Origin of the sequence: Burkholderia sp. MSMB2157WGS, from assembly GCF_001532755.1 — a bacterium.
Classification (GTDB): domain Bacteria; phylum Pseudomonadota; class Gammaproteobacteria; order Burkholderiales; family Burkholderiaceae; genus Burkholderia.
In genome coordinates this window covers 57672-114180 of sequence record NZ_LPJG01000017.1, presented here as the reverse complement: position 1 = coordinate 114180, position 56509 = coordinate 57672, and the positions used below count along the sequence as shown (strand labels likewise).

At 68.4% G+C, this 56509-nt stretch carries 53 protein-coding genes (2 of these 53 only partly in view); 18 read left to right on the top strand and 35 right to left on the bottom strand.

Going from position 1 to position 56509, the window contains the following annotated elements; genetic code table 11:
- From WT53_RS11540 to WT53_RS11515, 6 genes are all read left to right on the top strand, one after another.
- Window positions 1–467, top strand: partial view of a carboxymuconolactone decarboxylase family protein gene (locus tag WT53_RS11540; RefSeq protein ID WP_060259868.1) — the 3' portion only. Its footprint begins 13 nt before the window's first position; the window shows 467 of its 480 coding nt (coding positions 14–480); its start codon lies off the left edge, out of view; the stop codon is at window positions 465–467.
- A gap of 63 nt (window positions 468–530) precedes the next feature.
- Window positions 531–935: a cupin domain-containing protein gene (locus tag WT53_RS11535; protein ID WP_060259864.1), complete on the top strand. Its 405-nt coding sequence runs from the start codon at window positions 531–533 to the stop codon at window positions 933–935.
- Between the two features lie 110 nt (window positions 936–1045).
- Entirely contained in the window at window positions 1046–2050 is a 1005-nt protein-coding gene (locus WT53_RS11530; RefSeq protein WP_060259861.1) for a LysR family transcriptional regulator, read from the top strand.
- Window positions 2051–2255: 205 nt separating this feature from the next.
- Window positions 2256–3011 (top strand): SDR family oxidoreductase, encoded by a 756-nt coding sequence (locus tag WT53_RS11525; RefSeq protein ID WP_060259858.1) that lies wholly within the window; start codon window positions 2256–2258, stop codon window positions 3009–3011.
- Between the two features lie 25 nt (window positions 3012–3036).
- Entirely contained in the window at window positions 3037–3552 is a 516-nt protein-coding gene (locus WT53_RS11520) for an Ohr family peroxiredoxin (protein ID WP_060259855.1), read from the top strand.
- A gap of 40 nt (window positions 3553–3592) precedes the next feature.
- Complete coding sequence (locus tag WT53_RS11515) at window positions 3593–4345, top strand: SDR family NAD(P)-dependent oxidoreductase (RefSeq protein WP_060259852.1); 753 nt, start codon at window positions 3593–3595, stop codon at window positions 4343–4345.
- A gap of 56 nt (window positions 4346–4401) precedes the next feature.
- On the opposite strand, the gene WT53_RS11510 is transcribed toward WT53_RS11515, so the two are convergent.
- The 3 genes from WT53_RS11510 to WT53_RS11500 form a co-directional block, all read right to left on the bottom strand.
- Window positions 4402–4830: a PRC-barrel domain-containing protein gene (locus tag WT53_RS11510; RefSeq protein ID WP_034205887.1), complete on the bottom strand. Its 429-nt coding sequence runs from the start codon at window positions 4828–4830 to the stop codon at window positions 4402–4404.
- A 417-nt stretch (window positions 4831–5247) separates the two neighbouring features.
- Entirely contained in the window at window positions 5248–6378 is a 1131-nt protein-coding gene (locus WT53_RS11505; protein WP_060259849.1) for a 3-deoxy-7-phosphoheptulonate synthase, read from the bottom strand.
- 252 nt (window positions 6379–6630) lie between these two features.
- Window positions 6631–7338 carry a YceH family protein gene (locus WT53_RS11500; RefSeq protein ID WP_059826192.1) on the bottom strand — a complete coding sequence of 236 codons (708 nt, stop codon included), beginning with the start codon at window positions 7336–7338 and terminating at the stop codon, window positions 6631–6633.
- A gap of 401 nt (window positions 7339–7739) precedes the next feature.
- Here WT53_RS11500 and WT53_RS11495 point away from each other — a divergent pair, with 401 nt between their 5' ends.
- Entirely contained in the window at window positions 7740–8501 is a 762-nt protein-coding gene (locus WT53_RS11495; RefSeq protein WP_034205884.1) for an SDR family oxidoreductase, read from the top strand.
- Between the two features lie 16 nt (window positions 8502–8517).
- On the opposite strand, the gene WT53_RS11490 is transcribed toward WT53_RS11495, so the two are convergent.
- From WT53_RS11490 to WT53_RS11480, 3 genes are read right to left on the bottom strand one after another with little or no spacing between them, the layout of a single operon-like run.
- Entirely contained in the window at window positions 8518–9222 is a 705-nt protein-coding gene (locus WT53_RS11490; RefSeq protein ID WP_060259846.1) for an MOSC domain-containing protein, read from the bottom strand.
- Window positions 9219–10115: a dihydrodipicolinate synthase family protein gene (locus WT53_RS11485; RefSeq protein WP_060259844.1), complete on the bottom strand. Its 897-nt coding sequence runs from the start codon at window positions 10113–10115 to the stop codon at window positions 9219–9221. The genes WT53_RS11490 and WT53_RS11485 overlap by 4 nt, the downstream gene beginning before the upstream one ends.
- A gap of 50 nt (window positions 10116–10165) precedes the next feature.
- The gene (locus tag WT53_RS11480) at window positions 10166–10948 is read right to left on the bottom strand and encodes an aldolase (protein WP_060259841.1); all 783 of its coding nucleotides are present in this window, start codon (window positions 10946–10948) and stop codon (window positions 10166–10168) included.
- Between the two features lie 133 nt (window positions 10949–11081).
- Between WT53_RS11480 and WT53_RS11475 the strand changes: the two genes are divergently transcribed.
- On the top strand, window positions 11082–11624 hold the full coding sequence (locus WT53_RS11475; protein WP_060259838.1) for a helix-turn-helix domain-containing protein: 543 nt from the start codon (window positions 11082–11084) through the stop codon (window positions 11622–11624).
- Window positions 11625–11655: 31 nt separating this feature from the next.
- Window positions 11656–12393 (top strand): histidine utilization repressor, encoded by a 738-nt coding sequence (gene hutC / locus WT53_RS11470; RefSeq protein ID WP_059780171.1) that lies wholly within the window; start codon window positions 11656–11658, stop codon window positions 12391–12393.
- Between the two features lie 77 nt (window positions 12394–12470).
- Here hutC and WT53_RS11465 read toward each other — a convergent pair whose 3' ends face one another.
- Together WT53_RS11465 and WT53_RS11460 are read right to left on the bottom strand one after the other, a co-directional pair.
- Entirely contained in the window at window positions 12471–13319 is an 849-nt protein-coding gene (locus WT53_RS11465; RefSeq protein WP_059780172.1) for a phytanoyl-CoA dioxygenase family protein, read from the bottom strand.
- A 31-nt stretch (window positions 13320–13350) separates the two neighbouring features.
- Complete coding sequence (locus WT53_RS11460; protein WP_060259836.1) at window positions 13351–14154, bottom strand: ABC transporter substrate-binding protein; 804 nt, start codon at window positions 14152–14154, stop codon at window positions 13351–13353.
- Window positions 14155–14622: 468 nt separating this feature from the next.
- Here WT53_RS11460 and WT53_RS11455 point away from each other — a divergent pair, with 468 nt between their 5' ends.
- From WT53_RS11455 to WT53_RS11445, 3 genes are all read left to right on the top strand, one after another.
- Window positions 14623–15102 (top strand): helix-turn-helix domain-containing protein, encoded by a 480-nt coding sequence (locus tag WT53_RS11455; RefSeq protein WP_060259833.1) that lies wholly within the window; start codon window positions 14623–14625, stop codon window positions 15100–15102.
- Complete coding sequence (locus WT53_RS11450) at window positions 15099–15791, top strand: nucleotidyl transferase AbiEii/AbiGii toxin family protein (protein WP_060259832.1); 693 nt, start codon at window positions 15099–15101, stop codon at window positions 15789–15791. The genes WT53_RS11455 and WT53_RS11450 overlap by 4 nt, the downstream gene beginning before the upstream one ends.
- Before the next feature lie 159 nt (window positions 15792–15950).
- Window positions 15951–16814 carry a LysR family transcriptional regulator gene (locus WT53_RS11445; RefSeq protein ID WP_034205875.1) on the top strand — a complete coding sequence of 288 codons (864 nt, stop codon included), beginning with the start codon at window positions 15951–15953 and terminating at the stop codon, window positions 16812–16814.
- A gap of 37 nt (window positions 16815–16851) precedes the next feature.
- Here WT53_RS11445 and WT53_RS11440 read toward each other — a convergent pair whose 3' ends face one another.
- The 3 genes from WT53_RS11440 to WT53_RS11430 form a co-directional block, all read right to left on the bottom strand.
- Complete coding sequence (locus WT53_RS11440; protein WP_373558446.1) at window positions 16852–17301, bottom strand: nuclear transport factor 2 family protein; 450 nt, start codon at window positions 17299–17301, stop codon at window positions 16852–16854.
- A gap of 122 nt (window positions 17302–17423) precedes the next feature.
- Window positions 17424–18608 carry an amidohydrolase family protein gene (locus WT53_RS11435; RefSeq protein WP_060259826.1) on the bottom strand — a complete coding sequence of 395 codons (1185 nt, stop codon included), beginning with the start codon at window positions 18606–18608 and terminating at the stop codon, window positions 17424–17426.
- A 67-nt stretch (window positions 18609–18675) separates the two neighbouring features.
- Window positions 18676–19875, bottom strand: coding sequence for an amidohydrolase family protein (locus tag WT53_RS11430; protein WP_060259823.1), 1200 nt, complete (start codon window positions 19873–19875; stop codon window positions 18676–18678).
- A 522-nt stretch (window positions 19876–20397) separates the two neighbouring features.
- Between WT53_RS11430 and WT53_RS11425 the strand changes: the two genes are divergently transcribed.
- Window positions 20398–21048, top strand: coding sequence for a glycine zipper 2TM domain-containing protein (locus WT53_RS11425; RefSeq protein WP_034205871.1), 651 nt, complete (start codon window positions 20398–20400; stop codon window positions 21046–21048).
- Between the two features lie 266 nt (window positions 21049–21314).
- Window positions 21315–21824, top strand: coding sequence for a GNAT family N-acetyltransferase (locus WT53_RS11420; RefSeq protein ID WP_060259820.1), 510 nt, complete (start codon window positions 21315–21317; stop codon window positions 21822–21824).
- 63 nt (window positions 21825–21887) lie between these two features.
- Here the strand turns inward: WT53_RS11420 and WT53_RS11415 are convergent, their stop codons facing one another.
- Window positions 21888–23885, bottom strand: a complete 1998-nt coding sequence (locus WT53_RS11415) for a glycoside hydrolase family 28 protein (protein WP_060259817.1) — start codon at window positions 23883–23885, stop codon at window positions 21888–21890.
- A gap of 363 nt (window positions 23886–24248) precedes the next feature.
- Between WT53_RS11415 and WT53_RS11410 the strand changes: the two genes are divergently transcribed.
- Entirely contained in the window at window positions 24249–25607 is a 1359-nt protein-coding gene (locus WT53_RS11410; protein WP_060259814.1) for an aspartate aminotransferase family protein, read from the top strand.
- 52 nt (window positions 25608–25659) lie between these two features.
- Here WT53_RS11410 and WT53_RS11405 read toward each other — a convergent pair whose 3' ends face one another.
- Window positions 25660–26844 carry a M20 aminoacylase family protein gene (locus WT53_RS11405; protein ID WP_060260140.1) on the bottom strand — a complete coding sequence of 395 codons (1185 nt, stop codon included), beginning with the start codon at window positions 26842–26844 and terminating at the stop codon, window positions 25660–25662.
- A 29-nt stretch (window positions 26845–26873) separates the two neighbouring features.
- Entirely contained in the window at window positions 26874–28106 is a 1233-nt protein-coding gene (locus tag WT53_RS11400) for a diaminopropionate ammonia-lyase (RefSeq protein ID WP_060259811.1), read from the bottom strand.
- 178 nt (window positions 28107–28284) lie between these two features.
- On the opposite strand from WT53_RS11400, the gene WT53_RS11395 reads away from it, so the two are divergent.
- Window positions 28285–28761: an Lrp/AsnC family transcriptional regulator gene (locus WT53_RS11395; RefSeq protein ID WP_059780181.1), complete on the top strand. Its 477-nt coding sequence runs from the start codon at window positions 28285–28287 to the stop codon at window positions 28759–28761.
- 63 nt (window positions 28762–28824) lie between these two features.
- On the opposite strand, the gene WT53_RS11390 is transcribed toward WT53_RS11395, so the two are convergent.
- The 15 genes from WT53_RS11390 to WT53_RS11320 all read right to left on the bottom strand — a co-directional run bounded on the left by WT53_RS11390 (window position 28825) and on the right by WT53_RS11320 (window position 48599).
- Window positions 28825–30549, bottom strand: coding sequence for a tannase/feruloyl esterase family alpha/beta hydrolase (locus tag WT53_RS11390; protein WP_052100170.1), 1725 nt, complete (start codon window positions 30547–30549; stop codon window positions 28825–28827).
- A gap of 33 nt (window positions 30550–30582) precedes the next feature.
- Window positions 30583–31731: a porin gene (locus tag WT53_RS11385; protein WP_034205865.1), complete on the bottom strand. Its 1149-nt coding sequence runs from the start codon at window positions 31729–31731 to the stop codon at window positions 30583–30585.
- Window positions 31732–31796: 65 nt separating this feature from the next.
- Entirely contained in the window at window positions 31797–33002 is a 1206-nt protein-coding gene (mhpT, locus tag WT53_RS11380) for a 3-(3-hydroxy-phenyl)propionate transporter MhpT (RefSeq protein WP_034205864.1), read from the bottom strand.
- 232 nt (window positions 33003–33234) lie between these two features.
- A complete protein-coding gene (locus WT53_RS11375; RefSeq protein ID WP_060259807.1) occupies window positions 33235–35154 on the bottom strand; it encodes a feruloyl-CoA synthase in 1920 nt (639 codons plus the stop codon).
- On the bottom strand, window positions 35151–36599 hold the full coding sequence (locus WT53_RS11370; protein WP_060259805.1) for an aldehyde dehydrogenase: 1449 nt from the start codon (window positions 36597–36599) through the stop codon (window positions 35151–35153). The genes WT53_RS11375 and WT53_RS11370 overlap by 4 nt, the downstream gene beginning before the upstream one ends.
- A gap of 71 nt (window positions 36600–36670) precedes the next feature.
- Window positions 36671–37501, bottom strand: coding sequence for a p-hydroxycinnamoyl CoA hydratase/lyase (locus WT53_RS11365; protein WP_060259802.1), 831 nt, complete (start codon window positions 37499–37501; stop codon window positions 36671–36673).
- A 241-nt stretch (window positions 37502–37742) separates the two neighbouring features.
- Window positions 37743–38279, bottom strand: coding sequence for a MarR family winged helix-turn-helix transcriptional regulator (locus tag WT53_RS11360; RefSeq protein WP_060259798.1), 537 nt, complete (start codon window positions 38277–38279; stop codon window positions 37743–37745).
- Window positions 38280–38457: 178 nt separating this feature from the next.
- Entirely contained in the window at window positions 38458–39360 is a 903-nt protein-coding gene (locus WT53_RS11355; protein WP_060259795.1) for an SMP-30/gluconolactonase/LRE family protein, read from the bottom strand.
- A gap of 51 nt (window positions 39361–39411) precedes the next feature.
- A complete protein-coding gene (gene araH / locus WT53_RS11350; RefSeq protein WP_060259792.1) occupies window positions 39412–40440 on the bottom strand; it encodes an L-arabinose ABC transporter permease AraH in 1029 nt (342 codons plus the stop codon).
- Window positions 40441–40470: 30 nt separating this feature from the next.
- Window positions 40471–42018 carry an L-arabinose ABC transporter ATP-binding protein AraG gene (araG, locus tag WT53_RS11345; RefSeq protein WP_059780189.1) on the bottom strand — a complete coding sequence of 516 codons (1548 nt, stop codon included), beginning with the start codon at window positions 42016–42018 and terminating at the stop codon, window positions 40471–40473.
- Window positions 42019–42039: 21 nt separating this feature from the next.
- A complete protein-coding gene (locus WT53_RS11340) occupies window positions 42040–43053 on the bottom strand; it encodes an arabinose ABC transporter substrate-binding protein (RefSeq protein ID WP_060259789.1) in 1014 nt (337 codons plus the stop codon).
- 77 nt (window positions 43054–43130) lie between these two features.
- Window positions 43131–44060, bottom strand: a complete 930-nt coding sequence (locus WT53_RS11335; protein ID WP_034206296.1) for a Gfo/Idh/MocA family protein — start codon at window positions 44058–44060, stop codon at window positions 43131–43133.
- Between the two features lie 25 nt (window positions 44061–44085).
- On the bottom strand, window positions 44086–45015 hold the full coding sequence (locus WT53_RS11330; RefSeq protein ID WP_059780190.1) for a dihydrodipicolinate synthase family protein: 930 nt from the start codon (window positions 45013–45015) through the stop codon (window positions 44086–44088).
- Window positions 45016–45063: 48 nt separating this feature from the next.
- Complete coding sequence (locus tag WT53_RS11325; RefSeq protein WP_060259786.1) at window positions 45064–46422, bottom strand: MFS transporter; 1359 nt, start codon at window positions 46420–46422, stop codon at window positions 45064–45066.
- Window positions 46423–46847: 425 nt separating this feature from the next.
- Entirely contained in the window at window positions 46848–48599 is a 1752-nt protein-coding gene (locus WT53_RS11320) for an IlvD/Edd family dehydratase (RefSeq protein WP_034205852.1), read from the bottom strand.
- Window positions 48600–48713: 114 nt separating this feature from the next.
- On the opposite strand from WT53_RS11320, the gene WT53_RS11315 reads away from it, so the two are divergent.
- A complete protein-coding gene (locus WT53_RS11315; RefSeq protein ID WP_034205851.1) occupies window positions 48714–49664 on the top strand; it encodes a LysR family transcriptional regulator in 951 nt (316 codons plus the stop codon).
- A gap of 18 nt (window positions 49665–49682) precedes the next feature.
- Here WT53_RS11315 and WT53_RS11310 read toward each other — a convergent pair whose 3' ends face one another.
- On the bottom strand, window positions 49683–50159 hold the full coding sequence (locus tag WT53_RS11310; RefSeq protein WP_060259784.1) for an OsmC family protein: 477 nt from the start codon (window positions 50157–50159) through the stop codon (window positions 49683–49685).
- A 130-nt stretch (window positions 50160–50289) separates the two neighbouring features.
- Between WT53_RS11310 and WT53_RS11305 the strand changes: the two genes are divergently transcribed.
- Window positions 50290–50931: a GntR family transcriptional regulator gene (locus tag WT53_RS11305; protein WP_034205849.1), complete on the top strand. Its 642-nt coding sequence runs from the start codon at window positions 50290–50292 to the stop codon at window positions 50929–50931.
- Between the two features lie 54 nt (window positions 50932–50985).
- On the opposite strand, the gene WT53_RS11300 is transcribed toward WT53_RS11305, so the two are convergent.
- The 5 genes from WT53_RS11300 to WT53_RS11280 form a co-directional block, all read right to left on the bottom strand.
- Window positions 50986–51384: a BON domain-containing protein gene (locus tag WT53_RS11300; RefSeq protein WP_034205848.1), complete on the bottom strand. Its 399-nt coding sequence runs from the start codon at window positions 51382–51384 to the stop codon at window positions 50986–50988.
- A gap of 59 nt (window positions 51385–51443) precedes the next feature.
- Entirely contained in the window at window positions 51444–52505 is a 1062-nt protein-coding gene (locus WT53_RS11295; RefSeq protein ID WP_034205847.1) for a porin, read from the bottom strand.
- Between the two features lie 201 nt (window positions 52506–52706).
- On the bottom strand, window positions 52707–54119 hold the full coding sequence (locus tag WT53_RS11290; RefSeq protein ID WP_034205846.1) for a glycoside hydrolase family 1 protein: 1413 nt from the start codon (window positions 54117–54119) through the stop codon (window positions 52707–52709).
- Window positions 54120–54506: 387 nt separating this feature from the next.
- Window positions 54507–55214: a TetR/AcrR family transcriptional regulator gene (locus WT53_RS11285; protein ID WP_060259781.1), complete on the bottom strand. Its 708-nt coding sequence runs from the start codon at window positions 55212–55214 to the stop codon at window positions 54507–54509.
- 269 nt (window positions 55215–55483) lie between these two features.
- A protein-coding gene (locus tag WT53_RS11280; RefSeq protein ID WP_060259778.1) for a LacI family DNA-binding transcriptional regulator crosses the window boundary here: on the bottom strand, window positions 55484–56509 show its 3' portion. 30 nt of this gene lie beyond the right edge of the window; the window shows 1026 of its 1056 coding nt (coding positions 31–1056); its start codon lies beyond the right edge, outside the window — the gene reads right to left on this strand; the stop codon is at window positions 55484–55486.

Sequence of the window (56509 nt, the reverse complement as noted above, 5' to 3'; positions counted from 1 at the left end):
TCAACTACATTCAACAGTCGCCCGAGCTGTTCAAGAAATTCCTCGAACTCAGCAATCAGCTGCGCAACAGCGCGATCGAGGAATCGATCCGGGATCTCGTGTCGCTCCGCGCATCCCAGATCAACGGCTGCGCGTTTTGCGTCGACATGCACGTAAAGGAAGCGCGCATCCACGGCGAGCGTGAGTTGCGCCTGCATCATCTGGCGACATGGCGCGAATCGACGCTCTTCTCGCCGCGCGAGCGGGCCGCGCTCGCATGGACCGAAGTCCTGACGAAACTGCCCGAGCACGGCGTGCCGGACGACCTTTACGATCGCGTGCGCGGCCAGTTCTCCGAGAAGGAATTGTCGGACCTGACCTTCGAAGTGATGGCGATCAACGGCTGGAACCGCGCGAACGTCGCGTTCCGGACCGTGCCGGGCTCGTCCGACAAGGCGTTCGGCCTCGACAAGGCGAATCTCGCCTGACGGCCGCCCGCCACCCTCCTTCGCTGCCGGCCGTCGGCCGGCGGCCCACCGGAAGCCACCACCATGATTCGCATGACACACGTGATCGCGTCCGCGCTCGTCGTCGCGAGCGCCGCGACCGGCGCCGCTCGCGCGGCGCCCTCGGCCATCGTCACGCCGCTGATGACGAAGCCGCTCGACGCGTACCCGGGCAAGGAAGCGCTGATGATCTCGGTCGAGTATCCGCCCGGCGCGGTCGATCCCGTCCACCGCCACCACGCCGACGCGTTCGTCTATGTGGTCGAGGGTTCGATCGTGATGCAGGTGAAGGGCGGCGAGCCCGTCACGCTGAAGCCGGGCGACACCTTCTACGAGGGCCCGAACGACTTGCACACGGTCGGACGCAACGCGAGCCGGACCCGGCCCGCGAAGTTCATCGTGCTGCTGTTGAAGGACAAGGGCGCACCCGTGCTCGTGCCGGAAAAATAGCCGGCTCGCACGTCGCCCGCACCCTGTTTGAAAAAATGCGGCGGGCGGTGTCACAGGCAGCAGCGCTGAAACGTCTAGTCGCATACGGACACCACGATTCCAGCGCCTCCATGCCCGACACCTCCATTCGCCGCCCCGATGCCGACGATCCGTTCGCGCGCAGCTTCTCGACCTGCTATGCCGGCGTGGTCACCTTTCTGGCCGTCGTCACCGAAGGCAGCTTCGCGCGCGCCGCCGATCGCCTCGGCGTCGGCCGCTCGTCCGTCAGCCGCCACGTGCAACGGCTCGAGGACCGGCTCGACGCACGCCTGTTCCAGCGCACGACGCGCAGCGTGTCGCTGACGCGCGAAGGCGAGCTCTTCTACGAAAACTGCCGGCCCGGCATCGAGCATCTGGCGCAGGCGCTCGAGGACATGCGCGAGCTGCGCAGCGGGCCGCCGAGCGGGCACCTGCGCGTCGGCTCGACGCCGGGCTTCGGCCGCAAGGTCGTCGCGCCGCTGCTGCGCGATTTCCATGCGCGGTATCCGGACATCACGCTCGACCTGCTGCTGAACGACCGGCCGGCCGATTTCTCCGCCGACCGCATCGACGTCGCGTTTCGCGACGGCCGCATGGAGGACAGCGCGATCGTCGCGCGCCGGCTGATTCCGATGCAGATGATCGTCTGTGCGTCGCCGTCGTACGCGCACCGGCACGGCTTGCCGCGCCACGTCGACGATCTCGCCCGGCATCGCTGCATCAACCTGTGCACCGCGTCGGGCCGCGTGACGGAATGGGAATTCAGGATCGACGGACTGACGCAGCAGCGCCAGCTCGCCGCGCATCACACGTTCAACGACATCGACCTCGTCGTGCGCGCGGCGCTCGACGGGCTCGGCATCGCGCAACTGCCGGCGTATCAGGTGTGCGACCTGCTCGCCGACGGCCGGCTGGTGAGCTGTCTCGGCCAGCATGCGCCGGACGACGGCGGACACTACCTCTGCTACCTGAGCCGCAAGCACCTGCCCACGCGCATCCGCGTGTTCATCGACTACATGATCGAACAGACGCGTGCGCGCGACCTGCAGTGCCCGGCCACGATGACGACGATGGCGCCGCTGGAGACGATCGATTGATGCATTCGCAGCAACACGGTGAGGGCTTGCAGGCCTCTACCGGATCACGCGGCGCATGCCTACGATGCGGGCTGTTCGACACGCACGCGAGTACGGCGCTGCGCCGTTCGGCAAGATACCGGCCCGGTCGCGCGAGCGCGACGGTCGCCGGTTTCGGCAGGTTCAAGCGGCGTGCATGTCGCGCGCCCGTTCAAGGAGAGCAATCGTGAAAATCGTCGTGATTGGCGGTACCGGCCTCATCGGCAGCAAGGTCGTCAGGAACCTGGTCGCACGCGGCCACGACGCGGTGGCGGCCGCGCCGTCGACCGGCGTCGATACGATCACGGGCACGGGACTGGACGACGCGCTCGCCGGCGCGGAAGTCGTCGTCGATCTCGCGAATTCGCCGTCGTTCGAGGAAGCGGCCGTGAAGGCCTTCTTCGAGGCGTCGGGGCGCAACCTGTTCGCCGCGGAGCGCGCGGCCGGCGTGCGCCATCACGTCGCGCTGTCGGTGGTCGGCACCGACCGGCTGCAGCAGAGCGCGTATTTCCGCGGCAAGATCATTCAGGAAAACCTGATCCGCGATGCAGGCGTGCCGTACACGATCGTGCGCTCGACGCAGTTCTTCGAATTCGTCGGGGCGATCGCGCAGGCTGGCACGCAAGGCGACACGGTCCGGTTGACCACCGCGCACTTCCAGCCGATCGCATCGGACGACGTCGCGGCCGCCGTGACCGACTTCGCGCTCGACGCGCCGCGCAACGGCATCGCCGAGATCGGCGGCCCCGAGCGCGTGCGGATCGCGGATCTGGTCGAGCGTTTCCTGGCGGCCACGCACGACGCGCGGACGGTGACGCGCGATGCGGGCGCCGACTACTTCGGCGCGCTGCTGCAGGACGACACGCTCGTGCCGGCGCCCGGTGCACGCCTCGGCACGACGACCTTCGACGCATGGTCCCGGCAGAACGCGCTCGTGCGCTGAACGCCGCAGCCGGATCACCCACGCCATGACGCCGCTGCGCCCTCCGCCGCTGTCGCTGCTCGACCGGTATCGCGGACGGGAACCGCAGACGCTGTACTCGACGACGGTGACCGTCACGGGCGGGGCGGCCGAGCACGGCCGCGCATCGGGCGTCGCCCGTTCCGACGACGGACGCCTGGACATCGAGCTGCGCCTGCCGTCCGCGCTGGGCGGGCCCGGCGACGGTCCGAACCCGGAGCAGTTGTTCGCCGCCAGCTATGCGGCGTGCTTTCACGGCGCGCTGAGCCTGCTGGCTGCACGGGCGGGCGTGTCGATCGCCAGCGCATCGGTATCCGCATCGATCGACTTCTGTCGCGATCCGATGGACGGGCTGTTCATGCTGAACGCGAACATTCGCGTGCAGTTGCCGGGCGTCGAACGCGCGGTGGCGGAAGAACTCGTCCGCAATACGGAGCGTTTCTGTCCGTACACGAAGATGGCGCACGAGGGAATCAGCCACGTCGTGGCGCTCGCGCCGGCGGACGATGCGCCCGAACGCTAAACGGCACGCACATTCAACCCATCGTCTTCACGAGAAAGTCATGCAGTCATTCGACAACAAGGTGGTCCTCATTACCGGCGGCGGTGCCGGCATCGGGCTGGCAGCGGCCGTCGCGTTCGCACGCGAAGGCGCGCGCGTCGTCATCACGGGCCGCCGCGAAGATGCGCTGTCCGCAGCCGCGCGCAGCGCGCCGGGCATCGACTACGTGGTCGCGGATGCCGGCGATCCGGCCGACGCCGCGCGCACGATCGACGAAGCGGTCGCCCTGGCGGGGCGGCTCGACGTGCTGGTCAACAATGCGGGCGCGGGTGCAATCCTGCCGCTCGAGCAGGCTACCTTCGAAGCGATCAGTGCGATCTTCTCGGTCAATACGCTCGGACCGTCGATGCTCGCGACCGCCGCGTTGCCGCACCTGAAAGCAGCCCGCGGCAGCATCGTCAACGTGTCGAGCACGTTCGGACACAAGGCCGCGGCGCTGTTGTCGCACTATGCGGCGAGCAAGGCCGCGCTCGAGCATCTGACGCGCTGCTGGGCGCTCGAGCTCGCATCGGCGGGCGTACGCGTGAACGCCGTCGCGGCGGGTCCGACGGAAACGGATTTCCTGTCGGAACGGATGAAGCTGTCGGCACCCGAGATCGAAGCGATCAAGGCGCAGGAGCGCGCACGCATTCCGCTTGGCCGGCGCGGCGAGCCCACGGACGTCGCACACTGGATCGTGTCGCTCGCGTCGCCACAGGCGGCATGGATGACGGGGCAGGTGATCACGGTCGACGGCGGACTCGACGCAACCTGACCGTCGCGAGAACGCGCGGCACGCGACGGACGACGCGTGCCGCGCGAGGTGGCAGATCAGTGCTTTTCGTCGAGCTTCTTCGGCTTCGGCGGCGACGGCACCTTCGCGTACTGGAACGCCGGCGTGGCCTTCAGCGCCTCCTTGGTCGCACCGGGCAGATAGATGTTGCCGTTGCGCACGTCGAGCGACGCGATCGGCACCGCGACGTCGTGCGCGGCCACGCCGAGGAAGCCGCCGGCCGACACGATCGCGGCCGACACCGAGCCGTCCGGCGCGACGATCAGGTCGCGGACCTTGCCGACTTTCTGGTTCTCGTCGTTGTACACGGTCTTGCCGAGCACGCTCTTCTTCACGCTCCAGCCTTCGAGCAGCGCCTGCGATTGCTCGACGGTCACGCTGATCGGCTGCGCGCCCGCGATCTGCGCGTGCGCGCCGACGCTCGACGCGAGGACGGTTGCTGCGAGGAGGGTCTTGTAGAACTTCATATGCGTTGCACTCCGGTTCGGTTGTTGTGGATTCCGGGAACGAAGCGACACGGGTGCAACGGCCGATCGGTGAGCACCCCGCGGTTGGCCGCCCCGCGGACGGCCGCCCCGCGCTTCGTCAGTCGCGTGGCGGCCGACCGCGCCGCCACGGCGTGTGTGCGTGGCGGACCGACATGGCCGGGCCGCAGCGTGCAACACGGCGTTCATGGTAGCGGCAAACGACGGATCGTGCGTTCGGAGTGCGATGCAGCAGGTAGGGCGAACCGGATCGGGATCAAAGATCACGCAGAACAGACGGGCGCGCGGCACGAAAAAATGACGCCGCGGCCCGTCGATCAGGACAACCTCGCAGACGGCCACCCGATCTTCGCGGCGCGCCGAACGACGCGGTGGCCGGCACGCCGCCGCGCCGCTGCGTCACGCATTGCGCGAATACACCCTGCGATGCCGCACCGCCTCCGCCAGCACGTCGAGCACCGGCTCCGTCTGCGTCCAGCTCAGGCACGCATCGGTGATCGACACGCCGTACTGCAACGGCACGCCCGGCTTCAGATCCTGGCGGCCGGCCTCGAGATGGCTCTCCACCATCACGCCGACGATCCGGTGCTCGCCCTGCGACAGTTGCTGCGCGAGATCCTGCGCCACCTCGATCTGCCGCTCGTGCGACTTGTTCGAGTTCGCATGCGAGCAATCGACCATCACCTGCTCGCGCAGGCCGGCCTTGCGCAGCACCGCGCAGCTCGCTTCGACGTGCGCCGCATCGTAGTTCGGTCCGTTCTTGCCGCCGCGCAGGATCACGTGCGCATCGTCGTTGCCGCGCGTCTCGAAGATCGCGGCCATCCCCATCTTCGTCATCCCCATGAACGCATGGCTCGCGGCTGCGGCGACGATCGCGTCCGACGCGACCTGCACGCCGCCGTCGGTGCCGTTCTTGAAGCCGATCGGGCAGCTCAGCCCCGACGCGAGCTGGCGATGACTCTGGCTCTCGGTCGTGCGCGCGCCGATCGCGCCCCACGCGATCAGGTCGGCGATGTACTGCGGGCTCAGCAGATCGAGGAATTCGGTCGACGCCGGCAGGCCGAGCGCGTTGATGTCGAGCAGCAGTTGCCGCGCGGCGCGCAGCCCTTCGTTGATGCGGAAGCTGCCGTCGAGACGCGGATCGTTGATGTACCCCTTCCAGCCGACCGTCGTGCGCGGCTTCTCGAAGTAGACGCGCATCGTGATCAGCAGGTCGTCCTTCAATGCGTCGGCGGCGACCTTCAGGCGGCGCGCGTAATCGAGCGCCTGGTCGTGATCGTGGATCGAGCACGGGCCGACGACGAGCAGCAGCCGGTCGTCGCGGCCGTGCAGGATATCGCCGATCGCGCGGCGCGTATCCTCGACGAGCGTCTGCGTGGCGGCCGGCACCGGCAGTTCGTCGAGCAACAGCGCCGGGGAAATCAGCGGGCGCACGGCGCCGATGCGGACGTCGTCGATGCGCGTGGTGTCCTGCGTCGCGTCGGCGCTGCCTACCTCGCGATCGTGGGAAGGATTGTCGAGGTTCTGCATGGCGATTCTCCGGGGACGTCTATCTGGAATGATGGGCAGGCTCGATTATGGCACCCGGGAGAGGCGGCAGCCGACACGCCGGCTGAAGACGCGCTGCATGGCAGCGTCCACGACCTGTCGGAACAAGTTCGCACGGAACAGGGGTGGCGCGTCAACGCAGACTCGGCTCCACGCCCGAGACGGCCGCCGACGACATCGCGCTGAAGTGACGCGGCGGTGCGCGCGCACCATCGCCATTGCGTCAGGAAGGGATCAGCCCGCGTCGCCCTGCGCGTCGACGTCGATCCCCAGTTCGCCGGCCATCCGGCGAACCAGCGCATTCAGCCGCGCCACTTCGTCCGCGAGGCGTTTCTGTTCGGCCTTCAGCGCTTCGAATTCGGAAGGCGGCACCGCCTCCGCGCCGCCGGCATCCGCGCTCGCAAAATCGGCCACGTTCACCGCGCCGCACATCAGATGCATCCAGCGGTTCTCGCGCGCGCCCGGTGCACGCGGCAGCCGAACGACGAGCGGTTGCGCGCGCGCCGCGAGTTCGTCGAGGAACGCCTCGACCGACGAGATATCCGCGAAGCCGTGCAGGCGCGCGCTGTTCAGGCGCAACTCGGCGGCCGTCTGCGGGCCGCGCAGCAACAGGATCGTCAACAGCGCGATCGCCTGGCTCGGAATGCCGAGTACGCGGTTCATGTTGTGCTCGAAACGCGGCACGCGGCTGCTGCTGCCCTCCATCACGAGGCTCAAGTGCTTCAGCCCGTCGAGCGCGGTCGTGACTTCGTCTTCGCTGACGTTCATCACCGGCGAGCGCGCGGTTTTCTGGTTGCAGCCCGCGGTCAGCGCGTTCAGCGACAGCGGGTAGGTATCCGGCACCGTGTGCTGTTTCTCGACGAGCACGCCGAGAATGCGGGCCTCGAGAGGCGTGAGTTCGCGAAGAGCGCGGGGCGTGGGCGTATCCGGCGTGGTGTTCATGAGTGGCGTCGCAGCGTGCAGCAGGTGAAGGGAAACGGTCGCGGCCCGTCCGGCGTCGCGCACGGGCGAGCCATATGATAGCTCGCGACGCGCGGCCCGGCGCCACTCGCCGCACCGGCGCGCGCACGCGCCGCAGCGGGCTTTCGTCGGACGTAGCGGCGCGCCCGATAGCGGGCGACGACGCGGCGACCCATGTGCACGGCGCCGCAGATTCGTCCTTCGCGCACGCCCGGGCGTTTGCGCGATGCGCATGCCGGCGCTACGATAGACGTTCATCCCGATATCAGCGGCGCCGCGCGCGGCCTTCACACGTCGATACCACGCATCGCTCGCGTTGAACGCGCTGCACCATACCGCGCGCCGCTCGCCAAACCCGTTCACGTCCTCACCGGTTCACCACCATGACTGCATCTTCTCCCGCACCCGTGCGCGCCATCGTCACCGGACACACGCGCGGCGTCGGCGCGGCGCTCGCCGAACAACTGCTGCAGGAAGGCATCGCCGTGCTCGGCGTGTCGCGCAGCCGTCATCCGTCGCTCGCGTCGCAGGCCGGCGAGCGCTTCGCCGAAGTCGAACTCGACCTGTCGGACTCGAAGACCATCGCGACCTGGCTGGCCGGCGACACCCTGCGCCGCTTCGTCGACGGCGCGTCGCTCGTGCTGCTGTTCAACAACGCGGGCATCGTCGATCCGATCGGCCCGCTCGCCGCGCAGGACCCGGCGATCGTCGCCCGCGCGGTCGGCCTGAACGTCGCCGCGCCGCTGATGCTGTCGGCCGCGCTCGCACAGGCCGCGTCGGCCGCGACCGAATGCCGGATCGTGCACCTGTCGAGCGGTGCGGCCCGCAACGCGTATGCGGGCTGGAGCGTCTACTGCGCGACCAAGGCCGCGCTCGATCACCATGCGCGCGCCGTCGCGCTCGACGCGAACGGCGCGCTGCGCATCTGCAGCGTCGCACCGGGCGTCGTCGACACGGGCATGCAGGCCACGATCCGCGCGACCGGCAAAGACGATTTCCCGATGCGCGAGAAATTCGACGAGCTGAAGTCGAGTGGCGCGCTCGCGACGCCCGAGGCAACCGCCCGGCAACTGATCGGCTATGCGCTGAGCGACGCATTCGGCAACGAGCCGACGGCCGACGTGCGCAACCTGCCGACGAAGTAGCATCGGACGCGGCGCGTCATCCTTCGAGCCGCTTCGTCCAGTCTTCGACCTGCCGCGCCGTCCGGCGCTTTTCCAGCATCCTGCGCCAGCCGGGCGGCAGCAACGGCACGTCGCACAGCGCATCGAGCGCGGCCATGTCGAGCGTGCGTCGATACAGCACGTCGAGCACCGTCGACAGCGGCCATTGCGGGTAGCGGCGCGCGTGGAGCGCGAGCACATCGCCCGCCGCCACCCAGCCCTCCTGCAACACGCGGTAGTACCAGCCGGTCCGGCCGCTTTGCTGCACGAGCGCCGCCATCCGCGGATGATCGAAACGCGCGTTGAGCTTCCAGCACGGCTGCCGCGACTGCGAGACCTGGAGCACCGCGCCGCCGAGCGTGAACACGTCACCGAGACACACGTCGTGCTCGGTGATGCCGCGCGTCGACAGGTTCTCGCCGAACGCGCCCGGCCGGGCGAGCACGTCGCGCGCGCCGATCTGCCCGACCCACCACGCATAGTGATCGTGCGCATAGTGATGAACGGCCTTGTCGGGGCCGCCGTGATGCCGCGCATCGGCCTGCGCGTCGCCGGCGAAGCCGAGCGCGCCCAGCCACAGGCGTGCATCCACCGGCTGCTTGTCGATCGCGCTTGCGTGCGGCGTGCCGGCGAGCGGACGGCTCGCGCCGATCCGCACCGCGCCGATGGCGGCCGCGATCGCCGGCCGGGCGTCGTCGCTCATGCGGCCACCCCGTCCGGCCGCGCCGCGAGCAGTCGTTCGAGTTCGCGCGTGCGTGCTTCGCCGAGCGGCAGCAGCGGCCGCCGCGGTTCGCCGGCATCGAAGCCGCGCAGCCTCAACCCGGCCTTCACGGTCACCGGCAACCCGCCGTTGACGATGAACTGCAGCAACGGCAACTGCGCGTGAAAAACCGATCGGGCGCGTGCGAGATCGCCAGTGCGCATCGCATCGAACAACGCGAGCGGCAACGCGGCATTCAGGTTCGGCGCGGCCGTGCACCATCCCGCCGCGCCCGCGGCCAGCGCGGCGAGCGCCATCGGATTGCTGCCGTTGTAGAACGGGATCGTCCCGTCGCTCAATTGCGCGAGCCGATGCATCCGGCCGATGTCGCCGGTGCTCTCCTTGACCATCGTCACGTTGTCGACGGTGCGGCAGATCGTCGTGATCAGGTCTGGCGACATGTCGACGCCGCTCGTCGCCGGGTTGTTGTACAGCATGATCGGGATGCCGATCGCTGCACCGATCGCGCGGTAATGCGCGACGATCTCGTCGTTGCCGAGCTTCCAGTACGACACCGGCAGCACCATCACCGCATCGGCGCCGGCCTGCTCGGCGAAGCGGGCACGGCGCACCGCGCCCGCCGTGGTGAGATCGGAAATGCCGACGACGGTCGGCACGCGCCGGCGCACCGCGCGAATCGACGCGGTGGCGACGGCCTCCCATTCGGCATCGGACAGGTAGGCGCTTTCGCCGGTACTGCCCAGCGGCGCGATCGCGTGAACGCCGTCGGCGATCAGGCGCTCGATCAGCGCGTCGAGCGCGCTCAGGTCGACGCCGCCGTCGGCGGAGAACGGCGTAACCGGGTAGGCAATGATGCCTTTCAGCAGAATCGTCATGATTCGTATTCCTCACTGATTGTCTGACGGTATCGGAACGGCACGCTCGTTTACGCGACGCAGTCCCGATGCGTACGCAACGCGCGGCGCGCGTAGTAGTAGAACGTCACCGCGTCGCGCTTCGGCTTCGAGATCCAGTCGTGCGCTTCTCGCGCGAGCGCGGGCGGTACCGGCTTGATCTCGCCGGCCGACATCGCGAGCAGTTGCAGCTTCGCGGCGCGCTCGATCAGCAGCGCGAGCATGCACGCCTCCTCGATCGTCTTGCCGACCACGAGCTGGCCGTGATGCGACAGCAGGATCGCGCGCTTGCTGCCGAGCGCCTTCGAGATGATCTCGCCCTCCTCGTTGCCGACCGGCACGCCCGGCCAGTCCTTCAGGAACGCGCAATCGTCGTACAGCGGGCAGGTGTCCATGTGCGACACCACGAGCGGCTGCTCGAGCATCGACAGCGCCGCGACATGCGCCGGATGCGTGTGGATGATGCAGTTCACGTCCGGGCGCTCGCGATAGATCCACGTATGGAACCGGTTGGCCGGATTCGGAATGCCTTCGCCGTCGACGACGTCGAGATCCTCGTTCACGCGCAGCAGGTTCGCGGCCGAGATCTCGTCGAAGCCGAGCCCGAGCCGCTGCGTGTAGTAGGTGCCGGCCGCATCCGCGCGGCAGGTGATCTGCCCGGCCAGGCCCGAGTCGTGGCCGGCGTCGAACAGGATCCGGCACGTCAGCGCGAGCTTTTGCCGCGCGGACCAGCCGCTGTCGCCCACCTCGCTTTCAAGGCGCCGCTCCGCCAGCGCGACCAGCGCTTCCTTCGTCAAATTCAGCGTTTCCGCCATGTTCGCCTCCTGAATGCACCGGGTCTGCCGCGCCGTCCGCGGCCGTTTCCCCGAGCACATGACACACAATACACCGAATGACACTTTGTGTCATGCGTTACAATCGATTCTTCGAAGGACACTTGACGCCCCCATGACGATTCGCCTGAAGCTGCTCAGAAAACAAAAAGGCTGGACGCTCGACGTGCTGGCCGACGAGACCGGCCTCACCAAGAGCTACCTGTCGAAGGTCGAGCGCGGCCTGAGCGTGCCGTCGATCGCGGTCGCGCTGAAGCTGTCGAAGGCGCTGAACGTCGACGTCGAGCAACTGTTCTCGGAAAGCCGCAACCGCGAGCTGATCACGGTCACGCGCGCCGGCGAGCGCACCGCGATGGGCGGGGCGACCGACGGCCACGCGCACCGTTTCGAGAGCATCGCGGCCGGGGTCGCGCCGAAGAAGATGCTGCCGTTCGTCGTGCATCCGCCGCGCGAATTCGTCGCGTCGACGTTCCGCGAGCACGAAGGCGAGGAATTCCTGTTCGTGCACAAGGGGCGGGTCGAAATCGAATTTCCGAACGAGACGGTGCAACTCAGGGCCGGCGATTCAGTCTATTTCAACGCACTCATTCCCCACCGCACGCGCAGCCTCGGCACCGCGCAGGCGGAGATTCTGGTCATCGTCAGCCACGACGACTAGCCTCGTCACTTCTTCGCGCAAGGATCTTCCGATGGTCACCAGGGCCACCGCACCGTTCCAGCAGATCAAGACGCTCGTTCGCCAGAACGTCGAGTCCGGCGACTGGCGCCCCGGCGACCGCATTCCGTCCGAACTCGATCTCGCCGCGCAGTTCGGCGTCGCGCGCATGACGGTCAACCGCGCACTGCGCGAGCTGACCGAGGAAGGCGTGCTGAAGCGCATCGCGGGCGTCGGCACGTTCGTCGCCGAGGTGAAGCCGCAGTCGAACCTGCTGATGATCGCGCATATCCGCGACGAGATCCGTGCGCGCGGGCACGAGTACCGCTGCCGCGTGCTCAGTCAGGCGCGCGAGCCCGCGTCGTTCGACGTCGCGGCCGCGTTCGGCCTGCCGGTCAATACGCCGGTCTTTCACGTGGTGTGCGTGCACGAGGAAAACGGCCGCCCGATCCAGCTCGAGGATCGCTACGTGAACCCGGCTGCCGCGCCCGGCTTCATCGATCAGGATTTCCGGGTCGAGCCGCCATCCGAGTACCTGTACAACAACGTGTCGCACTACGAACTGGAAATCGAGCACGTCGTCGACGCGTCGCTGCCCACCGGCGAACAGGCACGGCTGCTCGACATGCGCGCCGACGAACCGTGCCTCACGCTCACGCGCCGCACGTGGACGGACGGGCTGCCCGTCACGTTCGTGCACTTCCTGCATCCGGGCAACCGCTACCGGCTCGGCTCGCGCTTCAAGCCGGGCGCGGGGCGCCACCCGACCTGATCCTGCGTCGCACGCCCGCGAACACACGTCGGCCGTTTCGTCATGAAACGGCCGACGTGTTCATTCGCTACGTCGGGTCAGATCGCGCCAACCTGCCCCGCCTCGCGCGACCACACGACCGGAAACAGCGGGTGATCGAGCGGCGCGCCGTCGGCCAGCTGTTCCGCGAGCCCGGGAAAATCGGGCGACGTTTTCCAGCGGCGCGGCGCGTGACGGACATCGTCGCCGACGAAGCGGATCGAGAACGCGCGCCGGCGGTTCCGCGTGCCGCCCGACGCATGCAGCGTGAGCATCCGGAAGCACACCATGTCGCCGGGTTCGAGCGCCCAGCGGCGGATCGGGAAGGCCGCACGGTCGGCTTCGATGTCGGGCAGATCGGCGAGGCTGCCTTCCGGGAACCACTTCGCCTCCTTGTCCATGAACGTGCGCGGCATCAGCCACGGCCCGCGATGCGAGCCGGCGACGAATTCCAGCGTCGATTCGAGCGGCACCGGGTCGACCGGAATCCACATGCTGACGTTGTCGTCGCCTTCGATGTTGTAGTACGGCTGGTCCTGATGCCACGGCGTGCGCTGCCGCGTGCCGGGCTCCTTCACGAGCAGATGGTCGTGATGCAGCCGCACGTTGTCCGTGCCCATCAGCGCGGCGGCGACCGACGGCGCCGGCGAGCGCACGATGAAGTCGCGATACGCGTCGTTGTGCTGCCAGTTGCAGAAATCCTCGAAGAACCAGCCCGGATCGTCGGGCCGGCTCGCGACTTTCGCGCGTTCGCTCGGCTGCGCGAGGTTCGCGTCGATGCCGGCCCGCAACGCGGCCACTTCGTCGGGCGAAAAAATGCCCTTGATGCAGACCGCGCCTTCGTCGCGGAACGCGGCGATCAGTTCGGGCGTCACGGCTTGCGCGACGCGCTCCTGGATACTCGTCATGGTGTACCTGTCGATCGAATGGGTCACGGGGTCACGGCGCCGAAGTCAGTTGCTGCTTCGCGCCGTAGATGTCGAAGTCGAAGTATTTCGCGGCGATCTTCTGGTATGTGCCGTTCGCGCGAATCGCGACGATCGCGTCGTTCAGCCGCTTCTTCATGTCGGCGTCGCCCTTGCGTATGCCCATCGCGACGCCGTAGCCGGTGATCCGCACGTCGGTCACGTCCGGGCCCGCGAACGCGTAGCCCTTGCCGCGCGGCGTCTTCAGGAACGAGTAGCCGGCTTGCGTCTTGTCCTGGAAGGTCGCGTCGAGGCGGCCGTTGACGAGATCCTGATACACCTGGTCCTGATTCTGGTACGAGACGATCGTCACGCCCTTGGTCGCCCATTCGGCCTTCGCGTACGCCTCCTGCGTCGTGCCCTGGTCGATCCCGACGCGCTTGCCGGCGAGCGACGCGGCGGTCGGCAGCAGCTTCGAGCCGACCGGCGCGACGAGCGCGCCCGGCGACGCATACAGCTTGTTCGAGAAGTCGATCTGCTTGAGCCGCTCGTCGGTGGCCGTCATCGCGGACATGATCACGTCGAACTTGCGTGCGCGCAGCGCCGGGATCATCCCGTCGAAGCCCTGCTCGACCCACACGCACTTCGCATGCAGTTGCTCGCAGATCGCATTGCGCAGGTCGATGTCGAAACCGGCGAGCGAGCCGTCGGGCTGCTTCGCCTCGAACGGCGGATACGTGGGATCGATACCCCAGCGGATCGTCGACGTGTCCTGCGCGAACGACGTGAGCGGCGCGAACGCCAGCGCGGTAACGAGGAACTTGGCGATACGGTTCATGGCGTGTCCTTGAAAGTCTCGACGCGGCGGGCGACGCCGGCGTCCGGTGAAGGCGCCGCGACGGACTGCCGGCGCGAGGCGCGAAAGACGGGGGACTTCGATGAAACTGCGATGCAGTCTAGACCGCCAGATTTCCGAGTGCAAGCGGAAGGAAGCGGAGACAGGATGGATCGAGGTCCAGCGGACGCGGAAAGACGGGGCGACGCTTTATTTATGGCTGATTTACGGGACTGTCAGGGTGTTTACCCTGTGCGTCGCGCGTCCCCCATAGCGGGCGTTTTTCCGGATGCCCACGGGGCAATGATGTCGATATATGCGATCTGAGCGGCGCCTCGAACGAGGCGTGCCTCAGCGAAATCACGATGCGACCTATACCGCATCGAAAACTCCCTCGGAGGTAGTAACCCGGTCAAAAATGTAATATATACTTTACATTGAAGCGCAACGAATCCGCGTCTAGAGGTGAACATGCAACTCTATGAAATCGGTCAGGCCATCGCCAAGCGGCGAGCCGAACTCGATCTCACGCAGGCCCAACTTGCCAAGCTCGCCGGGCTGTCTCGCCTTACCATCAACCAGCTCGAAAGCGGCAAGGTGAAGGATCTCGGCATCAACAAGCTCATCCCGTTGCTCAGCGTGCTCGGCATCGAACTCCTGGCGCTGCCGCGGCAGGCTCAAAACGGTCTCCACAAGGCCGTCGTGAGCGCGAACGTGAGCTACAAGGGCGAATTGACCGAACGACTGCTGGCCGACGCATTGGCCACCGGACGGATTCCTGAAGGATACGCATCGCAGTTCTCCGTCATCCTCGACGAAGTGCCGCTGCCTGTCGTCGTGAAGGCGGCCGAGGAAGCCGCCGAGCGCTCGGGCACCCCGCTTCGGACCATCTGGAAAAACCTTGCCGCGTGGTCGAAGGATCTCCATCTGTATCGGGAGGTATGGGTATGACCGCACCATCCACGTTGCCCGACGGACCGTGGCAGGGTCTTTTTCGCCACGCGCTGACACTGGTCGACGAGATACGGAAGCACGGCACGCCGAATCCGTTCTGGACGTTCGGTGGGGGCACGGTTCTCATGCTGCGCCACGGCCATCGCGTCAGCAAGGACGTGGACATCTTCGTACCCGACCCGCAGTATCTCGGGTACGTGAATCCCCGCATCAGCGACGCCGCGTCCGACATCACGATGGACTACGAGGAACACGCCAGCTTCGTGAAGCTGGTGCTGCCCAACGGCGAAATCGACTTCGTCGTCTCCCGGAATCTGACGTCTCCCGGCTACGACGAATGGATGCTGATGAATCATGTCGTCAAGGTGGAGACTTCCGCGGAAATCGTCGCCAAGAAAATGTGGCATCGCGGCGATCGTCCGACCGCGCGGGATCTGTTCGACCTGTGCGTGGTCATCGAGCGCGAGCCGGAAAGCCTGATGGAAGCCGCCGGTGCGTTCCTCGTTCGGCATCGCGACACGTTTCTGCGTCTGCTCAACGAACATCGCGCGTTCGTACAGCCGCGCTTCGACGCCATCCGGACACTCGACTACACGCCATCGTTCGACTATTGCGTCGAACTGGCCGAAGCGTTCCTGCGGAAACTCCCCGACAGCACGCCCGAACCAAAATCGCGCGCCCGCTAAGACTTGCGCCCCTCCCGCCCCCACCCGATCTCCGCCGCCCGTGGCGTCGCGCCCCCCCGCCGGGTCCGGCGAAACCGCGATTGCCTGCGATGGGCGGCCATGTTAAAAGTCGTCGCACGCATTTGAAAACGAAATGCTCGAATTCACAGAAGTACAAAAATGAATAGACCCCTGTTCGACATCGACCTGTTGCGCGCGCTGGTGATGGTCGCCGACTGCGGCAGTTTCACGACGGCTTCCGCGCGCCTGCATTCGACGCAGTCGACGGTCAGCCAGAAGGTGCGCCGGCTCGAGGAAATCGCCGGCCACCGCCTGCTCGACCGCGGCACGCGCGACGTGCGGCCGACCGACGCGGGCGTGACGGTGCTCAGCTATGCGCGGCGCATGCTCGCGCTGAACGACGAGATGCTGGAAGCGCTGTCGGGCGCGACGGTCGCGCTGACGATCCGGCTCGGCGTACCCGACGATTTCGCGGCGGGCCGCACGACCCATGCGCTCGCGGCGTTCAAGCGCGAGCATCCGCAGGTGAAGCTCGAAGTGACGTGTGGATTGAGCCGCGACATCAGCGCCGCGTACGATCGCGGCGAACTCGATCTCGTATTGATCAAGCAGCGGCGCGACAGCCGCGAGGCGGTCGTGCGCTGGCCCGAGAAGCTGCGCTGGATCGACAGCGCGAAGCATCCGTCGATCGATCTCGACCCGGTGCCGATCGTCGTGTTCCCGCCGCGCGGGCTGTACCGCGACGACATGATCAAGGCGATCGAGGAGCGCGGCCGCCGCTGGCGGATCAGCTTCACGACGTCGAGCCTGAGCGGGATCCAGGCAGCCGTCGCGGACGGCCTCGGCATCAGCGTGCTGCCCGCGCGCGTGGTGACGGACGAGCACGTGGTGCTGACCGCGAAGCAGGGCTTCGCACCGATCGAGCACATGGACATCGCGATCCTGCACCGGCCGACGGCCGACCCGATGGTCGGCGCGCTGACGAAGACGCTCGCGGCGATGCTGGAACTCGAAGGGCGGTAAGCGAGACGCGCCCCCGATCCGGCCGCACGGCCGCGCGTCAGAACATCGTGTTGCCGTTCGCCGCCTGCTCGGGCACCGGCTGGTTGACGTCCCAGTGTTCGACGATCTTGCCGTGCTCGAGCCGGAAGATGTCCATGATCGCGCTGCCGCGCGTGCCGGGTTCGCGCACCGCGTGCACGTGCAGGATCACGTAGTCGCCGTCGACGAACGCGCGCTTGATCTCGCTGTGCGACTGCGGATATTTGTCGCGCAGAAACGCGACGAACTGGCGAAAACCGTCGCGCCCGTCGGCCGCGTTCGGGTTGTGCTGCACGTAGCGATCGCCGACATACGCGAGCGCGGCGTCCGCATCCTTCTCGTTCAAGCCTTTCTCATAGAACGCCAGCACCGTCCGGCGATTGGCCTCCTGCTGCGTGTCGCTCGCGCCGGCGGCCGCGGCATGCGCGGCCGTCACCGCGAACGTCGCCGCCGCGATCCATCGTGTCATCCGTCCTGCTGCCATGCGTCGCATCTCGATCTCCCGGTCGAATCGTTGAAGGCCCGATCATACCGAGGACACCGCCCATGCACGCCCGGACGCGTTGACGCACCCGAGCGGGCCGCCCGCACTCACACCAGCGCGCCGTTGCGCGCGACGATCTTCCCGGACGACACGACGAGACGCCGCACCGGCCGCGCGACGACGGCCTCGGCGAACGTCAGCGCATCGACGAGCACGACGTCCGCGCGGCAGCCTGGCTGCAGCCCGTAATCCGCGAACCCGCAGCCGCGCGCCGCACCGTGCGTCACGCAGTCGAGCGCGACTTCGAGCGCATCGTCGCGGCGGAAATCGTTGCGCATGCCGATCAGCATCGCGCGCTCGAGCATGTCGGGCGAGCCGTACGGCGTCCACGTATCGCGCACGCCGTCGTTGCCGCCGATCACGGTCACGCCCGCCGCACGGCACGCGGCCACCGGCGGCACCGGTACTGCGGCCGGCGCAGTCGTGACGATCGCGACGCCGAGCTCGGCCATCCGCGCGAGCAGCGCATCGCGCTCGCGTTCGGCGATATCGCCGAGGCAGAAACCGTGGCTGATCGTGACCTTTCCCTGCATGCCGTGAGCCGCGGTACGCTGCAGGATCAGGTCGAGCGAGTACGCGCCCATCGACCCGCGCTCATGCAGATGGATATCGAGCCCGCGGCCGTGGCGCGCGGCGATCGCGAACAGCACGTCCACCGCCTCGATCGGATCGCCTTCGATCGCACACGGATCGAGCCCGCCGAGCAGGTCGGCGCCGGCGTCGAGCGCGTCCGACAACAGCGCATCGGTGCCCGGCCGCTTAAGGACACCCGATTGCGGAAACGCGACGATCTGGATCTCGACCTGCCCGCGCAGCGTCTCGCGCGTGGCCAGCACGCCGTTCAGGTGGCGCAGCCCGGCCTGGGTATCGACGTCGACGTGGGTACGAATGCGCGTCGTGCCGGCCGCGAGGAATGCGCGCGCCAGCGCGAGCGATGCGGCGCCCGCGTCATGGCCGCTCGTCGCGCGATAGTGGCGCTCGTTCTCGATGCGGTCGACGAGGCGCGGCCCGACCTGGTTGCGATACCACGGCATCCCCCAGTGGGTCTTGTCGAGGTGCGTATGGCCTTCGACGAGGCCGGGCAGCGCCAACGCGCCCGCGCCGTCCTCGATCGCGCAGCCGGCGGGCGCATCGAGCGACGGGCCGACGCGCGCGATGCGATCGCGTTCGATCAGGATATCGAGCGCGGCGTCGGCATTCGTGCGGACATTGCGGATCAGCAGGTTCGTCATGTCGGGTCCGGTCGGGTCGGTCGGTGCAAGGCGGGCACGGCGCGCGCCGTGCCGCCGCTCGGGTGGGTCAGCGCGTAAAGCGCAGCGACGGCGCGAACGGCGCGTCCGTATCGCTTTCGCCGCGGCGGAACACCCAGCGTTCGGCCGGCACGCCCGCGACGGCCGCCGCCGCATTCGGCGCGCGCACCGCGACGAAGCTCGCGTCGCAGCCGACCGCGATTCCGTAGTTCTCCTTGCCGATTGCGCGCGCGCCGGCGTGCGTCGCCATGTCGAGCGCGACGCCGAGCGCCTCGTCGGTGTAGAAGCCCGACCGGTAGCCGACCATCATCGCGCGCTGCAACATGTCGCCGTTGCCGTACGGCCACCACGCGTCGCGAATGTTGTCGTTGCCCGCGAACACGTGCACGTCCGCGTCGCGCAGCCGTTGCACCGGCGGGAACGCGCAGTCGCCCGGCGCATTCGTCAGGATCGATACGCCGGCTTCGGCCAACACCGCGGCCGTACGCCGCACGTCGTCATCGCTCACCTGGCCGAGCGCGTACGCATGGCTCACGTTCACACGCCCGCCGAGCCCGGCCGCGCGCGTGCGCGCCGCAATCCGCAGCAGTTGCGCGATGCCGGTTTCCGCCGGTTCGTGCAGGTGGATGTCGATTTTCGCGCCGCGCTTCTCGGCGATGCCGAACACGATGTCGAGCTGGCCGTCCGCGTCGCCGTCGAGCGTCGTCGGGTCGATCCCGCCGACCACGTCCGCGCCTTCGCGCACGGCGGCATCGAGTATCTCGGCGGTGCCCGGGCACGTGATCACGCCGGCCTGCGGAAACGCGACCAGTTCGATGTCGACGATCCCGCGCCATCGTTCGCGCGCGGCCATCACCGCGTGCAGGTTCGACAGGCCCGTCGTCGCGTCGACGTCGACGTGGCTGCGCATCGCAATCGTGCCGAACGCGGCGGCCTGCGCGATCAACGCGTTCGCACGCTCGACGATCGGCGGCGCGGCCGCGAGCTGGCGCTTCTCGGCCGCGAGCCGCTCGCGCAGCGAGCCGGCCGGTTCGTGCGGCACCCAGCGATCGCCGACGAAGCTCTTGTCGAGATGGATATGGCCGTCGACGAAACCGGGCAGCACGACGCGGCCGTCGAGGTCGATCGTCTGCGCGCCGGGCGCGGCTGCGCAATCGGCGCCGATCGCGGCGAAGCGGCCGTCGCGGACGACGAGGTTGACGGGTTGGCCGCCGGCGTCGACGGCATTGATGAAGAATCGTTCGGTCATGGCCTGGAATAGGGGGTGGTCGCGGCGCGACACCGGCGCGGACAGGGGAAGGAACCGCAGCCGGCGCGGCGCGACCGTTGGCAGGGAATCCGGCCACGATATCGGACGCCGCTGCCCGAGGCCAATTAAATGTCGCGATGCCGCGCATTCGATTTCGCGATGTGCGGCGCGCAGGCGCCCCGGACCGGGTGCGACGGCGAGCGCGATCGACGGGGAAAGGGCCGACCGGTCGGCGGCCGCGCATCGCCCATCGCCCATCGCCCGTATCGCCCGTATCGCCCGTATCGCCTGCATCGCCTGCGTCGTCTTCGTCGTCCGCATGCGAGCGCCGGGAAGCCGCGTCGCCGCGTTGCCGGACGGGGCTTCGGCGCCCCGTCCGACCGGCGATTTACGCGGCAACAGACTTTACACGTTGTTACCCGGCCGCACCGGACGCGCATCCGCCCATTCCTTATACTCACGCCGAGTTCGCCACCCGTGTCGGGAATCCATCGGCGGACACGTTGCCGATGCAGGAAACCCATGATGCACATGCCTTCCACGAAGACCGTTCTGTTCGCCTCGCTCGTCGCCGTGGCGGCGCTTCCGCTCACCGCGTGCGTCGCGCCGGGCTACTACGGCGCGCAGCCGGGCTATCCGCAGCAGCAGCAATACGCGACGCCCGGCTATGCGCAACCCGCGTATTCGCAACCGGGCTACGTGCAGCAGCAGCCGGCGTATCCGAACCAGGCGCCGCAACCGTACGATCAATACGGCAACCCGTCGCAGTACGGCTCGCAGCCGTATGACCAGTACGGCAATCAGCAACAGCAATACGCGAACCCGTACGGCACGCAATACGGCACCGTCGCGAATATCCAGCCGGTCAACGGCTCGGTCGGCCCGTCGGGTGTCGCCGGCACCGTCGTCGGTGCGCTGGTCGGCGGCCTGGTGGGCAACCAGTTCGGCCGCGGTCATGGCCGCGATGCGGCGACGGTGATCGGCGCGCTCGGCGGTGCGGTGGCGGGCAACCAGATCGGCCAGCAGATGGGCGCCGCGCAAGGCCCCAGCAGCTACCGGATCGACGTGCAGGTCAGCGACGGCTCGATGCGCTCGTTCGACGTGCAGTCGCCGGGCAACCTGCGTCCGGGCGACCGCGTGCAGATCAACGGCAATCAGCTGTCGCGCTATTGATGCCCGTCGCGTGCGCGTGAGCGGATCTCGCGCGTGCCGGGCATTCGGCGTCGGGCGCCGGTTCGGCGCAACGGCACATGTGCCCGGCGTCCCTTCGTCGATGGCGGCGCGCCCCGCCGTCATCACCGTCTTCCCGGTTCACGATCGTGCCCGCACCGGGCATCGCCACGCGACATCCGGATTCCCGTTAGGATAAGGACGATGCATCCCGCGCCCGCCGCAGCGGCGCACGCGGGCAAGCACGCCCCTCAACCGGAATGCCCCCGATGACGATCACGATCCGCCTGCTCGATGCGGCCGACGCCGCCTGTTTCCGGACCGTCCGCTTGCGTGCGGTCGACACCGCGCCCACCTCCTTTCTGCCGACGCTCGACGAAGAATCGCAGGTGCCGGTCGACGAATTCGCAAAGCGCCTCACGCCGACGCAGGTACAGGCCGTGTTCGGCGCGTTCGACGGCGACACGCTCGTCGGCATCACCGGCGTGCGCCGCGATGCGCGCACGAAGATCGCGCACAAGGCGACGATCTGGGGCGTCTACGTCGACGCCGCGTATCGCGGGCAACGCATCGCGCAGGCGCTGCTCGACAGCGCGACCGCGCATGCGGCGAACGCATGGGGATGCAGCCAACTGATGCTGTGCGTGAACGAGGCCAACCACACCGCGGAGCGGCTGTATGCCTCGCAGGGATTCGTGCGGTTCGGCACGGAGCCGCGCTCGATGTGCGTCGACGGCCGCTTCTACGACGAGCACTACATGATCAAGATGCTGGCATGACGCATCGGCGTTCGCGTGCAGGCGCCGACCGGTTGCACGCGAACGCCGCGACGTGACGTCATCTCATCGCGTGTCGGCGATCGTCGCGTTGACGACCTTCCCGGCGATCGTCACGTTCGTCAGCGTCATCGCGCTCACGTTGAACGCATAGATCGGCCCCGGCGACGTGACCGTCGGCGTGCCCGACGCCACCGGCGTGCCGAAGTCGCAATTGGCGATCGTCACGCCGGAGATCGGCTGTACCGCAGGCGCGGGCGGCGTGCCGTTGTAGTCGAACGCGACCGGCCCCTGCGCGACGATCGCCTGGAAGCACGACGCGCTCACGCCGTTCAGCGTCACGTTGCTCGCCTTCACGTCGGCGATCGTCACGTTCTGCACGACCGGCGCGCGCGTGCGCACCGCGTCGTTCGCCGGCTGATAGTCGCAGTCGAACGTGACGATGCCGCCCTGCGCCGCGGACGGATTGCCGGCCGACGGCGTGACGACGCCGAGCGGGACGCTCGCGTTGACCGGGCTGCCCGCGAGTAGCGCACTGCCGTAGCCACCCCCCTTCAGCGTCACGCCGTTCGGCAGCGTGACGCCCTTCACGTGGAAATCCTTCACGTAGCCGCCGCGGTTCATGTTGGTCTTCACGCGAATCGCGATGTTCAGCGGGTTGGTCTGCCAGTTCGCGTTCAGCATCGACAGGTTCGTCGCATAGATCTGCTCGACGCCGCCGCCCATCTCGCTGCCGAGCGTGATCCCGCCGTGCCCGCTGTTCATCGTGCAGTTGCGGATCAGGTGCCGCTTCGCGGGCCCGTATTCGGTGTCGCGGTCCTTGCCCGACTTGATCGCGATGCAGTCGTCGCCGGTGTTGAACGTGCAGTCCTCGCACAGCACGTCGGTGCACGCGTCCGGATCGAAGCCGTCGTTGTTCGGGCCGATGCTGTTGGTCGTCACGCCGCGGATCACGACGTTGCGACTCGCGGTCGGATGGTGCTGCCAGAACGGCGTGTTCTGGGTCTGGTAGTTCGCCATCAGCACGTTCGTGCAGCCGATGAATTCGACCATGCACGGCCGCAGGTAGTGGCCGAGGCCGAAGATGCGTTTCTCCACCGGCACGCCGGCCTCGGACAGCGCGGGCAGGTAGTTCTGGTCCTGCTGCCACGGCGTGACGGGCGACGTCAGCAGCGCATAGAGCGCGTCGGGAATCGCGGGCGCGACGATCCGCAGGTCGACGTTGTTCGGGTTCGCGTAGTTCTGGGCCGGCACCGTCGCGCCCGCGCCGTACGCGCCCGACGAGCCCTTGTAGGTCCACCAGCACACGCTGTTCGCGCCGCTGCCGGAGAACGGCGTCATCGCCTGCCCGTTGAGCACCGACGTCGGGCCTTCGCCGGTCAGCGCGATGTTCGTCGCGTGGCGCGCGTAGACGGGCGCACCGAAGTTCAGGCAATCGTTCGCCTGCCAGCGGCTGTAGTACAGCCGGCCGTTCGCGCCGCAATCGACCGGGCCGTCCTTCGCGTAATCGGCCGGGTTCGGGCTGAAGTAGATCGTGCAGTTCGCGCTCAGGTGGAACGTGACGTTGCTCTGCAGCACGATCGGCCCCGCGCAGTACCAGGCACCGGGCGGCACGACGACCCGGCCGCCGCCTTCACGCCGGCATGCATCGATTGCCGCGAGAAACGCCGGGCGCGCATCGAATGCGCCGGGCGCGACCGTCAGTTCGGAACCGGGGCTGACCGGCGATTTCGCGGCCGGGTACGGCGACGTCTGCGCGACCGTCGCGCACCGGCGCGCGCCGTACTGCGTCACGTCGAAGTCGCGCCCGCGCCGCGCGAGCCGCGACACGTGCGCGAGCGATGCCGCGATGCGCGCCGCCGCGCCGTGCTCGCCCCACACAAGATCGACCGCCGACGCATCGGGCATCGCGCCCTTCGCCAGCGCCCGGGTGGCCGCGAACGGACCGCCGAGCATCGCGCCGCCGGCGAGCGCGCCGGTCCAGCCGATGAAAGCGCGGCGCGATACCCGTTTCGATGCGGGCGATCGGGCGGACGAAGACGAACGGCGGCGATGGGCGGCCATGGGCGCTCCTTCAGGGTAGAGGGTATCGATGCGCCGGTCGGCGGATCGTTATTTATACGTCGTCGTACTACATGACGCAGTCTAGACGCGATCGGCGCGGCGTATGTATTTGTCGTTTACCCTGTTATCTATGGGGTTACGTATCGTATGTGTGCGCACACTCACATCAATGAATGAGGTTCAAGAGATATGTTGTCGTATGTTTATGCGCAAAAACTTCCGCTCAATCCTCTCCGGCCAACACTCTCCATCTGTACGGCTCCCTACCCGTCCGCCGCCGACCCGCCTCGGTAATTCCGCCTCTGGTCAGCCCCGCGCCACCCGCGCTATCGTTTGTCCATTCCCACAGTCCAGGAGCTGCCTTTGCCTACCCGCCACGGAGTCGACCTCATCCGCGCCCGCGCGCTGTTCGATCGCGAGCGCCAGGCGTTCGCCGAAGCCATGCCGGTTTCCCGCGCGCTGTCCGCGGAAGCGTCCGAGCACTTGCTGTTCGGCGTGCCGTTGCACTGGATGCAGGACTGGTCGACCCCGTTCTCGCTCTACGTGAAGGAGGCCCGCGGCGCGACCTTCACCGACGTCGACGGTCATCGCTACGTCGATTTCTGCCTCGGCGATACGGGCGCGATGTTCGGCCATGCGCCCGAACCCGTCGCCCGCGCGCTCGCCGAGCAGGCCACGCGCGGCTACACGACGATGCTGCCGAGCGAGGACGCCGCCTGGGTGTCGCGCGAACTCGCGCGCCGCTTCCATCTGCCGGTCTGGCAATTCGCGCTGAGCGCGAGCGACGCGAACCGCTTCGTGCTGCGCTGGGCGCGCGCGGCCACCGGCCGCAACACGATCGTCGTGTTCAACGGCTGCTATCACGGCACGGTCGACGACGTGTTCGTCGATCTCGTCGACGGCCGCCCGGTGCAGCGCGACAGCCTGCTCGGGCAGTCGTACGACCTGCTCGTGAACACGCGCGTCGTCGAATTCAACGATCTCGACGCGCTCGAAGCGGCGCTGCAGGACGGCGATGTCGCGTGCGTGCTCGCCGAGCCCGCGATGACGAACATCGGCATGGTGCTGCCCGACCCGGGCTTCTGGGAGGCCGCACACGAACTGACGCGCCGCCACGGCACGCTGCTGGTGATCGACGAGACGCACACGATCAGCAGCGGCCCCGGCGGCTACGCGGTCGCGCACGGTCTCGAACCGGACATGCTGGTGGTCGGCAAGCCGATCGCGGGCGGCGTGCCGTGCGCGGTGTACGGGTTCAGCGCCGAATTCGCGGAACGCGCGAAGCAGGCGAAGCTGAACGCGCCGCCCGGCCATTCGGGAATCGGCACGACGCTCACCGCGAACATGCTCGCGATGCATGCGATGCGCGCGACGCTCGCCGAAGTCGCGACCGACGCCGCGTATGCGCACATGTTCGCGCTTGCCGCGCGGCTCGCGACGGGCCTCGAACACGCGATCGCGAAACACGGGCTGCCGTGGTGCGTGACGCGCATCGGCGCGCGCACCGAGTTTCAGTTCGCGCCCGTGCCGCCGCGCAACGGCACGCTGGCCGGCGCGCAGCTCGACAGCGAACTCGAGCACATCGTGCACCTGTACCTGCTGAATCGCGGCGTGCTGATCACGCCGTTCCACAACATGATGCTCGTGTGCCCGCAAACGACCGCCGACGATGTCGACCGGCTCGTCGCGCAGTTCGATGCGTGTCTGGGCGAGCTGGTGTGAGGTGACGCAAGGCCCGGTACTCGCGCAAGCGCGTAGCGGGCCCACCCGCCCGCTACGCGGCCCGCAACGCGCGCCGCGCCACTTCCGCGAAATACCGGGCGCCGACCGGCAAAATGTCGTCATTGAAATCGTACGTCGCGTTGTGCAGCGGCACGCCGCCCTGCCCCGCTGCTTCGCCGTTGCCGATAAACATGAAATTGCCCGGCACCGCCTGCAGGAACGCGCCGAAATCCTCCGAGATCATCATCGGCTGCACGTCGGCGTTCACCGCGTCGGCGCTCGCGACCTGCGCGGCGGCCTGCACGGCCGTCTCGACCCATTCCGGCGAGTTCACCGTCGGCGCGAACTCGTGCGTGTACTCGAACGTGCAGGTCGCGCCGTGCGCGTGGCAGATTCCTTCGCCGATCTCGCGCATCCGCGTGGCCAGCAACGTCTGCACGTCGCACGAATAGCTGCGCGTGTCGCCCTTGATCGTCACGGTCGACGGCAGCACGTTGCGCAGCCCGTCGGTGATGAATTCCGTGCACGACACCACCGCCTGCCGGCCCGGGTCGAGATTGCGCGACACGATCGTCTGCAGCGCGAGCACGATCTGCGCGCCGATCACGATCGGGTCGATGCCCATGTGCGGCCGCGCCGCGTGCGTGCCGCGCCCGTCGATCCGGATCACGAAATTGTCTTCGCTCGCCATGATGCCGCCCGCACGCGTCGAGAACGTGCCCGCGCGCATGCCCGGCATGTTGTGCGCGCCGAAGATCGCGTCGACCGGAAAGCGCTCGAACAGCCCGTCGGCCATCATCGCCTTCGCGCCGCGGCCGTGCTCTTCCGCCGGCTGGAAAATGAAGCGCACCGTGCCGTCGAAATCCTTGCGTTCGGCCAGCAACTGCGCGGCGCCGAGCACCATCGACATGTGGCCGTCGTGCCCGCACGCATGCATCTTGCCCGGCGTGCGCGACGCGTGTTCGCGGCCCGGCGCGTGCTCGGCGATGTTCAGCGCGTCCATGTCCGCGCGAATGCCGATCGCGCGCGTGCCCGTGCCGGCCGTCAGGTTCGCGACGAGCCCGGTGCCGCCGATGCCGCGATGCACGTCGAGCCCGAGCGTGGTCAGGATGCGCGCGACGTAGTCCGACGTGTTCACCTCTTCGAAACCCGTCTCCGGGTACCGGTGCAGATGGCGGCGCCAGGTCTTCAGTTGGCCGTGCAGCGTGCTTGCTTCGATTGCGTCGGTTTCGTCCATCGCGTTCGCCTCGTCGGTCGTCATGTCGTTCAGGCCGCCACCGCCGCGCGGCCGAGCCACGCGCGCTGGCGCGCGAGCACCGCGTCGGCCGTCTCGCCGACGCACTTCCGGTACACGGACGGCGCGGTCGCCCCTTCCGTATTGATCGCCAGCACCCGCGCATGCGCATCGAGCCCGACCTGCCGCGCGAGCGCCGGGTCGCGCATCAGCACGTCCAGCCCGGCCACGCCGGCCGCGCCCGATTCGCCGGCGACGAGCGGCACGTCGCGTTCGCTGCCGGCCGCGAGGCTGCGCATCGCCTGCACCGCGTCTTCGTCGTCGATCAGCATGAAGTGATCGATGCACATCTCGAGGAAATCCCACGCGAGCGGCGACGCCTCGCCGCACGCGAGCCCCGCCATCACCGAATCGACGCTGCCGGTGGCCTTCGTCGCGCGCCCGGCCAGCGCGCTCTGGTACAGACAATCGGCCTGGCGCGGCTCGACGACGACGAAGCGCGGCCGCTGCACGCCGTCGCGCTCCCACAGATAGCTCGCGACGCCTGCGGCCAGGCCGCCCACGCCGCCCTGCAGGAATACGTGCGTGAACGGTCGCCCGTCGTCCGCTGCCGCCTGCGCGGCCGCTTCGGCGGCGATCACGCCGTAGCCCTGCATCACGTCGCGCGGAATCGCTTCGTAGCCGTCGTACGACGTATCCGACACGACGTACCAGCCGTTCGCCTGCGCGAGCTGCGCCGCGCAGACGACCGATTCGTCGTAGTTCCCCGCGATGCGCACGATCCGCGCGCCGTACGCCGAGATCGCGCGTTCGCGTTCGGCGTCGACGTTCGCGTGCAGCACGATCACGCACCCGCAGCCGATCGCGCGCGCGGCGGCGGCCAGCGCACGGCCGTGATTGCCGTCGGTCGCGCTGATCACCGTCAGGTCGGCCAGCGCCGACGCATAGCAGCCGGTGACGAGCCCCCGCGGATCGAGTTCCTGCGTGCGCCGCAGCCGCTTCACGAGCCGCACCAGCGCGATCGGCGCGCCGAGCGCCTTGAAGCTGCCGAGCGGCGAGCGGCACGACTCGTCCTTCACGCTGACGCTCGCGACGCCGAGCCGCGCGGCGAGATCGGGCAGCGCCCGCAGCGGCGTGCGCGCGTGGCCGACGAGCGGCCAGTGCGACAGCCACGCGCCGCTTTCGTCGGCCGACGCGATGTTCATCACGCGGCGCAGCGCGTTCGGGTAGGCAGTGCGCGACGCGCGCGGGTTGGCGATCAGCATGGCAAAGGGCTCCGGAGCGGGACCGCTGACGGTCCGTCGGGTAAGTCGGATCAGGCAGACGCAGGTTGCGCTCGCCATCGGTTGGAAAAATAATATTGCGTACACTGATGAACGAAATCGCCAAATCGACTGCTCATACGCAAAAATTTCTCATTCTTTCGAGGTTCGACCCGCCATCATGACGACCCCGCTCGATGCGTTCGATCGCAAGCTGTTGATGGAAGTCCAGCGCGACGCGCAGACGCCGCAGGCCGAGCTCGGCGCGCGCGTCAACCTGTCGACCGCCGCCGTAAACCGGCGGCTGCGGCGCCTCGCGGAAGACGGCGTGATCGTGCGCTATACGGCCGTCGTCGCGCCGGACAAGGTCGATCATCCGCTGACGATCGTCGTGAACGTCGAGGTCGAAAGCGAGCAGATCGACCAGCTCGACGCGATGAAGCGCACGTTCGAGCGCTGCCCGCAGATCCAGCAGTGCTACTACGTGACGGGGGAATGGGATTTCGTGCTGATCCTCGCGGTGCGCAACATGGATCAGTACAACGCGCTCACGCGCGAGCTGTTCTTCGCGAACAACAACGTGAAGCGGTTCAAGACGCTGGTGAGCATGAGCCGCGTGAAGGTCGGGCTCGACGTGCCGGTCGACGCCGGCGAGTAAACGCTGCGATGAAACGGCCGGCGCACGACTGCCTGCGCCGGCCGCTTCCCATCGACGGCTACGTCAGCGACAACTGAAGCTCGCCGCCGAATTCAGGTCGCCCGAGCCGTTGTAGCGCGCGATCTGCGGATACGGGCACAGCGGCCTCGTGCGCCCCGCACCCCACGATGCGGGCACGTCCGCGTTCGGCACCGCGTTCGTCGTGTCGCGCGCGGCGGCAACGATCGCCGTCGGCGCCTGCCCCTGTTCGACCCACGCGACGAGCGGCGTCAGCATGTCGAACTGGTCTGCGGCCGGCCCGCCCGAGCAGTGATTCATCCCCGGCACCGGATAGAAGCGTGCAAAGCTCGACGCATCGCCGCCGTTCGCCTGCGCGACCTGCGCGTACCAGTCGCGCGTGTCGTTGAACGAGAACACCGGGTCGCCCGTGCCGTGATAGACGAGCAGCTTCGCGCCGCGCGCCTTCAGCGCGGACAGGTTCGTCTCGTCGGGCGGCGTCATGAACGACCACGCCGATTGCGTGTACACGCCATTCGTCGCGAAGATCGCCGGCGCGTCGTTGTCCATGTCGAAGCCGAGCGCGAAACCGGGCAGGTTCGCGAGCGCCGCGGCGGTTTTCGGTGGCGTCATGAACGTGAACGCCATCGCGGCCGGATCGAGCGTGATCGACGCCGATTGCTTCCATGACGCCCAGCCGCCGGCAGCCACGCCCGGATCGTACGGAAAGCTCGCGTACAGCGCCGTGCCCGCGCCGTTGCGCGCCCCGGCGAACACGTTCTCCAGCGCGGTTTTCTGCGCGGGCGTCAGGCAGGCGCCGGTGCGCGTGCCGTTCGCGCAGGTCGGGATATCGGCATCGACGCTGAAATGCGCCTGGCACGCGGCGACGTCCTGCACCATGCCGTCGGCCGCGCCGTCGAGCGCATCGCATTTGTCGAGGATCTTCGCGCCGACGAACTGGCGCTCTGCATCGTTGAAACCGCTGCGGATATCCGGCAACCCGTTCGACCCGGTGGCCGACGCGATCTTCGCGAACTGCTGCGCGCCGTACATCTCGCCGATCGCCGCCTTCGGCAGATGGAAGCCCGGATCGCCCGCGATGATGCCGTCGTAGTCGGCCGGGTTGCGCACCGCCGTGACCATCGCGTGACGGCCGCCGTTCGAGCAGCCGCCGAAATAGCTGCGATCGGGCGCCTTGCCGTACGCGAGCCGGATCACCTGCTTCGCCATCGGCGTCAGCGCATCGACGGCGCCGTAGCCGTAGTCGATCCGCGCCTGCGGATCGAGGCCGAACAGCGGATTCTGCGCGGCGCTGTGCCCGGAATCCGAGCTGATCACCGCGAAACCCTGGTTCAGCGCGTTGGTCAGCGGCCCGCCGCCGCCGATCTCACCGGTCGCGGTCACGACGTTGCCGTCGAGCCCGCCGTTCGCCTGGTAGAAGAAGCGGCCGTTCCACGCTTTCGGCAAGCGCATCTCGAAGCCGATCGCATAGGTCTTGCCGTCCACCGCGCTCACGCGCTCGTTCATCTTCCCTGCGATCACGCAGTGCTCGGCGACCGGCTTGCCGGCCACCGTCAGCGCGCCGGCCGCCGCGGTCGTCACCGACGTGAACGACGTGTTCGCATACGCGAGCTTCGCGGCGAGCGCGTCGCAGGTCTGCGCCATCGCGGCCGGCGTCGCGGCGCTCAGGTGCGTGGGCGCGGCACCGATCGAATCGTCGCCGCCGCAACCGGCGAGCATGGCGGCGGCCGACAGCGGCGCAATGCAGAGGATTGCAGATTTTCTGTTCAAGATAACTCCCGTTCGGTTCGTCACGCCGGTGAATCAGAACATGTGCCGCACGCCGACCATCGCGCCGAGCTGCCCCATCCCGGCGCCGGGCGTCGTGCCCGGCCCGCCGCCGCTGACCGAGTAGCGTGCATGCGCGCTGTTCCACAGATACGACGACTGCGCGTAGACGGCCGTGCGCTTGCTCAGCAGATAGGTCGCACGCAGCGTCGCCATCGTCGCGCGCGTGTCGTGCGCGCTGTTGACGATCCGGTAGCCTTCGCCGTCGACGATGAAAGCGGGCCTCACCGCATACGACGCACCGACGAAGAACAGGTCCGAATGCGCGCCGGCCGCGGCCGGCGAACCGGTCGACACGCGCCGTCCGATCCAGCCCGCGCCGATCTTCGCGCCGCCCGCCTGCGCATACGCGCTCACGTGCGTGCGCGCGTCCTTGCCGCCGCTGCTCGTGAAGGGGACGGGCGCGACGCCGTCGAAGAAGTTGGCGGCCGCGCCGGTGCCGCCGCGCTGCTCCTCGTACGACGCCGCCGCGCCGAAATACGCGCTGTCGTACTTGAGCATCACCGACCAGTTTCGGCATTGCACCGCGTCGCCGGGCACCTGCCCCGCGCACGTGCCTTGCCCCGGCGAGTTGCCGGTGCCCGCGCCGTCGCGGCCGAACGAATACGCGGCGCCGAGCGTCACGCCGCGGTACGTGCCGAGGTAAGTCACCGCGTTGTCGGCGCGGCCGTTCGGCACGTACGCGTCGAACGAGCCGAGCCCGTAGATGTCGGGGCCGATGATGTCCGCGCCCTGCAGCGCGAGATAGGTCATCGTGTACTGACGGCCGAACGCGAGCGTGCCGAAACCGCTCTTCAGCCCGACGAACGCCTGCCGCCCGAACAGCCGTCCGCCCTGCCCGAGATCGCCGCCGCGCACGTTGAAGCCGCTTTCGAGCGTAAACACCGCCTGGTAGCCGCCGCCGAGATCCTCGGTGCCGCGCAGCCCCCAGCGCGACGGCAACTCGCCCGTCACACCCGGCATCCGCACCACGTGGTCGCCCGCCGCGTTCGCGTGCGACACGAATTCGACGCCCGTATCGATGATCCCGTACAGCGTCACGCTCGACTGCGCGTGTGCAGCCGGTGCGACGAGCGCGCAGCACGCGCCCGCGGCCAGCAGGCCGTTCCTTGTCTTCGTTTTCATTTCGTTGCGTCTCCAGACCTTGTTGAATCGCGCGCTCTGACGGCGCGCATTGAAAAAACGAAACCTCAGTCGCCGGCTTGCGGCCGGCGAATCAGCACGAAGGCAGCGAAGGCCGCGACGAGCGTGACGGGAATGCTCGCGCCGATCACGACCGGCGCGCTGCGGCCGGCGGCGAGCAGCGTCGCGGCCGCGAGCGGCCCGACGACGGAGCCGAGCCGGCCGACGGCCACCGCCGCGCCGACGCCGGTGCCGCGCATCGCGGTCGGGTAGTAGATCGCCGCGAGCGCATACAGCACCGACTGCCCGCCGACCACGAACATCCCCGCCGCGAACGCGGCCGCCGCGAGCGACGCGAAACCGGGCGCGGCCGCGAGCGCGGCGAGCGACAGCACGATCCCGACATACATGCCGCCGACCACGCGCGACGCGCGCATCCGGTCGAGCGCCGCGCCGATGCCGAGCGCGCCGAGCCCCGCGCCGACGTTGAACGCGATCTGCACGAGGCCGACGTGCGCGCGATCGAGCCCGCGCGAGGCCATCAACGACGGCAGCCAGTTCAGCAGGAAGTACAGGACGATCAGCGTGCAGAAGTAGCTGACCCACAGCGCGACCGTCGACGTCGTGCGGCCGTCGCCGAACAGCGTGCGTGCGACGCTGGCGCGCGCGGCCGGCGTGCCCGCGACGTCGAGATACGCGCGCGATTCCGGCAGGAACCACACGAGCAGCGGCACGAGCAGCAGCGGCCCCACGCCGCCGACGTAGAAGATGTGCCGCCATTCGGTGTCGCCGGCGAGCAGCACGCCGATCACCGACGCGATCACGCCGCCGAACGGAATCCCGCAGTACATCGTCGCGACCGCGCTGCTGCGCGAGCGCGGCTCGACCGCTTCGGACGACAGCGCGATCAGGTTCGGCATCGCGCCGCCGAGGCCGATGCCGGTCAGCACGCGCACGACGACGAGCATCGCGAACGTCGAAACCTGCGCGGTCGCGATCGACAGCAGCCCGAACAGCACGGTCGACGCGATCAGCACGCGCTTGCGGCCGATCCGGTCGGCGAGCCGCCCGCCGAGCATCGCGCCCGGCAACAGCCCGAAGGTGCCCGCGCTGAACGCGATGCCCATCTGCGACACGGACAGCCCGAATTCGCGCGCCATGCGCGGCGCGGCGACGCCGACCGACTGCAGGTCGAGCCCTTCGAGGAGTGCGATCGCGAAACACAGCGCGAGCGTGGTCGCGACCGTGGGTTTTTCGGCAACGTAAGTGTTCATGCTGTCTCCAAATCCGATGTCTTGTAGTCGGTCGGCCTTGCAACGACCTTCGCGCGCCGCCGCCAGCCAATGGCGGTTCGGCGCGCGAGGTGTCGCGTGAACGGCCGCCCTTATCAGGCAACCTGATTCACTGGCCGCAAAATTGCCTGCCGGTGTCGTGGCCGGCCGGTCGTTGTGCCTGCTTGTCGATGCTCGTTACTGCTTGCTGCTCGTTACCGCGCGTGCGTGCTGCCTACGCGTAAATCACGTCGGGATCGCGCCGCGCCGGATCGTACAGCGCATCGATCGTCGCCGCGCGATGCTTCTGCACGGCCGCCTGGTTCAGCGAACCCTTGTCGGTCACTTCGCCGAGATCGAGCGACGGCGGCGTGTCGATCAGCCGGATCCGCGCGACGAACGTCGAGCCGCCGCTCGCGTGCCGGTTCAGCTCGGCGAGCCACGCCGCGAACGCCGCCCGCACGGGCGGCGCGCGCAGCACGTCGGCCACCGACGCATCGGCGGCGAGCCCCGCGAGCGCACGGCACGCATCGACGCGCGGAAACACCAGCAAGCCGATGTCGTCGCGATCGATCCCGGTCACGACCACGTCCTGCACGTACGGCGCGCCCGTCGACACGGCATTCGCGCGCAACGGCCCGACGCTGACGAACGTACCGCTGCTCAGCTTGAAGTCCTCGGTGAGCCGCCCGTCGAACAGCAGCCCGAGCTCCGGTCGCGCCGGATCGGCAAACACGCCCGCGTCGCCGCTGCGGTAATAGCCTTCTTCGTCGAACACGTCGCGCGGATCGACGTCCGCATGCCAATAGCCGCGCATCACGTTCGGCCCCTTGAAACGCAGTTCGTGCTTGCCGCCGCACGGCACGAGCTTCGCGTCGCAGCCGGGCGCGGGCAGCCCGATATAGCCGGCGCGCATCAGCGGCCCCGTCGTGAACAGGCACGACGGCGACGCCTCCGTCATCCCGAGGCCGGCCATGATCCGGATGCGCTCGCCGCAATGCGCTTCGGTCACGCGGTCGAGCCGATCCCACGCGGCTTGCGACAACCCCGCGCCGCCGAAGAAATACAGCTTCACGCGCGAGAAGAACGTGTCGCGCAACGCGGCATCGCGTTCGAGCGCGGCGGTCAGCTCCTCCCAGCCCTTCGGCACGTTGAAGTAGATCGTCGGCGCGATCTCGCGCAGGTTGCGCACGGTTTCGTCGAAACGGCCGGGCATCGGGCGGCCGTCGTCGATATACAGCGTGCCGCCGTTGTACAGCGCGATGCCGAGGTTGTGACTGCCGCCGAACGTGTGGTTCCACGGCAACCAGTCCACCAGCACCGGCGGTTCGCGCGTGAGTTCGGGCATCGTCTGGCGCAGCATCTGCTGGTTGCTGCACAGCATCCGGTGCGTGGTCGGCACGGCCTTCGGCAGCTTCGTCGAACCGGACGTGAACAGGATCTTCGCGAGATGGTCGGGGCCGACCGCATCGTGAATCGCGTCGATCGTGCGCGGAGCGGTGGCGAGCAGGCGCGATAGCGGCACCGCGCGGCCCGCGCCGCGGGTGTCGGCATGCTCCCGTGCATCGGCATCGCGGGCGACGATCAGCGCCGCATCGGCCGGCAGCGTCGCGTCGAGCGCGCGCGCGAACGGTGCGCGCTCCGCGACGAACACCGCACCCGGCCGCAGCACGCCGAGCGTGTGACGCAGCTTGCCGTAGTCGGTCGACACCAGCGAATACGCGGGCGAGATCGGCGAGTACGGCACGCCGGCCAGCATCGCCGCGAACATCAGCTGCAGATGCTCGAGATCGTTGCCGGACAGCACCGCGAGCGGACGGTCGGCCGACAGCCCGAGATCGACGAGGCCCTGGCCGAGCGCGCGCGCGCGTTCGAGCATCCGCGCGTACGTGATCTCGATCCAGCGGCCATCGGCGCCGCGCCGCGCGGCCAGCACGCGGTCGGGGTGCGCTTGCGCGCCGCGCACGAGGCAGTCGGTGATGCGCGTCGGATAGTCGCCGAGCGGCTCGCGCGAGCGCAGGTACCAGGTGCCGTCATCGTCACGGCGAATCTCGGCCGCGCCGACCGCGACGGCGGCCGCGCGATAGCGCACGCCGCCCGTGTCGGCCGCCGGCCCGCCGGCGGGGTGCGAGACGTTCATCGTGACCTCGCTCATATCGGGTAGTGCCGCGGCGCGGTCTGCACGGTGATCCAGCGCAGTTCGGTGAATTCGGCGATCGACGCACGGCTGCCGAAGCGGCCGTAGCCGCTCGCCTTCGTGCCGCCGAACGGCATCTGCGCTTCGTCGTGCACGGTCGGCCCGTTGATGTGGCAAATCCCCGATTCGATCCGCCGTGCGACCGCCATCGCACGTGCGACGTCGCGGCTGAACACGCTCGCCGACAGCCCGAACTCGCTGTCGTTCGCGAGCGCGACCGCGTCGTCGTCGCTATCCGCACGCAGGATGGCGACGACCGGCGCGAACGACTCCTCGCGATAAAGCCGCATGTCGCGCGTGACGCCGTCGACGATCGCGGGCTGCATCGTCGCGCCTTCCACACGGCAGCCGAGCGGCAGTTGCGCGCCGTGCGCACGCGCATCCTCGACCAGCGACGCCGCGCGCGCGGCGGCCCGCGCATCGACCATCGTGCCGAGCGGATGGCCGGCCAGCGGATCGCCCGCGACCAGCGTGCGCGCCTTCGCGGCGAGCCGTTCGACGAGCGCATCGGCGATCGGCCGCGCGGCGATCACGCGCTCGGTCGACATGCAGATCTGCCCCTGGTTGAAGAATGCGCCGAATGCGATCGCGTCGACGGCCGCGTCGAGATCCGCGTCGTCGAGCACCAGCACCGGCGCCTTGCCGCCGAGTTCGAGCAGCACGGGCTTCAGGTGCGCGGCCGCATGGCGCGCGACGATGCGGCCGACGTGCGTCGACCCGGTGAAGTTGATCCGCTTCACGTGCGGATGCGCGATCATCCGCTCGACGAGTTCCGGTGCGTCGGCCGCTGCGTGCGTGATCACGTTCACCACGCCCGCACCGAGCCCCGCTTCGTCAAGCACCGCGCCGATCAGCGCGTGCACGCCCGGGCACGCCTCGGACGCCTTCAGCACGACCGTGTTGCCGCACGCGAGCGGCATCGCCAGCGCGCGCGTGCCGAGGATCACCGGCGCGTTCCACGGCGCGATGCCGAGCACCACGCCGCACGGCACGCGCATCGCGAGCGCGAGATTGCCCGGTACGTCGGACGGGATCACGTCGCCGGCGATCTGCGTCGTCATCGACGCGGCCTCGCGCAGCATGTTCGCCGCGAGCGTCACGTTGAAGCCGAGCCAGCCGGGCGTCGCGCCGGTTTCGGCGACGCCGGTTTCGATGAACGCGTCGATGCGCGCATCCATCAGGTCGGCCGCCTTCAGCAGCCGGCGGCGCCGCTCGGTCGGCGCGAGCGCCGCCCACGCGGGGAACGCGCGGTGCGCGGCGTCGATCGCCGCGTCGGCGTCGGCGATGCCGGCCGCCGGCGCGCGCGACGCGAGCGCGCCCGTCGCGGGGTTGAGGCGGTCGAAGGTCCGCCCGTCGCGGGCGGCGCACCACTCGCCGCCGATCAGCATCCGTCTGTCGGTCATGTCGTCTCCTGCCTTGCCTGTCTCTTGGGATTACACCGGCGGTGACGCCGGCGGCTGCGTCGGCGCTTGTCTCAGCGCTTGTATGCCTGCAGGCCCGGCTTGATCGTCTTGTCGTCGAGGAACTGCTTCAGCCCCTGCTCGCGGCCGCGCTCCGGGTCGCGCAGTTGCGCCTGGTCGAGCTTCGCATACAGGTAATCCTCGCACTGCTCCCACGTGAGCTCGCGCGAACGCTTGAAGCCGTGCTTCGCCGCGCGCAGCACGACCGGGTTCTTGTCCATCAGCCGCGCGGCGAGCGCGATCGTCGCGTCACGCAGCCCGGCGAGCGGCACGCTGCTGTTCACGAGGCCCATTTCAGCCGCTTCCTTGCCGGTGAACGTGTCGCCGGTCATGATGTAGTGCAGCGCGCGGCGATGCCCGACCGTGTCCGCCATCGCCTTGCTGACGAGGTTGCCCGGCGGGATGCCCCAGTTGATCTCCGACAGCCCGAACACCGCTTCGTCCGCCGCGATCGCGAGATCGCACGCGACGAGCGGCGAGAACCCGCCGCCGAAGCACCAGCCGTTCACCATCGCGATCGTCGGCTTGTTGTACATCCGCAGGCGGCGCCACTGCCATTCCGATGCGTCGCGGCGCACCTTTTCCTGCAGCGCGTCGGGGCCGCCGTCGATCTCGCGGAAATATTCCTTCAGATCCATGCCGGCCGTCCACGCGGCGCCCGCGCCGGTCAGCACCAGTACCTTCGCCTCGTCGTCGAACTCGATCGCGTCGAGGACGTCCAGCATCTCCCGGTTCAGCGTCGGGCTCATTGCGTTGCGCTTCTCGGGACGATTCAGCGTCACCCACGCGATGCCGGCCTCCACTTTCACTTCAACGGTCTGCCAGCGATTGTCGTACTTGCTCATGTTTGTTCCTGTCGTTCGTTCCTGTGCGATTCGGTGCGCAGCATCCCTGCTGCGGACGACTTCATTTAATATCAGGCTACCTGATATTGCAAGCGGCACGAGCGCCGGTGTAAACCCGGAGCGGAAAGCGGGGAAAGCGTCGGGGAAATCGGGGAGCGGTCGGGCGAGCGCCGCGGGCGCCGCGGGCGCGTACGAAGCGAGCGGGGCCGGCGGGCCCGCGTCGCGGCAATCGGGGAAGCGGTCAGCCGCGCAGGTTGCGCGAGAACAGTTCGAGCGCGCGCTGCACGTGCGCGGCGTCATCGGCCGAGATGTCGCCGAGCATGCGCGCCTCGAGCGGGCGCAGCACGGCTTCGCATTCGCGCAGCATCGCCGCGCCTGCGTCGGTCAGCGTCAGCAGGATGATGCGGCCGTGCGACGGGTCGGCTTCGCGCGTGACGAAACCGCGCGCGGCCATCACGCTCATCACCTCGTTCGCCGATTGCGGCGTGATCCACGAGCGCTCGGCCAACTGCGCGTTCGACGATGCGCCGCGCGCCTCGAGCACCGACAGCGCCGTGTATTGCGCGAGCGTGATGCCGAGCGGCGCGAGCGCATCGGTCATGTGACGGCGCAGCAGCCGGTCGAGGCCGCCGATCACGTAGGTCAGGCGTTGTTGCACGCGCGCTTTCGGCTTGTCGCCCGTCGCGCGGGCGTTCTTCGCGGCGTTCTTCACGGCGTCTGCCGTGGCGCGCGTGGCAGCGTTTTTCGGATTCGCGGGCTTGGTCGGTGCGGAACTCATGGCGCTGGCGGGATGGAATTGCGGGCCATCTTACCAGCAGGCGGGGAGAGGGACGGATGTTCGGAGATGACGGTCGGCCGCCGTGCGCTCGCGCATGTGCGGCGGATCGCGGGCCTGACCGCGAAGTCCGCCGCGTCGGCAGGATCCCACGGACGGGAACCCGTATGCGACGACGCGATCAACCGTGCGGCGTGCCCGCGAACCGCGCGGTCGGTAGCCCCGCATGCCGCGTCTGCGCGACGAACACGCCGCCCGCGTGCGCGTCGCCGGCCAGCGCGTCGTCGCTCAGCCCGACACGCGCACTCGTCACGTACAACCGGCCTTCACCATCGATCGCGACGCAACTCGGCTGCGCGGTCGGCACCTCGACGCGGTCCGTCTCGGTCCCGTCCAGCTCATAACGCACCACCCTTCGGCCGCCCCACTGCGCGTTCCACAGCCCACCGTCGCGATCGACGATCGAGCCGTCCGGATCGCCGTCCGCATCCGTCAGCCGCGCGAACGGCCGCACGTTCGCGACGTCGCCACCGGCACGGTAATCGCACACGAGAATCTCGCGCACCAGCGAATCGCAGAAATACAGCTTCGTGCCGTCCGGCGAGAACCCGATGCTGTTCGCGATCGCGGCCGGCGGCAACGCGAGCCGTTCGAGCGTGAGATCGGGATTGAGCCGGTAGAACCCGCCGATCGCGCGCGGCGGCTCGGCGCCCTCGTCCTTCATCCCGAACACGAATGCGCCGAACGGATCGCAGCGCCCGTCGTTCAGCCGCGTGGGCAGATCGGGCTCGACGTCGACGATCCGCGTGAATGCGCCACGGCGCAGGTCGAAGAACGCGAGATGGGTCGCGAGCCCGACGAGCAGCACGTCCGGGTCATCGGTCAGCGCGAAGCACGCGAGCCGTTCGGGCATCGGCCATTGCGTGAGGTCCGAACCATCCGCGCGGCAGCGCCACAGCTGCGCGCCCTCGATGTCCACCCAGTACAGCGCGTGCGTCCTGTCGCACCACGTCGCGCCTTCGCCGAGCGTGTTGCGGCTGTCGACCAAGAGCGCCGCCGCCGTGCCCGGTTGAGTCTGTTGCATGCCGTCTCCCGATATTCGTCGTATGTGCAGGCGGCCGCGCGTGAGTCGAAGTCAGATCTTCATCGCGCGCCGCTGGTTGCGACGATACTGGTCGAACAGCACCGCGAGCAACAGAATTCCGCCGCGTATCAGATATTGGTAAAAGGTCGGCACGTTCAGCAGGCTCATCGCGTCCTGCACGGAGCCCATGATCAGCACGCCCACCAGCACGCCCGAGATCGTCGCGACGCCGCCCGTCAGCGACACGCCGCCGAGCACGCACGCGGAGATCACGCCGAGCTCGAGGCCGACCGACGTCTTCGGATCGCCGAGGCTCATCCGCGACGCGAGCATCACGCCGGCAAAGCCCGTCACGAGCCCCTGCAGCACGAACACGGCGATCTTGATGCGCATCACCGGCAGCCCCGCGAGCAGCGCGGCCTCGCCGTTGCCACCGACGGCCAGCACGTTCTTGCCGAACACCGTCTTGCGCAGCAGGAAACCGAACACGACGAAGCCGACGATGTTGCTCCAGATCGGGTACGAGATGCCGAGGAACGACCCGCCGCCGAGATCGAAGAAGCGCTCCTCGGAGATCATCACCGCGTCGCCGTTCGACGTGATGAACGCGAGCCCGCGCACGACTTCCATCATCGCGAGCGTGACGATCAGCGAGTTGATCCGGTAGCGCGCGATCAGCACGCCGTTCACGAGCCCGACCGCGCCGCCCGCGAGCACGCCGGCCGCGATGCCGAGCACGACGCTGTGCGTAGCGGTGATCAGCGTCGACGCGACGACGCCCGCGAACGCGACGATCGACGCGACCGACAGGTCGACCTCGCCGAGCGCGAGCACGAACATCATCGTCACCGCGATCGAGCCGATCAGCGTGACCGACAGCAGCAGGCCCTGGATGTTGCGCGGCGTGAGGAAGTCCGGCACCGTCAGCGACAGCGTCGCGAACAGCACGAGAAACACCATCACGATGCCGGAGCGGTTGATCCGCTGCCACACGCCGCCGCGCGGGCGTGCGGGCGTGGCGGCGGCGGCGGCCGCATCCGGGGACGGGGAGGTACGTTGAGGTTGCATTGCCTGGCTCATATCAGTTGCTTTCCGGTTGACTGCTCGCCGCTAGCGCGGCAGCGCGAGCTTGATCAGCGCGTCGGGCGTCGCGTGCGCCTTCGCGACCTCGCCCGCGATCCGCCCTTCCTTCATCACGACGATGCGGTCCGACACGCCGATCACCTCGGCCAGATCGCTCGACACGAGGATCACCGTGCGGCCCGCTTCCGCGAGTTCGTAGAACAGGTTGTAGATTTCCGCGCGCGCACCGACGTCGATGCCGCGCGTCGGCTCGTCCATCAGGAACACGTCGATGCGCTCGGCCAGCCAGCGCGCGAGCACGACCTTCTGCTGATTGCCGCCCGACAGCGCGCCGATCGGCGTTTCGCCGTCGCGGGTCTTGATCGCGAGCCGCTCGATGTATTGTTGCGCGAGCTCGCGTTCGCGCCGCCCGTCGAGCAGCACGCGCGCCGGGCTGAAATGACGCCGCGCGCTGATGTTCAGGTTGTCGGCCACCGACGCGATCGCGACGATGCCTTCCTGCTTGCGGTCTTCCGGGCACAGCGCGATGCCGGCGCGCACCGCGTCGCGCGGGCTGCCGAACGCCACCCGCTTGCCGTTCAGCTCGACGTACCCGGCGCTCGGCCGCACCGCGCCGTACAGCAGCTTCATCAGCTCCGAACGGCCCGCGCCGACGAGCCCGAAGAAGCCGACGATCTCGCCGCGCCGCGCGGCGAACGACACGGGCTCGGCCAACCCCGGCCCCGTCAGTCCCTTCGCTTCGATCAGCACGTCGCCGGCCGGGCGCGGCCGATAGCCGTACACGTCCTCGATCGAACGGCCGACCATGCAGCCGATCAGCCGGTCGCGGTCGAGATCGGCGACGGATTCGAACGTGTCGATGCGGCGGCCGTCGCGAAACACCGTCACGCGGTCGCACAGTTCGTAGACTTCCTCCATCCGGTGCGTGACGTAGATGATCGCGCGGCCTTCCGCGCGCAGCGCGCGGATGATCCGGAACAGTTGCGTGGTTTCGCGCGCGGACAGCGAACTCGTCGGTTCGTCGAACGCGATCACGCGCGCGTCGCGCATCAGCGCCTTGCCGATCTCGATCATCTGGCGCTGGCCGATCGACAGATACTTCACCGGGATGCCCGGATCGATGTGCTCGCCGAGCCGCTCCAACGCATCGAGCGCGCGCGCGGCGAGCGCACGCTCGTCGACCACGCCGAGCCGGCTCGGCAATTGCCCGAGCATCAGGTTTTCCGCGACCGTCAGCTCGGGCACCAGATGCAGCTCCTGGTAGATGATCGCGATGCCGGCCTCGAGCGCCGCGCGCGTCGACGCGAAGCGCTGCACGGTGCCGTTCAGCGTCAGCGTGCCGGCCTGCGGCTGGTTCACGCCGGACAGCACCTTCAGCAGCGTCGATTTCCCGGCGCCGTTTTCGCCCATCAGCCCGTGCACTTCGCCCGCACGCACCGACAGCGACACCGCGTCGAGCGCACGCACGCCCGGAAACGTCACGGTGATGCCGTCGAGCGCGAGCAGCGGGCCGTCCGGCGGCGTGGCCGCTTCGGCGTCGTGGCCGGACGCGGCCGTCATCGTCTGCATCGTCATCGCGTTCTCGCCTCGCCCCGCTCAGATACCGAGTTCGGCGCGCACGGCCTGCCAGTTCGCGCGCGTCATCAGCTTGCCGCTCGTCTGCGTGTCGGCCGGCGGCGTCTTGCCGGTGCGGATCCAGTCGACGAGGTTCTGCGTGCTGTCCTTGCCGTGGTTCGTCGAGCTGACTGCGATCGTCCCGTAGAAGCCGGTCGGCTCCTTCTTCTGGAATTCCGCGAACGCCTCGCCCGCGCCGTTGATGCCGACGCCGATCACGTCGGCCGCCGGGATGTGCAGCTGTTCGGTCGCGCGCACCGCGCCGAGCACGGTTTCCTCGTTGAGCGCGTAGATCACCCACTTCTTCACGTTCGGATGGCGGGCGAGCACCGGCGCCGCCGCGCTGAAGCCGCCTTCGTCGTCGGTCGTCTTCTGCGGCGCATCGAAGATGTTCTCCTTGCGGAAGCCGTTCGCGAGCAGCGCCTGCGTCGCGCCGTCGGTGCGCAGCTTCGCGGTCGGCAGCTCGTAGTTGGTGACGCGCAGCGCGCCGACTTCCTCGGGTTTCCAGCCGCGCCGCTTCATCTCGTCGGCGATCGCCTGGCCGACCTGGTTGCCGATCTTGGTCGCCGACATCCCGAGGTGCGGCACGTTCGGCAGCGGCTTGCCGGTCGAGTCGACGAGCTGGTCGTCGACCGTCACGAACTTCATGTTGTAGCGCTTCGCGCGCGACGCGATCGCCGGCCCGAGGCGCACGTCCGGCGCGCAGATCACGAAGCCCTGCGCGCCCTGCGAGCCGAGGTTGTCGATCGCGGCCAGCACCTTCTCGCCGTCCGGCGTGCCGATCTTCACGACCGAGAAGTTCTCCTTCTGGCCGAGCGCGGCAGCGGCGTTCTGTTCGTTGATGAACCATGCCTGCTCGGGCATCTTCACGAGGAAGCCGATCTTCAGCGGCGCATCGGCGCGCGCGGCGCCCTGCATGCCGAGCGGTGCGATGCAGAGCGCGGCGAGCAGCGCGCGCAGGGTATGTCGGCGAATCGTTTGGTTCGTGCGGTTCATGCGTGTCTCCTTGTAATGGCTTGGGTCTTCAACATCCGTCGTGCTCATCGCTCGCGTTGGCGCGCGCCGGCACAGTGTCAGCGGCCGAACGCGTCGGTCCCGACGCGCCGCCCGAACAGGAACGCGTCGGCGACGAGCCGCAACGGCCGTACGTCGACGTCGCTTTCGCCGCGCGCGATCAGCGTGCGGAAATGCGCATACAGCGCCGGATACTCGCGCTCCGGCCCGATCTCGACCGGCGCGCCGTCGATCGACAACTGCGCGCCGCCGCGGCTGATCGCGAGCACGCCGTCCGACGTGTCGACCGCGATCTCCCACTGTTCGACGGGGCCGTGGCGCCAGTCGAATTCCGCGTGCACCGGCACGCCGTTCGTATCCGCGCAATCGAGCTCGGCCGCGATCGGCATCTGCGCGTCGCTCGGCACGTAGAGCGTCGCTTCGCGCAGCACGAGTTCGCGCGGCAGGATCCGCGTGACGATCGACAGCGCGTTGATGCCCGGATCGAACACACCGAGGCCGCCCGGCTCCCAGATCCACTGCTGCCCCGGATGCCAGCGGCGCACGTCTTCCTTCCAGCGCACCTGCACCGCGCGGATCGTGCGCGTCGCGAGCCATGCGCGCGCCGGTTCGACCGCGCTCGCGCAGCGCGAATGCCAGGTCGCGAACAGCGTGAGGCCGCGTTCGCGCGCGAGCGCGTCCAGCGCGGCCACTTCGCCGAGCGTCGCGCCCGGCGGCTTCTCGAGCATCACGTGCTTGCCGGCTTCGAGCGCGGCGCGCGCCTGCGCGTAGCGCACTTGCGGCGGCGCGCACAGCGAGACCGCGTCGAGCTCGCGCTCGGCGGCCAGCAGCGCGGTCAGATCCGGATAATTGCGCACGCCGTTGACTTCCGCGTGACGGCTCGCACAGGCAGTCAACGCGAAGCCCGGTTCGGCGGCGATCGCCGGCAAATGCTGGTCGCGCGCGATCTTGCCGATCCCGACGACGCCCAACGAAATCACATCGCTCATCGTGCTTTCCTCCTTCGCCACTCGCTCAGTGCGCCCAGCGCAGCACGAGCGGATCGAGCCGGCGCGCGATCGCGAGCAATTCCGCGCGCGTGTCCGGGTGCAGTTCCGGCATCGGATGCCGCGGCCGCTCGCACGCGATCACGCCGCCTTCGCGCATCAGCGCCTTCGCGGTCAGGATCCCGGACTGGCGGTTCTCGTGGTTGATCAGCGGCAGCCACGTCTGATAATGCGCGAACGCATCGTCGTGCCGCCCTTCGCGGAACGCTTCGAGGATCGGCCGGATGCCGTCCGGAAAGCCGCCGCCCGTCATCGCGCCGGTCGCGCCCGCATGAAGATCGGCGAGCAGCGTGATCGCCTCCTCGCCGTCCCACGGCCCCTCGATCGCGTCGCCGCCGAGCCGGATCAGCTCGCGCAGCTTGTTCGCGGCGCCCGGCGTCTCGATCTTGAAGTACGCGACCTGCTCGATCTCGCGCGCCATCCGCGCGAGGAACGGCGCGGACAGCGCGGTGCCGCTCGCGGGCGCGTCCTGGATCATGATCGGGATGTCGATCGCATCCGACACGCGCGCGAAGAAATCGAAGATCTGCGCTTCCGGCACGCGGAACGTCGCGCCGTGATACGGCGGCATCGCCATCACCATCGCCGCGCCGAGCTGCTGCGCGCGCAGGCTGCGCGCCGCACACACCTGCGTGCTGTAGTGCGACGTCGTGACGATCACCGGCACGCGGCCTGCGACGTGCTCGAGGATCGTGCGCGTGAGCACGTCGCGCTCGTCGTCGGTAACCGCGAACTGCTCGGAGAAGTTCGCGAGAATGCACAGCCCGTCCGAGCCGGCGTCGATCATGAAATCGACCGCGCGCTTCTGGCTCGCGAGGTCGAGCTCGCCGGTCTCGGAAAAGGTCGTCGGGACGACGGGGAAAATGCCGCGATAGCGCGGCGTGCTGCTCGATGTCATGGTTGGTCCTGCATCAGTCGAATGGCGTTCAGCCGGAAAACAAGGCGTTCACGATTCGCGGGCGAACGCGCCCGCGGCCGGTTCGGGCGTGCGCAGCGCGGCGCGGACCACGAACGTCATCAGCACCGCGAACAGCAGCGTCGCCGCGAGGAAGTACAGGCCGGCCGCGAGGCTGCCGGTCGATGCCTTGATCAGTCCGATCCCGTACGGCCCCAGGTAACCGCCGAGATTCGCGAGCGAATTGATCGCGGCGATGCCGACCGCGGCGCTCGTGCCGGTCAGAAATTCGCCGGGCAGCGCCCATACAACGGCCTGGATCGAATAGAGCGAAAACGCGGTCAGGCAGATGAACAGGAATTGCAGCGCGGGCTGCCGTACCCACGCGCTCGCGGCCATCGTCACGGCAGCGGCGGCCGACACGACGACGATATGCCAGTAGCGCTCGCGCTTGCGGTCCGAATGGCGCGGCACGACGAGCAGGCCGACCACCGCGAACAGGTACGGCACGGCGGACAGCAGGCCGGTCGTCGCATCGCCGGTGCCGAACGCGTGAATGATCGTCGGCAGCCACAGCGACAATCCATAGATGCACAGCGGGAACGGCAGGAACAGCGCGGCGAGCAGCAGCACGCGGCGGTCGCGCAACGCGGCGAGCGGATTGCCGTGCGAATCGGGGCGATAGATGTCGCGGTCGGCGGCGAGTTGCCGCGCGATCCAGCGGCGTTGGCCGTCGTTCAGCCAGCGCGCATGCGCGGGCGACTCGGGCAACAGCCGCAGCGTCGGCCACGCGAGCAGCACGGCCGGCAAGCCACTGACGACGAACAGCGTCTGCCAGTCCGACAGGCCGAGCCACCCGTGCGTCGACAGCAGCCAGCCGGCGAGCGGCCCGGTCACGATGCCGGCGAGCGGTTGCGCGAGCACGAGCAGGCCGATCACCCGCGCGCGATCGCGCATCGGGAACCATTGCGTGAGGAAGTACAGGATGCCGGGATAGAGGCCGGCTTCGGCCGCGCCGAGCAGGAAGCGCAGCACGTAGAAACTGGTCGGCCCCTGCACGAGCGCCATCGCCATCGTGATCACGCCCCACGTCGCGAGGATGCGCGCGAACCACACGCGTGCGCCGAAGCGGCCGAGTGCGAGGTTGCTCGGCACCTCGCACAGGAAGTAGCCGATGAAGAACAGTCCCGCGCCGAGCCCGTACGCGGCGTCGCCGAGGCCGATCGCCGCGTTCATGTGGAGCTTCGCGAAGCCGACGACGGTACGGTCGACGTAGGCGACCACGTAGATCAGCGCGAGGAACGGCACCAGCTTGCGCGTGAGCAGGCGGGTCAGGTGCCGTTCGTCGACGGCTGCCGTCGAATCGGACTGTTCCGCCGCGTCCTGCGCGCTCGTGTACTGCGTCGTCATCTTGTCTCCTGTCGGCCCACGTTAGCGCTTCAGCGCTTACGTGGGCCCCATGCTTCGCGGTCGACGTACGTTAGCGCTTCAGCGCTTACGTACGTCCCATGCATCGCTGTCGATCCACGTTGGCACTTCAGCGCTTACGTGGATCCCATGCTTCGCGGTCGACGCACGTTAGTGCTTTCGCGCTTACGTGCGTCCCATTCTTCGCGGCCGGTATGCATTTGCGCTCGGGTGCTTGCGCATACCGCATGCTTCGCGGCTGATCCCCGTTGGCGCTTCTGCACTCATACCCCATGCTTCACGGTCGGCCGTCGTTGGTGCGTGAACGCTTACGCAGCGCTTCCTTCGCGCTCGGCCGCATCCGGCGCGTCACCGTGTTTCCCTCGTGCCCCGCCTCGGTCCGTTCCCGGAATGCGTGTTCCCGCCGCTCAATGCGAATGGCTCGGCACGTCCGCGCCGCGCGTGCCGACCAGGAAGTCGAGGTCGCACCCCTCGTCGGCCTGCAGCACGTGATCGATGTACAGCCGTGCATAACCGCCCTTGCCGAGCTGGCCTGCCACACCCGGCGCCGCGGTCGGATCGACGTCCGACAGGCGGCGCTGCAGCTCTTCGTCCGTAATGTCGAGATGCAGCGTGCCGGCCTCGCAGTCGAGCTCGATCCAGTCGCCGTTGCGCACGGCCGCGAGCGGCCCGCCGGCCGCGGCTTCCGGCGCGACGTGCAGCACGACCGTGCCGTACGCGGTGCCGCTCATCCGCGCGTCGGAAATCCGCACCATGTCCTTCACGCCCTGGCGCAGCAACTTCGGCGGCAGCCCCATGTTGCCGACCTCGGCCATGCCCGGATAACCGCGCGGCCCGCAGTTCTTCAGCACCATCACCGAGCTGGCGTCGACGTCGAGCGCTTCGTCGTTGATCGTCGCCTTGTAGTGGTCGAGGTTCTCGAACACCACCGCGCGGCCGCGATGCTTGAGCAGTTCGGGGCTCGCCGCCGACGGTTTCAGCACCGCGCCGCGCGGCGCGAGATTGCCGCGCAGGATGCAGATCCCGCCGTCCGCGATCAGCGGCCGGTCGAGCGGGCGGATCACCTCTTCGTCGTAGTTCGGCGCCTCGCGCACGTTGTCCCACAGCGACTTGCCGTTGACCGTCAGCGCATCCGGATGCGGCAGCAGCCCGCCTTCGCCGAGCCGGCGCAGCACGGCCGGCAGCCCGCCCGCGTAATAGAACTCCTCCATCAGGAAGCGCCCCGACGGCATCAGGTCGACGATCGTCGGTGTGTCGCGGCCGATGCGCATCCAGTCTTCCAGTTCGAGCGGCACGCCGATGCGGCCGGCGATCGCCTTCAGGTGAATCACCGCATTCGTCGAGCCGCCGATCGCCGCGTTCGCGCGGATCGCGTTCTCGAACGCCGCGCGCGTCAGGATCTTCGACAGCACGAGCCCTTCGAGCGCCATCTCGACGATCCGGATGCCCGACATGTGCGCGAGCACGTAGCGGCGCGAATCGACGGCCGGAATCGCCGCGTTGTGCGGCAGCGCGACGCCGAGCGCCTCGGCCATGCACGCCATCGTCGACGCGGTGCCCATCGTGTTGCAGGTGCCGGCCGAGCGCGACATGCCGGCTTCGGCCGACAGGAAGTGATGCACGTCGATCTCGCCGGCCTTCAGCGCTTCGTGCAACTGCCACACGGCCGTGCCCGAACCGATGTTCTTGCCTTCGAGCTTGCCGTTCAGCATCGGGCCGCCCGACACGACGATCGCCGGCACGTCGCAACTGGCCGCACCCATCAGCAGCGCGGGCGTCGTCTTGTCGCAGCCGGCGAGCAGCACGACCGCGTCGATCGGGTTGCCGCGGATCGCTTCCTCGACGTCCATCGACGCGAGGTTGCGCGTGAGCATCGCCGACGGCCGCAGGTTCGATTCGCCGTTCGAGAACACCGGGAACTCGACCGGGAAGCCGCCCGCCTCGGAGATCCCGCGCTTCACGTGCTCGGCGAGCTTACGAAAATGCGCGTTGCACGGCGTCAGTTCCGACCATGTGTTGCAGATGCCGATGATCGGCCGGCCGTCGAATTCGTGATCGGGAATGCCCTGGTTCTTCATCCAGCTCCGGTACATGAAGCCGTTCTTGTCGTTCGTGCCGAACCATTGAGCGGAGCGCAGCCTGGGTTTTGTTGCCGACATCGTCAGTCCTGTGGTGACGGGATACCGGCGCAGTCTAGGCAGAATTTTGATAACTGGCTAATGACGATTTAGGCGATTACGATATCCATTTCGATATCGATATAAACCCGTACGATGCCCGAAGCCAGCCCGTGGGGAAACCGCGCCCGCCTGAAGACGCGCCAGTTGCTGCTGCTCGTCGCGCTCGCCGACGAAGGCAGCATTCACCGCGCGGCGGCGGCGCTGAACATGACGCAGCCGGCTGCGTCGAAGCTGCTGCGCGAACTCGAGGAATCGATCGGCGCGGTACTGTTCGAGCGCCTGCCGCGCGGGATGCGGCCGACGCTGTACGGCGACGCGCTGATCCGCCACGCGCGCGCGGCGCTCGGCAGCCTCGACCAGGCGCACGAGGAGCTGGCCGCGCTGAAGGCCGGCCATCTCGGCCACGTGGCGGTCGGTGCGATCACGTCGCCGGGCCTGCGCCTCGTGCCGCCGGCCGTCGCCGCCGTGAAAGGCACGCATGCCGGCCTGCACGTGTCGGTCGAGATCGACACCAGCAACGTGCTGCTCGAACACCTCGCGCAGGAAAAGATCGACATCGTGCTCGGCCGGCTGTCGGCCGAACACGACAAGCTGCGCCTGCGCTACGTGCCGCTGACGGGCGAGTCGGTGGCGGCCGTGGTGCGTCCCGGCCATCCGCTGCTCGCGCACGCGCCGCTGTCGCTCGCGGACGTGCAGCGCGCCGCCTGGGTCGTGCCGCCGGCCGGCAGCGTGCTGCGCCACCGCTTCGATCTCGTGTTCCAGCGCGCGAGCCTCGCGCCGCCGGCGAACGTCGTCGAAACGGCCGCGCTGCTGTTCATCACGCAATTGATCGAGCAGAGCGACATGATCGCGGTGCTCGCCGAGGACGTCGCGCGCTACTACGCGCGGCACGGCATCGTCACGGTGCTGCCGCTCGAGATGGACTGCCGGATGGACGATTTCGGGATCATCACGCGCACCGACCGGCTGCATTCGCCGGCGGTGACGGTGATGGTCGATGCGATCCGGGCGGCGGCGCGGGAGGTGTACGACGTCGCGCTGTGACGCGGGCGCCGCGGTTTCTTATTCCGCTGCACACGCGATCACCGGTTCGCAGCGAATCGGAAAGTTCACCGAATTCGCGATATAGCACTTCGCATGCGCGTCGTGATGCAGATGCGTCGCCCGTTCGCGATCGTCGCCCGCCCGGATCGTCACCTGCGGACGCAGCACGATTTCGGTGAAGCGCCCCGCTTCGGCGCCGTCGAGCATCGTGCCTTCCGCGTGGTCGACATAGGCCAGCACGCGGATGCCGGCCTCGGAACACAGGTGCAGATACCAGAGCTTGTGGCATGCCGACGCCGACGCGAGCAACAGGTCTTCGGGGTTCCAGCGCGCCGCGTCGCCACGGAACGCCGGATCCGACGAACCGGGGATATCCGGCTTGGAACCGGCCCGGATCACGTGATCGCGGCCGTACTCGCGATACCCCGACGTGCCGGTGCCCCGATTGCCCGTCCACTCCACCGCGACGCGATACGTGTGTTCGCTCGATGCCATCTCGCTCTCCATTGAAGTCGGTGTCTCGACCGGCCCGGACGCCGTTGCGCGAGGCCCGCCGGTGGTCGCTATTGTGGCACCGGATCGTCGTTTGGTATACCATTATTCCAAATCAACGAAACACGCAGGCATGGAAACCAAACTCGACTCCACGGCGGACGCGGTTGCCGCGTCGCTGCGCGACATGATCGTCAACGGCGAGCTGGCGGCCGGCGAGCGGCTCGTCGAGCGCGATCTGGCCGAACGGTTCGGCATCAGTCGGATTCCGATGCGCGAGGCGATCCAGCGGCTGGAACGCGAAGGCCTGCTCGACATCTTCAGGAATCGCGGCGCCGTCGTGCGGATGCTGAGCGCGTCGGACGTGCAGGAAATCTACGACTTGCGCGTGCTGCTCGAAGGCGATGCGATCTACCGCAGCGTGAAGCGGCTCGACGACGAAACGCTCGCCCGTGCCGAACTCGTGCATCGCCTGCTCGGCGACGCAACCGTGCCGCGCCGGCAAGGCGAGCTGAACCGCGAATTCCACGCGTTGCTGTATTCGTGCTGCGGCAACGTGCGGCAGTTGAAGTCGATCGCCGAGCTGCGCAGCCAGGTCGAGCGATACGAACGCCTGCAGGCCACGCTGCTGGCGGATACGCCATCGTTTCAGGTCGAGCACGACGAGATCCTGCAAGCATGCCGCGAACGCAATGCACGCAGCGCCCGCGCGATGACCGTCGCGCATCTCGAGTCGGCCCGACGCATCGTGTTGCGGCTCGTCGAAGGCGAGTAGGGCCGGCGCGCGAAGGGCGTGCTTCACGCGCACCGGCCGGCATGCCGGACGACGCTACTCCATGCGCATCCCGATACGAAGCTGATTGCGGAGCACCGTCACACCGGCAACCTGCTGCGCCGCATTGACCGCCAGCGGAATCTGCATGTTGTCCGGGACGGTGCCCGACAGCGTCACCGTGCCGTCGGACGCGCGAATCAGGATACGGCTCGAATCGAGCCCGCGCGTGCGCGCGAGCACCGCGGCCACGCGCTTGACGAGTTGCCGGTTCGCCTTGCGCCGCGCGCGCGCAGCATCGCGGCTCGAGCCGGCAGTACCGGAAACGCCGGCATCGCTCGTCACGGCGGCCGCCGGCACGGCGGGCGATGCTGGCGGCTGTGCAAATGCCGGCATCGCGGTCGCGACGAGCAACGCGACGAGCGCCGCAACTGATCTGGAGTTCGAATTGATCATCTGTGAATTCCGCAAAATGAGGGAGAGCGAACGACACACCGGCCGCTGGAGCCGTGGCATCAGAACTGCGTGATCATGCCGACCGACACGCCGGTCACCGTGCGTCCGTCCGGTCGCAGCGACAACCCGCCGATGTTGGTCGGATCCTTCTTGTAGGCGCCCGAGAAGCCGTTTCGATCGAACTCCGCATACAGGCTCGTCCGCTTCGACAGGAAGTACTGCAGCATCGCGTACGACGTGAGCTTGCGCCCGTCCGCACCGGCGACGTTCTTCAGGTTCTGCCCGAAGTCGTAATAGGTCGCCCCGGAAAATTGCAGGAACGGCGTGACCTGATAGACGATCCCGATCGCCGGCACCCGGTCGCGCCGTTGCGGCGCACCGGCGTTCGCGGCGCTGACCGCGAGATCGCTGTAGCTCAGGTATGCGCGGGCCGGGCCGATCTGCCAGCTCGCGCCGCCCATGACCGTGCGCGCCCACTGCGATGCCTGGGCATCCCACGTCGTCTGGTACGCGACGCCGAGCGACAGCGTCTGAAACCGGTAGCTCGCGCCGACCGCGACGTTCGAACCCGCGCGCTGGTTGCCGGCGGTTCCTCCAGGCGAGTAGCTGCCGCGCACGGTCGCGCCGCCAAACGTACCGACGTACTTGATCGTGTTGTTGAAGCGCGAATCGAGCGTGAAGAAGTTGCCGGCCCACACGGCGCCCGGATTCGTCGCGAACGTCACCCCTTGCGCGTAATTCGGGTCGAACGCGATACCGATGTCCTCGGCCGCGTTCAACTGTCGCCCGAGCGTGACGCGGCCGAACGTGCCGCTCAGACCGACATAGGACACCTGTGAAAACAGGAGTCCCGGCGATTTCGCCGACGCCCCGGTGCCCGTCAGGAATCCGCTCTGCAACAAGAAGATCGCCTGCAGGCCGCCGCCGAGATCCTCGGCACCCTTGAGACCGAAAATGTTGCCCGATATCGCGTTGTTGTCGAAACCGACCTGGCTTCCGCCTTTCACGCCGTCGGTCCAGCGCACGCCGCCGCCGACATAGCCGAACAATGTCACACTCGATTGCGCGACGGCGTCTGCTGCAACGCATGCCAACGCCGCAACCATGATGATTCGTTTCATTCGTCTCCATCCATATATTTCGTTTTACTTATTATCAAGACATCGCCGAGGTATGTTCCTGGTCGATGCAACAGCTTCGCCCGGCTCACGGGATCGCCTCGCGGCGGTCCGCGCGGGCCGAACGTCATGCGCGCCGGCGGCGTCCGCGCGGCCAACGGCTCCCGCAAGATGCTTCGTTGCAGCGCAACGGGCCGTGCCGCGTCACGCCACCGCGTTCTGCGCGATGCAGCGCGCGTAGTACGCGAGGCTGCGTTTGGGCGTACGAACCTGCGTGTCGAGATCGACATGCACGAGGCCGAACTTCTTCGTGAACCCCTTCCCCCATTCCCAGTTGTCGGTGGCGGCCCAGTAGAACAGGCCCTTCAGCCGCACGCCCTGGCGATACGCGTCGTGCGCCGCGCGCAGATAGCGCGCCAGGTAATCGCTGCGCGGGCCGTCGTCGACCGCGCCGTCGCGCGGCGGCGGATCGTTCAGTGCGAACCCGGTTTCGGTGATGTAGATGTCCGGCGCGCCGTAGTCGCGATGTACCCGAACGAGCATCTCGGTCATGCCGTCCGGTTCGACCCAGAAAGCCGCCGTGCGCGGCAGGTCGGCCGGCGGCTCGCTCTGTTCGACGCCGAACGGTGCAGCCGGGTTGGCGCGAACGTAAATGCGCGAGTAGTAGTTCATGCCGAGGAAATCGGGCTTCGCCGCGACGACGTTCATGTCGTCGGGCCTGACGAATGCGGACAACGACCGCTCGAGCGCGTCGGGATAACCTTTCCCGTACAACGGATCGAGAAACGCACGATTCCAGAGCATGTCGACGAGCTGCGCCGCCTTGCGATCTTCATCGCGGCTCCCTGCGGCACGCACCGGCTGTAGGTTGATCGTCGTGCCGATCCGCGCGTCGCGCAGGTTCGCGCGCAGCGCCTGGAAGGCGAGGCCCTGGGCCAGATTCTGGTGATGAACCGCGGCGAACGCGGCTTCCGGCGAACGCAAACCCGGCGCATGCACACCCAGGCCGTAGCCGCTAAACGCCACGCTGTTGGGCTCGTTCAGCACGATCCAGCGGCGCACGCGGTCGCCGAGCCGGCGCGTCACGCGATCCGCGTAGTCGGCAAGCCGGAACGCTATGTCGCGGCTGCGGAAATCGCCGGCCCAGACCGGCGTATCCCAGTGAAACAGCGTGGGCACGGGCTCGATGCCCCGCGCCAGCATCGCGTCGATCATCCGTTCGTAAGTCGAGAGGCCCGCATCGCTCGCCGCGCCGGGCCCTTGCGGCTGCACGCGCGGCCATGCGATCGAGAACCGCAACGCGCGAATCCCGACGGCGGCCATCCATTCGAGGTCGGCCGGGTAGCGCCGCTCGAATTCCGTGCAGCGCGCGTTCGTCGAGCCGTCGGCGACATTCCCGGCACGATCCGCGAACACGTCCCAATTGCTTCGTCCGCGCCCGTCGCGGCTTTCGGTTTGCGCGGCGGATGCCGCAACGCCCCAGACGAAATCGTCGGCGAAGCGCGCGTCGTTGTCGCGGGCAAACGCCGGCATGCAGGCCAAGCCGGCCGCCGCCGCACCGGCCTGCAGGATGGCACGGCGCCCCGGGGATTGCGGGAGGGAAGTGTCGATCGTCATTCATGTCTCCGAATGGGGCGCCCGAATCGCGTCGGGTGAACCCCGGTTTAAAAAAGCAGTTCATCCTGCTTGTAAATGACGTGCGTTCCGCGATGGAAATCGGGCGGTGCCGGCGGCATCGCCGCTGCGAACCTAGCGTATCGACAGCATGCCGCCCGGCTCACGCCGAGGCGGTGTGCCATCGGCACGGCCGCCGCCTTCGGTACGAATGCTTCGCAACATACAAGTAGCGCATATTGCTTGTCAACGAAGCGAACCGAACGATGTCTCGAAATACGAATGCCGGCCCCTGCGCCGCTTCCGCAATCCGGGCAGCCGCCGGCCAGCGTCGGGCGAATGCGTCACGCGATGCGGTCGGAGTTCGCGCGAGCCCGCCCGATACGCGCGTCAGCGCGACACGCGGCGCTTGGCGGCCTTCGCCGCGGCCGGCACCGCCTGCGCCATGTCGTCCGCCAGTTGCCGAAGTACCATTTCGCACCAGAACCGGAACGCGGCTCGGGCGGTGGCGAGTTCGGCACCGCCGACGACATCGACGGTCAGGCCGCGAATCGTTGCCCCGGCGAGCAATTGAAACTGATTGATCTTGTGCGCGATCGCCGCGTCGAGGCCGGCGGTGACTTCATCCATCATCGTACGAAACCGCGCTTCGAACGGTGCGAGGATGCGTGCCGCCACTTCGTCGAGTTCCTCGTCGGCGCGACGTGCGAGCTGGATCTCCATGCTCGCGGCGAACAAAGGCGAGCCGATCAGCGCACCGGCGGCGTCGAGCAAGCCATCGATGCGCTCGAGGGGGGTCTCGGCGCCGCGCAACGCGTGCTCGAGTTTCGTCAGGCGCTCGCCGGTGAGTCGCTCAAGCACCGCCGCCATCAGCTCCGCCTTGGTCGGGAACTGATGCTGCATCGCGCCCATGCTGACGTCGGCTTCGCGCCGGATCGCAAGCGTCGTCGCGCCCGAATAGCCTTCCTTGTGAAGCAGCGATATCGCGGCGGCAATTACGCATTCACGAGTCGCCTGGCTGCGCTCCGCCTGCGTCGGCCGGCGTGTGCGCGCGGGGCCGGAAGTCGTTGCCGCGCCTGTCTTGACGGTTTTCTTCATTCACGTGTTGGGTCGGGTGCCGGAACGGGCGTGAGTCGGCCGCCGGGCGCGGCCGGCGTTCGACGATGGCGATCGATGACCGTCGCCGCGCTCGATGCGTCGCTGCGCAACACGCGCGGGGCGCACCGCGAACGACGGCGCATCGGAGCGCGGCGCATCCGTCGACGGAATCGATCGCGATCGGCGGCGGTCTACGGAGACAAATTCTATCAACGAACCTCGCACCGGCACATGACTGGCGCATGGCCAATATTCGGCCGGCTCGCGCTTCAGGTCCGCGGCGACCGCGCGGCACGGTGCGGTGCGCGGCCGCCGGCCGGCCCGGTCGTGCCGCGCACTACCAGCGTCGGCAGCGACGCGACCCGCACGCGCGACGCGTCGTCGCCCTGCCCGCCCGCCTCGCGCAACGTATTGAGCAATTCGACCGCGATGCCGGCCGCTTCGGCGGTCGGAATCGCGACGGTCGTCAGCGTGGGCCGCGTGTCGCGGGCGAGATGGATGTCGGTGATGCCGACGATCGACAGATCCTCCGGCACGCGCAGGCCGCGATCGGCCGCCGCGTGCAGCGCGCCGATCGCCGGCAGGTCGTTGGTCGCGACCAGCGCGGTCAACCGCGGGTGCGCATCGAGCAGCAGGCCCGCCGCGCGCAGGCCGCCTTCGATCGAATCGTGCTCGGCCGCGACGATCGACGCGTCGAGCCCCGCGTCGCGCATCACGTCGACGAAGCCGTCATAGCGCGCCGCCTGCACGCCGCTCGCCGCGCCGCCGACGATCACGCCGATTTTCTCGTGACCGAGTTCGAGCAGATGCCGCGTCGCGATCCGTCCCGCCTCGCGGAAATCGATCGCCACGCACGGCAGCCCTTCGGGCGGCGCTTCGGGCCGCTCCCACAGACACAGCACGACCGGCACGCCGCGCCGCGCGACGTCGAGCAGATCCGGCAGATGCAGGTTCGCGTTGGTCACGAGAATGCCTTCGGAGATCGTGCCGGCGATCTGGTCGAGATACGCACGCCCCTGCAACGGATCTTCGTTCGTATTGCAGACGATCAGGAACTGCCCGTTGCGGCGCACCGCACGCTCGACCGCCAGCGCGAATTCCGGATAGAACGGGTTCGCGATGCTCGACACCATCAGCGCGACCGTCGGCGCACGCCCTTCCGCCAGCGCCCGCGCGGCAAGGTGCGGCCGATACCCGAGCGCGTCGACCGCTTCGAGCACCCGCGCCCGCGTCGCGTCGCCGACCCGGCCGCGGTCGCGCAGCACGTTCGACACCGTCGCGGCCGTCACGCCGGC

What these genes read in the sequence shown, in the direction of transcription:
- WT53_RS11440 (WP_373558446.1), bottom strand. Translation starts at nt 17,301, where the DNA reads ATGACACGATGGATCGCGGCGGCGACGTTCGCGGTGACGGCCGCGCAT.
- WT53_RS11455 (WP_060259833.1), top strand. Translation starts at nt 14,623, where the DNA reads ATGCAACTCTATGAAATCGGTCAGGCCATCGCCAAGCGGCGAGCCGAA.
- WT53_RS11420 (WP_060259820.1), top strand. Translation starts at nt 21,315, where the DNA reads ATGACGATCACGATCCGCCTGCTCGATGCGGCCGACGCCGCCTGTTTC.
- WT53_RS11285 (WP_060259781.1), bottom strand. Translation starts at nt 55,214, where the DNA reads ATGAAGAAAACCGTCAAGACAGGCGCGGCAACGACTTCCGGCCCCGCG.
- WT53_RS11365 (WP_060259802.1), bottom strand. Translation starts at nt 37,501, where the DNA reads ATGAGCAAGTACGACAATCGCTGGCAGACCGTTGAAGTGAAAGTGGAG.
- WT53_RS11290 (WP_034205846.1), bottom strand. Translation starts at nt 54,119, where the DNA reads ATGACGATCGACACTTCCCTCCCGCAATCCCCGGGGCGCCGTGCCATC.
- WT53_RS11295 (WP_034205847.1), bottom strand. Translation starts at nt 52,505, where the DNA reads ATGAAACGAATCATCATGGTTGCGGCGTTGGCATGCGTTGCAGCAGAC.
- WT53_RS11445 (WP_034205875.1), top strand. Translation starts at nt 15,951, where the DNA reads ATGAATAGACCCCTGTTCGACATCGACCTGTTGCGCGCGCTGGTGATG.
- WT53_RS11450 (WP_060259832.1), top strand. Translation starts at nt 15,099, where the DNA reads ATGACCGCACCATCCACGTTGCCCGACGGACCGTGGCAGGGTCTTTTT.
- WT53_RS11490 (WP_060259846.1), bottom strand. Translation starts at nt 9,222, where the DNA reads ATGAGCGACGACGCCCGGCCGGCGATCGCGGCCGCCATCGGCGCGGTG.
- WT53_RS11395 (WP_059780181.1), top strand. Translation starts at nt 28,285, where the DNA reads ATGACGACCCCGCTCGATGCGTTCGATCGCAAGCTGTTGATGGAAGTC.
- WT53_RS11465 (WP_059780172.1), bottom strand. Translation starts at nt 13,319, where the DNA reads ATGACGAGTATCCAGGAGCGCGTCGCGCAAGCCGTGACGCCCGAACTG.
- WT53_RS11400 (WP_060259811.1), bottom strand. Translation starts at nt 28,106, where the DNA reads ATGCTGATCGCCAACCCGCGCGCGTCGCGCACTGCCTACCCGAACGCG.
- WT53_RS11360 (WP_060259798.1), bottom strand. Translation starts at nt 38,279, where the DNA reads ATGAGTTCCGCACCGACCAAGCCCGCGAATCCGAAAAACGCTGCCACG.
- WT53_RS11515 (WP_060259852.1), top strand. Translation starts at nt 3,593, where the DNA reads ATGCAGTCATTCGACAACAAGGTGGTCCTCATTACCGGCGGCGGTGCC.
- WT53_RS11320 (WP_034205852.1), bottom strand. Translation starts at nt 48,599, where the DNA reads ATGTCGGCAACAAAACCCAGGCTGCGCTCCGCTCAATGGTTCGGCACG.
- WT53_RS11485 (WP_060259844.1), bottom strand. Translation starts at nt 10,115, where the DNA reads ATGACGATTCTGCTGAAAGGCATCATTGCCTACCCGGTTACGCCGTTC.
- WT53_RS11370 (WP_060259805.1), bottom strand. Translation starts at nt 36,599, where the DNA reads ATGACCGACAGACGGATGCTGATCGGCGGCGAGTGGTGCGCCGCCCGC.
- WT53_RS11475 (WP_060259838.1), top strand. Translation starts at nt 11,082, where the DNA reads ATGACGATTCGCCTGAAGCTGCTCAGAAAACAAAAAGGCTGGACGCTC.
- WT53_RS11355 (WP_060259795.1), bottom strand. Translation starts at nt 39,360, where the DNA reads ATGCAACAGACTCAACCGGGCACGGCGGCGGCGCTCTTGGTCGACAGC.
- WT53_RS11530 (WP_060259861.1), top strand. Translation starts at nt 1,046, where the DNA reads ATGCCCGACACCTCCATTCGCCGCCCCGATGCCGACGATCCGTTCGCG.
- WT53_RS11495 (WP_034205884.1), top strand. Translation starts at nt 7,740, where the DNA reads ATGACTGCATCTTCTCCCGCACCCGTGCGCGCCATCGTCACCGGACAC.
- hutC (WP_059780171.1), top strand. Translation starts at nt 11,656, where the DNA reads ATGGTCACCAGGGCCACCGCACCGTTCCAGCAGATCAAGACGCTCGTT.
- WT53_RS11415 (WP_060259817.1), bottom strand. Translation starts at nt 23,885, where the DNA reads ATGGCCGCCCATCGCCGCCGTTCGTCTTCGTCCGCCCGATCGCCCGCA.
- WT53_RS11520 (WP_060259855.1), top strand. Translation starts at nt 3,037, where the DNA reads ATGACGCCGCTGCGCCCTCCGCCGCTGTCGCTGCTCGACCGGTATCGC.
- WT53_RS11375 (WP_060259807.1), bottom strand. Translation starts at nt 35,154, where the DNA reads ATGAGCGAGGTCACGATGAACGTCTCGCACCCCGCCGGCGGGCCGGCG.
- WT53_RS11425 (WP_034205871.1), top strand. Translation starts at nt 20,398, where the DNA reads ATGATGCACATGCCTTCCACGAAGACCGTTCTGTTCGCCTCGCTCGTC.
- WT53_RS11505 (WP_060259849.1), bottom strand. Translation starts at nt 6,378, where the DNA reads ATGCAGAACCTCGACAATCCTTCCCACGATCGCGAGGTAGGCAGCGCC.
- mhpT (WP_034205864.1), bottom strand. Translation starts at nt 33,002, where the DNA reads ATGAACACTTACGTTGCCGAAAAACCCACGGTCGCGACCACGCTCGCG.
- WT53_RS11500 (WP_059826192.1), bottom strand. Translation starts at nt 7,338, where the DNA reads ATGAACACCACGCCGGATACGCCCACGCCCCGCGCTCTTCGCGAACTC.
- araG (WP_059780189.1), bottom strand. Translation starts at nt 42,018, where the DNA reads ATGACGATGCAGACGATGACGGCCGCGTCCGGCCACGACGCCGAAGCG.
- WT53_RS11315 (WP_034205851.1), top strand. Translation starts at nt 48,714, where the DNA reads ATGCCCGAAGCCAGCCCGTGGGGAAACCGCGCCCGCCTGAAGACGCGC.
- WT53_RS11430 (WP_060259823.1), bottom strand. Translation starts at nt 19,875, where the DNA reads ATGACCGAACGATTCTTCATCAATGCCGTCGACGCCGGCGGCCAACCC.
- WT53_RS11305 (WP_034205849.1), top strand. Translation starts at nt 50,290, where the DNA reads ATGGAAACCAAACTCGACTCCACGGCGGACGCGGTTGCCGCGTCGCTG.
- WT53_RS11335 (WP_034206296.1), bottom strand. Translation starts at nt 44,060, where the DNA reads ATGAGCGATGTGATTTCGTTGGGCGTCGTCGGGATCGGCAAGATCGCG.
- WT53_RS11435 (WP_060259826.1), bottom strand. Translation starts at nt 18,608, where the DNA reads ATGACGAACCTGCTGATCCGCAATGTCCGCACGAATGCCGACGCCGCG.
- WT53_RS11325 (WP_060259786.1), bottom strand. Translation starts at nt 46,422, where the DNA reads ATGACGACGCAGTACACGAGCGCGCAGGACGCGGCGGAACAGTCCGAT.
- WT53_RS11535 (WP_060259864.1), top strand. Translation starts at nt 531, where the DNA reads ATGATTCGCATGACACACGTGATCGCGTCCGCGCTCGTCGTCGCGAGC.
- WT53_RS11510 (WP_034205887.1), bottom strand. Translation starts at nt 4,830, where the DNA reads ATGAAGTTCTACAAGACCCTCCTCGCAGCAACCGTCCTCGCGTCGAGC.
- WT53_RS11310 (WP_060259784.1), bottom strand. Translation starts at nt 50,159, where the DNA reads ATGGCATCGAGCGAACACACGTATCGCGTCGCGGTGGAGTGGACGGGC.
- araH (WP_060259792.1), bottom strand. Translation starts at nt 40,440, where the DNA reads ATGAGCCAGGCAATGCAACCTCAACGTACCTCCCCGTCCCCGGATGCG.
- WT53_RS11480 (WP_060259841.1), bottom strand. Translation starts at nt 10,948, where the DNA reads ATGGCGGAAACGCTGAATTTGACGAAGGAAGCGCTGGTCGCGCTGGCG.
- WT53_RS11330 (WP_059780190.1), bottom strand. Translation starts at nt 45,015, where the DNA reads ATGACATCGAGCAGCACGCCGCGCTATCGCGGCATTTTCCCCGTCGTC.
- WT53_RS11385 (WP_034205865.1), bottom strand. Translation starts at nt 31,731, where the DNA reads ATGAAAACGAAGACAAGGAACGGCCTGCTGGCCGCGGGCGCGTGCTGC.
- WT53_RS11405 (WP_060260140.1), bottom strand. Translation starts at nt 26,844, where the DNA reads ATGGACGAAACCGACGCAATCGAAGCAAGCACGCTGCACGGCCAACTG.
- WT53_RS11460 (WP_060259836.1), bottom strand. Translation starts at nt 14,154, where the DNA reads ATGAACCGTATCGCCAAGTTCCTCGTTACCGCGCTGGCGTTCGCGCCG.
- WT53_RS11340 (WP_060259789.1), bottom strand. Translation starts at nt 43,053, where the DNA reads ATGAACCGCACGAACCAAACGATTCGCCGACATACCCTGCGCGCGCTG.
- WT53_RS11300 (WP_034205848.1), bottom strand. Translation starts at nt 51,384, where the DNA reads ATGATCAATTCGAACTCCAGATCAGTTGCGGCGCTCGTCGCGTTGCTC.